The following is a 56,445-nucleotide window of genomic DNA, read 5'->3' on the forward strand; positions in this document are numbered from 1 at the left end:
CGGCGCGCGGGGCGGGCACCGGGCCCCGGGCGCCGACTGCCAGGGCGTACGGGCCTGGCGGGCGACGAAACGCGGCGGCGCGGGGGTTCCTTGTCGGACACTTCCGTCACCTGCCGGGGGTCGTAGAGGGCTGCTTGGACGGCGTGGGGGGCTGTGCTGCCGGCGAGGCGGACCGACTCGCGGTCGGCGTGGGCGTCGGTGTCGGCTTCAGCACCATGGGGACGCGTACCGAGGACTGCTGGGCGGCTTCAGGAACGCCTCGTACCGTGCCGTCGGGGTTGAGGAAGGCGGGGTCGCCGCCGGGGACCATGCCCAGCTCGCGGGCGCGGCGCTGGAGGGCGTCGGGGGCGGAGTAGGCGTCCACGTCCCGCTGGAGCGCCTGTTCCTCGTCGGTGAGGCTCTTCGTGTCGTCCTGGAGGTCGTCGAGCTTGAACGCCCCTTCACTGAGAGCGGAGTTCAGCACCAGCAGCACGATGAGGCCGCCGCCCAGGAGAAGCACGACGAGGAGGACGAAGGGGGTACGGGCGGCCTGTCCGGAACCGGACGGGATGAGCCGGGCAAGCCGGGCGGCCCGCCCCTTCAGTTCGGGTTTCCTACTCACTCACCCGCCCCCTTCTTGTGCCTCACGCTTGTGCCTCACGCCCCTCATTCCAGGGACTCCCTGATGCGCTGTGCCCCGCGCAGCCGCGCCGGTGCGGCCCGCCGGTTCTGCGCGATCTCTTCCTCCGTGGGGAGCTCCGCACCGCGCGTCAGCAGCTTCAGCCGGGGCTGATAGCGCTCGGGCACCACCGGCAGACCAGGCGGCGCGGTGGTGGCGGCACCGGCCGCGAACACCTGCTTGACCAGCCGGTCCTCCAGCGAGTGATACGACAGGACGGCGATCCGGCCACCAACGGCGAGCGCCTTCACGGCCGCCGGAATCGCCCTCTCCAGGACGGTGAGTTCGCCGTTGACCTCGATACGCAGCGCCTGGAAGGTCCGCTTGGCCGGGTTGCCCCCGGTGCGCTTGGCGGCCTGCGGCAGTGCGTCCCGGATCAGCTCGACGAGACGCGCGCTGTTGCTGAAGGGCTCCTTCTCGCGCTCACGCACGATCGCGGACACGATCCGCTTGGCCTGCTTCTCCTCGCCGTACACCCTCAGGATCCGGACGAGTTCGCCCGGCGGGTAGGTGTTGAGCACCTCGGCCGCGCTCACGCCGGTCGTCTGGTCCATCCGCATGTCGAGCGGGGCGTCCTGGGCGTACGCGAACCCGCGCTCCGCCTCGTCGAGCTGCATGGAGGAGACGCCGAGGTCGAAGAGGACGCCCTGGACGCGCGGGAGCCCGAGCCGGTCGAGTACGTCGGGGAGTTCGTCGTAGACCGCGTGCACCAGAGTGGCCCGGTCACCGAAGGGATCGAGCCGCTCTCCGGAGAGGCGCAACGCCTCCTTGTCGCGGTCCAGGGCGACGAGGCGGGCCTCGGGGAACCGGGTGAGCAAAGCCTCGCTGTGGCCGCCGAGGCCGAGGGTGCAGTCGACGACGACCGCTCCGGGCCGCTCCAGCGCCGGGGCCAACAGGTCCAGGCACCGCTGGAGCATCACCGGAACATGTCGCTGTCCCTCCCGTCGCCCGCCACCACCCCTGTTCGAATGCGCTTCGCGCCCCATTTGATCTGGGCCCTCTCAGGTCCGGCGCGGCGTACGCACCACCGGGTCCCCTCTCGCTCGGTGAAGGGGGAGGCCTGCCGGCGCCGGAAGCGTCGTCGACCGGGAGCGGGAGGAGGCCGAGCCGTACGTACGCGCCGCGCACGCGGGGAGATTCCGGCACGTCGCCGGGTCCTCCGGGGGACAACAGTCCAGCTGGGAGAGTCTCGCCTCCCAGTTCGCGTCACTTTAGTCCACCGTGTCTCGCGGTCAATCAACCGGCCTGCGCGTCGCGGGACCCCGCCGTCACCGACGCGGCACATCGCGGAGAACCAGCTTTACGGGGTCTTCGGAGCGCCCATGTGGGTTAGCTCACAACAACGTTCGTTGATGTTCTTTGTCCCCTCTCACAGAAGGCATGCACGGACTGTGACGATTACCGTCTATAGGTATGACGACTTCCACATCTGTTCCCACCGAACCCGAAGGCGCCATATCTGGCAGCGGCACCGTCACCGACCGGCTCGTCGAGGCAAACGAGCGGTACGCCGCCGCGTTCACCGACCCGGGCATGGATGCCCGCCCTGTGCTGCAGGTAGCGGTCGTGGCCTGCATGGACGCCCGACTCGACCTGCACGACGCGCTTGGCCTGGAGCTGGGCGACTGCCACACGATCCGTAACGCGGGCGGCGTCGTCACCGACGACGTGATCCGCTCCCTCACCATCAGCCAGCGGGCGCTCGGCACCCGCAGCGTGGTGCTCATCCATCACACCGGCTGCGGTCTGGAATCCCTCACCGAGGACTTCCGGCACGAGCTGGAGATGGAGGTCGGCCAGCGTCCCGCCTGGGCGGTGGAGGCCTTCCGGGACGTCGAACAGGACGTACGGCAGTCCATGCAGCGGGTGCGCACTTCTCCGTTCCTTGTCCACACCGACGACGTACGTGGTTTTGTGTTCGATGTGAAAACGGGACTGCTGCGTGAGATTGACCCCACCTGACCCCACCCAAAGGGCGCAAGGCCCGACATATCACAGCCAGTTGTCCACAGGCGAGTGACACGAACCGGTAACGGCAACAAGAATGCGGGTGTGGCGTCACGCGGAACTTTTCACGCGTGGTGTCCGTGTTCGAGGTGGGCCGGTCCGCATCACGGAGCGTCGGCCCGGAGAAAGAACGGGCCGAGGAGGGCCGGGTGACGACCTATGACGATCGAGCGAGCCTTACGGATCTGACCACCACTGTGGAGCGAGTCCGCAGTTCGGTGGAGGGAGTGATCGAGGGCAAGCCTGAGGTCGTACGGCTTTCGCTGACCGTACTGCTCGCCGAGGGGCATCTTCTGATCGAGGATGTGCCCGGCGTCGGCAAGACCATGCTCGCCAAGGCACTGGCGCGGTCCATCGACTGCTCGGTGCGGCGTATCCAGTTCACGCCCGACCTGCTGCCCTCGGACATCACCGGGGTGTCCATCTGGGATCAGCAGCGCAGCGAATTCGAGTTCAAGCCGGGCGCGATCTTCGCGCAGATCGTGATCGGAGACGAGATCAACCGCGCGTCGCCCAAGACGCAGTCCGCGCTCCTGGAGTCCATGGAGGAGCGCCAGGTCACCATCGACGGGCATACCTACGAGCTGCCCAGCCCCTTCATGGTGGTGGCCACGCAGAACCCGGTCGAGATGGAGGGCACGTACCCGCTGCCGGAGGCGCAGCGCGACCGCTTCATGGCCCGTGTCTCCATCGGCTATCCCAGCGCGGAGGCCGAGCTGGAGATGCTGGACATCCACGGCGGGGTCTCGCCGCTGGACGACCTCCAGCCGGTGGCGCACGCGCACGACGTCGTCAAGCTCATAGACGCGGTCCGCACGGTCCATGTCGCCGACCCGGTGCGGCGTTACGCGGTGGACCTGGTCGCCGCCACGCGCACCCACCCCGACCTGAGGCTAGGCGCCTCCCCGCGCGCGACACTGCACCTGCTGCGTGCAGCGAAGGCATCCGCGGCACTCAGCGGCCGGGACTACGCACTGCCGGACGACGTCCAGGCGCTCGCGGTGGCGGTCCTCGCCCATCGTCTGCTCCCGACCGCGCAGGCCCAGCTGAACCGCCGTACGGCCGAGCAGGTCGTGCTGGAGATCCTGCAGCGCACACCTGTGCCCGCGGCGCCTGTGTCGCAGAGCGGTCTGACGATGGGCCGGGCGGCTCCGGACTTCGGCCAGCAGCCGCCCCGGAGGCTGTGATGACCACCGGGGGCATGCCGGCGGCGCAGGCCGAGGAGGACAAGGGCGGGCTGCGTACGGCACTCGCCGGGCTCACCACGCGCGGGCGGTCCTTCCTGGCGGCGGGCGTGGCGGCCGCGGTGTGCGCGTACGTCCTGGGGCAGAGCGATCTGCTCCGGGTCGGGCTGCTGCTGGCCGTGCTGCCGCTGGTGTGTGCGGCCGTGCTGTACCGCACGCGCTACCGGGTGGCGGGCAGCCGCCGGCTTTCGCCCGGGCGCGTGCCCGCGGGGTCCGAGGCCCGGGTCCATCTGCGGATGGACAATGTCTCGCGGCTGCCCACGGGACTGCTGATGCTCCAGGACCGGGTGCCGTACGTGCTGGGGCCGCGTCCCCGGTTCGTACTGGACCGGATGGAGGCGGGCGGCCGGCGCGAGGTGTCGTACCGCGTGCGCTCCGACCTACGGGGCCGTTATCCGCTGGGCCCGCTCCAGCTGCGGCTCAGCGACCCGTTCGGAATGTGCGAGCTGACCCGCTCTTTCTCGACATTCGACACGCTGACGGTCATCCCGCGCGTGGAGCCACTGCCGCCGGTGCAGCTGACCGGCGAGGCCAAGGGGTACGGCGACGGGCGGAACCGCTCGCTGGCTCTGGCCGGCGAGGACGACATCATCCCGCGCGGGTACCGCTACGGCGACGATCTGCGCCGGGTCCACTGGCGCTCGACCGCGCGCTACGGCGAGTTGATGGTGCGCCGCGAGGAGCAGCCGCAGCGGGCCCGCTGCACGGTGCTCCTCGACACCCGGGGCATCGCCTTCGAGGGCGCGGGCCCGGACTCGGCCTTCGAGTGGGCCGTGTCGGGCGCGGCATCCACGCTGGTGCACATGCTCGAACGGGGCTTTTCGGTACGGCTGTTGACGGACACTGGCAATTCGGTGCCCGGCGAGGGGGCCGACGGGTTCGCGGGTGCCAACCAGGAGTCGGCGGACGCGGCCGGGCTGATGATGGACACCCTGGCGGTGATCGACCACTCCGACGGTACGGGCCTGTCCCGGGCATACGACGTGCTGCGCGGGGGGAACGAAGGGCTTCTGGTGGCTTTTCTCGGCGACCTCGACGAGGAGCAGGCGACGGTGCTCGCCAAGATGCGGCAGCGCAGCGGCGGGGCGGTCGCCTTCCTGCTGGACAGTGAGGCGTGGGTGCAGGGTGAGGCCGACGACGACAGCGAGGAGCGGCTTCGGATGCTGCGGGAGGCGGGCTGGACCGCTGTGACCGCGCCGCCGGGTGCGGACCTCGCCGATCTGTGGCGGGAGGCGGACCAGCAGCGCAATCAGGTCACGTCGACGGGTAGTGCGGCGGGAGGCGGTGGCTCATGAGCGGGCGCGCGCGACTGGCGCTGTGCGCCGCGGCGGCGACACTGATGGCGGCGAGCGCGCTGCTGCCGCTGGTCACTCCGGCGACCTGGCTGCTGCAGGCGGCGTTCCTGCTCGCGGTGCAGACCGGTGTGGGCGCGGCGGCCCGGCGGGTCCCGCTGGCCCGGCCGCTGACGATCGCGGCGCAGGCCCTGGTGAGCCTGATGCTGCTGACGCTGACGTTCGCCCGTGAGCAGGCAATCCTCGGGGTCATCCCGGGCCCGGAGGTGTTCCAGCACTTCGGGGTGCTGCTGCAGACGGGTGGCGAGGACGTCGGGCGGTATGCGATCCCGGCGCCGCTGTCCGACGGCATCCGGCTGATGATGGTCGGCGGTGTCCTGGTGATCGGGCTGGCAGTGGACGCCCTCGCGGTGACGCTGCGCAGCGCGGCCCCGGCCGGGCTGCCGCTGCTCGCGCTGTACTCGGTCGCCGCCGGGCTCTCGGACGGCGGCGCCGGATGGCTGTGGTTCCTGCTGGCGGCCGCCGGCTATCTGCTGCTGTTGCTGGCCGAGGGCCGTGACCGGCTCTCGCAGTGGGGCCGCGTCTTCGGCGGCGCACCCCGCACGCCGGGCCCCGACCCGTCGCCGGGCGCGGTCGCACCGATCCGCACGGGTCGGCGCATAGGTGCCGTCGCGCTCGGCATCGCCCTGGTGGTGCCGCTCGGTCTGCCGTCCCTCGACGGCGGCCTGCTGGACGGTACGGGGACAGGTGTCGGCTCGGGCTCCGGAGGCGGCGGCACCATCTCCGCGGTGAACCCGCTGGTTTCGCTCCGCGACAGTCTGAACGTGGACGAGGACCGCCAGGTCATGTCGTACAACACCAACTCCGAGGAGACGCAGGACCTTTATCTGCGGATCGTCTCGCTCGACGAGTTCGACGGCACGGCGTGGAAGCCGTCCAAGCGCAACATCACGGATGTGCCGGGGACCTTCCCGACGCCGCCCGGTCTCGGGGACGAGGTCAGGCGCACCGAGGTCGAGACGAGGATCGCGGCGGCCGACTGGTACGCGCAGGACTGGCTGCCCATGCCCTACCCGGCCAGCCAGGTGGAGATCAACGGCCAGTGGCGGTACGAGCCCGTCGGGCGCACGCTGGTCGGCGACCACGGCCAGACCACACGCGGCCTTGACTACTCCGTCAAGAGCCTGATCGTGCAGCCGAGCGCGGAGCAGCTCGCCGAGGCGCCGGAGCCGCCCGGCTGGCTGCGGCGCGAGTTCACCGATGTGCCGGAATCGCTGCCTGCGGTGGTGTACGACACGGCACGGCAGGTCACGGCGGGCGCGAGCAACAACTACGAGCGCGCGGTGAAGCTCCAGGACTGGTTCGCCCTGGAGGGCGGCTTCGTGTATGACACGGAGGTGCAGGTCGGCAGTGGTTCGCAGGCGATCGAGCGCTTCCTGAGGGACAAGGAGGGCTTCTGCGTCCACTTCTCCTTCGCGATGGCCTCGATGGCCCGCACGCTGGGCATACCGGCCCGCGTCGCGGTCGGCTTCACACCCGGCTCGCCCCAGTCGGACGGCACGATGTCCGTGGGCCTGCGGGACGCGCACGCCTGGCCCGAGCTGTACTTCGAGGGCGTGGGCTGGACCCGCTTCGAGCCGACGCCGAACCGCGGCACGGTTCCGGAGTACACCCGGACGGACACGCCGGGCACCACTCTCCCCGAGCCGGGCACTTCGGAGGAGGTCGCGCCGCGGCCTTCCTCGGCCGCCCCGTCGACCAGCGAGAGCTGCACGGCGGAGCAGAGGAGGCTGCAGGAGCCCTGCGGCAGCGAGTCTCCTGAGGCGGCGATCACGGCGACGGACGACGGTCCGCCGTGGCCCCAGATCCTGCTGCTGATCCTGGGCGGGCTCGCCGTGCTCGCGATACCTCTGCTGCCGATGATGTGGCGGATGAGAGTACGGGCCGTACGGCTCGGCACGCACGGCCGCACCGAGGCGGACGCGGCGGCTCACACGCTGGCGGCGTGGCACGAAGTGACCGATACGGCCTGGGACTTCGGCATCGCGCCGGACGAGTCCCAGACGCCCCGTAAGGCGGCGGCCCGGATCGTCCGGATCGGGCAACTCGATCCGGTGACCGCGGCTTCGGTGCACCGGATCGCGGACGCCGTGGAGCAGGTCCTGTACGCGCCGCGGCCCCGGCCCACGCCGGGTCTGGCCGACGACGTCCGCAGGATGACCGACGGTCTGCGCGCCACGGTCAGCAGCGGCACCCGCCTGAGGGCACTGCTGGCGCCCCGCTCGGCTGCACGGGTGGTGTGGGCGGCCTCGGAGAGCTGGGCGTCGCTCAAGTCCCGAGTGCTCAAGTCCCGGGCGGTGGCTCGCTGGACGACGCTGGTCCGGCGACCGTCGGCGGGGCAGGGCAGCGGCTGAGGGAACCTGGCCCTTGCAGGGGGCGCCTGCCCGGTCTCGGGTGGGCGCCCTCGGTCGTTTCGGCGAGGTGCGGTGTCGGGGACTCGACAGGCCACTCGGACCGGGCCGTGCCCGACTTCAGCGCGGCTCAGTGCCGAACACCGATGAGGCGTGGCGCCGTATGCCGGTGCGGTGCCGAACACCGATGAGGTGCGGTGCCGTATGCCGGTGCGGTGCCGTACGCCGGTGAGGTGCGGTGCCGTACGCCTCGTGAGCGAGGGCCAGTTGGAGAACTCTCGTGAGCGAAGCTCAGTTGGGCAGCAACTCCGGGGCTTCGCCAAGGTGTTCGCAGGCATGCCGAAGGGGCGGCCACCCGCGGGTGGTCACCCCTTGCGCGCTGTGTTGGCTCTCCGCCCGGGGGCTACTGGCCTTGTTCGTCGCGGCGCCGCTGCCAGCGCTCTTCGATGCGGTCCATCATGGAGCGCCGCTGCCGACCCTGACGGCGGGCTTGCGGAGCGCTCGGCGCACCGGCACCCGCGGCGGGCTGCTCGCCCGGCTTGGGGGCTTTGCGCCAACCGGTGACGGCGAGCACCGCGCAGCCCAGCATGACGAGGAATCCCACCACGCTGACCCAAATCTGCTGTGCGACCATTCCGGCCATGAGGAGCGCGATACCAACCAGGAAGCCAACGACCGCCTGGTAAACCCGTCGCCGGGTGTACGTACGCAGCCCGCTTCCCTCAAGCGCTGTCGCGAACTTGGGATCTTCGGCGTACAGCGCTCGCTCCATCTGCTCGAGCATTCGCTGCTCGTGCTCCGAGAGCGGCACGGAGTCCTCCTCATCGTGCAGTCGCCGGGGCGACCGGGGGTCCCCTTCAGGATAGGCAGGGAATCGCCCCCGTGAAACCCGCCCCTCTACGCCAATTAGCCAACCGGATTCCGCCATGGCACCCCGGCTCACTGAAGCGTGCATTCCCCAGCGACCGGCCCGTCATGCCGGACGGTCTCCTCCGATCATACGGCTCCGAGCGCCCGATCGGGGGCGCTGTGGCGTACTCCATCTGCCGCCGCGCTCCTGATCAGCGGCGGGGCACGGGAGCCCGCTCAGGCCTCGGCGGCTTCCCGGGTCTCGCCGAGCACATGGAGCTGGGTCGCCACGGAGTGGAAGGCGGGCAGCTCAGCCGCCGCGGCCTCCAGCTTGAGCAGGGCGTCCAGGGCTCCCGGCTCGGTGTCCACGAGGACTCCGGGGACGAGGTCCGCGAAGACCCGTACGCCGTGCACGGCGCCCACGCGCAGACCGGCGCCCTCGACGAGAGCGGTGAGTTGCTCGGCGGTGAAGCGCCGAGGAACGGGATCGCCCTCGCCCCAGCGGCCGTCCGGGTCGCTGAGCGCTTGCCGGGCCTCGGTGAAGTGCCCGGCGAGGGCGCGCGCGAGCACCGCGCCGCCCAGGCCCGAGGCGAGCAGGCTGAGGACTCCCTCGGGGCGCAGCGCGGCCACGGCGTTGGCGACGCCCTCGGCGGGGTCGTCCACGTACTCGAGCACTCCGTGGCACAGCACCACGTCGTAGCCACCTCGCTCGACGACGTCGAAGAGGCCGTGGGCGTCGCCCTGGACGCCCTGGACCCGGTCGGCGACGCCGGCCTCGGCGGCCCGGCGCTCCAGCGCGAACAGCGCGTTCGGGCTGGGGTCCACGACGGTGACGCGGTGGCCGAGTCGGGCGGCGGGCACCGCGAATCTGCCGCTGCCGCCTCCCGTGTCGAGCACGTCGAGCGACTCCCGGCCCGTGGCCTTGACCCGGCGGTCGAGGGCGTCTTTCAGGACGTCCCAGACCACGGCGGTACGGAGAGAAGCGCGGGGGCGACTCGGGTCCGACACGGCAGTTGACTCCTCGGCGCGGCACCGCCTCGGCTACGGCGGAGCGATGGGGATGCCTTCCCCGGGCCTGTGCGGCCAGGGGAAGGTGCAGGCGCTGCCAACCCTATTGCCTCCGGCCCCGCGCCCGGCCCTCCGTCTCGCGCGGCGGACGACCCAGCCTCGCCGGCTCCGGGCGGACGAGACCTCGCTCAGCGGACTCCTGCGCCGTTCATCCCGCATCCGGTACCTCCGGTACGTCTGGCTCCTCCTGGTCGACGTCCTGCTGTGGCTGGGGCAGGACGGGCTGCAGGACGAGCATGCGTTCGACGAGGCGCAGGAACATGGCCACGTCGCGCAGCAGGTCGTCGGCGTCGCGGCTGCTGGCCGCACCCTGTATGCCTGCTTCCGCGCGGGCGCGGCGGGGGGCGCCGGAGGCGAACAGCGCGCTCCACTCGGCGAGTTCGGGCGCGATCTCGGGGAGCACTTCCCAGGCGCTCCGGATCTTCGCCCGGCGCCTTGGGGTGGACTCCGGGCGGCCCCGGGCGGCGAGCACCGCGGCGGCGGTGCGCAGGGCCGCGAGATGTGCCGTCGCGTAGCGCTCGTTGGGCGTTTCCAGCAGGGCCGCCTCGTCGAGTCCGGCGCGGGCCTGGGCGAGCAGGTCGAGCGCGGCGGGCGGGGCCGTGGCCCGGCGGAGCACGGGATGTACGTCGCTCGCCGGGCCGGTCAGTGAGGGGGCAGGGCCGGTGGCGCGGCGCCGACGGGCGGCGGCTGCGTGGTAGCTGGCCATGACGAACCTCCTGTCGTCTGTGTGACGGCGCAGTGGCCGTATGTGCCCATCGTGAGGTATGCCACTGACAACGCGTCCTGGCCTGGGGTTTTGCTTCGATCTAGCGTTCGGGCTGCCTTTTGCACTGACCAGTCAGTTCAAAATCTCACAGGTGGGGAGAAGCGGTGGGGGGGGTGCGGACGGACCGCGTGGTCTCGGCGTCACGGCGGAGGACTTCGGGCTCAAGGGTCCTCGCGGCTGGGCGTTCCGCGGAGTGGGCCTCGATGCGGAGCCCGGCTCACTGATCGCGATCGAGGGGCCGTCAGGCTCGGGGCGTACGAGCCTGCTGCTCGCGCTCACCGGGCGCATGAAACCCACCGAGGAGCATGCGACGGTCGGGCCGTTCCGCCTGCCGAAGCAGATGGCCGCCGTCCGCCGGATCAGCGCGCTCGCGCATGTACCCGGGGTCACCGACCTCGACCCCACCCTGACCGTCGGCGAGCACCTGCGCGAACGAGCGCTGCTCCAGCGGCGGTTCGGCGGTTCGGTGCAGGCCTTGCTGCGGCCCCGCAGTATGGGGGTCCCCCCGCTCGAGCGAAGCCGAGAGTGGGAGAGTGCGGCGGAGGCCCGGCTACGGATCGATGCCGCGCTGAGCGCCGCCGGGCTGGACCGGGAGGCGCTGCCCAAGGGCTCCCGGACCGCCGTACGCGACCTGGAGCGGGCCGAGGCGCTGCGGCTCTCCGTGGCGCTGGCCCTGGTCGGCCGTCCGCGGCTGCTCGGCGTCGACGACACCGACCTGAAGCTCTCGGAGCCCGAACGGGCCGAGGTCTGGGCGCTGTTGCGCTCGCTGACCGAGGCGGGGACGACTGACGCGGGCCGCCGGGACGGTGGGGTTCCTCTGCCCGGTGACGGCGTGCTTCGCGGCGATCGTGCAGTGGCTGAACGCGCGCTTCGGAGCGGCGGGCCGGATCCTGGTCCTCGCCTTCCTGATGCTGCAACTGACGTCGGCAGGCGGCCCGTACCCCGTGCAGACCAGTCCGGCCTTCTTCAACGTGATCCACCCCTTCTTGCCGATGACTTACGTCGTCGACGCCCTCAGGAAGCTCATTACGGGCGGCGGTCTCGGCCCGGTCTGACAGGCATGTGTGGTCCTCACGGCGTTCACGGTGGGCGTCCTCGCGCTCACAGCCGTTGCCGCGCGCCGCAAGCAGGTGTGGACCCTGGACCGGCTGCACCCGGAGCTGAGCGTCTCGGGAACTCTGTGGGTGCCTGGGGGTTTCAGGCTTTTCGGGCGCGGCGTGGCCGTGTGCGGTTGCCATCAAGTGGTCCAAACCTCGGGGTGAGGGGGTGAACCTCGGTGGCGTGCACGTGGTGGAAGCCGGTCCGCTCGGCGATGGGGGTCCCCCGCTCGAGCGAAGCCGAGAGTGGGGGGAGGGTGCGCCGCCGACAGGTTCTGCGGGAGAGCCGCACCCGCCCGGCCGGAGGGGGCTCCGGGCGGGGTGGGGCGGGTACTCCATGACCTGGCACCGGCCCGGGAGGGGCCGGTGCCTGGGTGTCATGCCCCGCCGGACGCTGGACCGCCCCGAGGGGGGTGGTGGCGGGGACCGTACGCACCTCGGGCATACGGCGGGAAGTCTTCGCCCGGCGGGCCGACGAGGGCCGGGCCGGGGTGGGGCGGGATTTGCCGGGAGTGGCCTTCGGCCCGGGCGGCCGGGCGGAGAGGGCTGCCGTCCGGCGGGTGGTCTTCCTCGGCCGGCGCACCGCCGTGACGGTGCCCTCCACCACGGTGCGGATGGTACGGATACCGGTGGCGCGCTCGGTGGCGGTGTGGGCCTGGGCGAGCAGGCCGCGGGAGACGATCCGGCGGGCGGCCGCCTGGTCCCGGTCCAGCGACAGGCCGCAGCCGGGGCAGTGCGCCCAGGCCCAGCCGCGCTCGGAAAGCCGGTCCGGGGTGGGATGATGGCCCAGCGGACCCAGGCACCGTGGACACAGCGCGGAGGTGCCCCGCGCGGGGACGGTGACCACCGCGATACCCGCCTTCGCGGCCAGATGCCGGATCGCCTCCGCGACGGTGCCGCGGACCTGCCCCGACAGCCGGGCGTTACCGCGCCTGCGGCCGCGTGCCTCCAGGGTGGCGAGGTCTTCGAGGTAGATGACGGTGGCGCCGAGGGCGGTGGTCTGGTCGACGGCCCAGCGGGCCGCGGACCAGGCCAGCGCCTGGTTCAGGCGGCGGATGCGGGCACGCACCCGCGCGTGCTCGACCTCCAGCACCGCGGCCTTGTCCAGCAGGTCGTCCCAGGCCAGGTGCGGGGCACCGAGGCCGTCCGCCAGCGCGCGGTAGTGGTCGCGTCGGGCGGCGAGGTGTTCGCGGTGGCCGCGCAGCCGGTGCAGTTTCGCGCTGATCGCGGTGGCGTCGAAGAGCAGGGCGCGGCCGTCGGTGATCACCCGTGCCTGCCCGGCCTGTCCGGTCAGGCGCCCCAGGGTGCCGGTCAGCAGGGTGTTCACCCCCCAGTCGAACCCGAGTGCCACCCGGTGCCCGGACGCCTTGGCGGCGGCCACCGGCGTCGAGTGCGGCAGGTCGACGGCGATCCGGCCGCCGCGGGTGGGGCGCAGGGTCGGGGTGTGCAGCACCGCCACCGTCGAGCCGGTGGCGGGCAGGCGCAGGTCGATCACGTGCCAGGCCCAGTCCCGGCCGGAGGCGGGGGCCGGGCACAGTGGGAGTTTCACCCGCAGCCGGGCCATCCCCGCATCCACCCGGTGCAGGGTGACCTGCTGACGGTCCATCGCCGCCAGCAGCACCTGCCCGGCGACCTGGGGCGGCTCCTCCAGCTCGCACAACCCGGCGGGCAGCTTCCCGTGCTTGGCCAGGTGGGCGCGGACCTGCCGGGTGCGGTTGCGGATCTCCGCATTGCTGACGTCGGCGGGCAGCAGTGCCCGCAGCGCGGTCCACTCGGCTTCGGTGCGCCGGAAGGGATCGGCGGGCCAGGCCGCCAGGACCGCGGCCACCAGGGCGCGCCGGTGCAGGGCCAGGCGCAGGGTGCGCGCCGCGTACTCCTGTGCCGCCCGGCGCACCCGGTCCGACACGTACACTCCCTCGCCGGGCGCGGCATCCCCCGCCCAGTCCAGGCGGCGCACGGCCATCCATCCCTTGGACGGCAACGGCTCACCCTGCCCGTCGACCCCGGCGGCCAGCACATCCAGCGAGGCCTCGTCCCACCGGGAAGCCACCAGCGCCTCGGTCAGCTCCTGGCACAGGGAGGCCAGGAAGGACACCCGCTGGTACAGCAGCCGCTGGCCGACCCGCTCGCCGCTGCCCTCGACCACACCATCGAAGGCGGTACACGGCGCCGTCGCCACCAACCGGCCCACACCCGCCACCCCCTGGCATCCCGGACAGTCCCGAACCGGGCACACTCCCGCACCCGATCGGCCTAACGACCGACCCCCGCACAAAGACACGCATCCCCAGCGACAACGCCCGATTCATGCAGGAAAACGCAGCGAAACCGCCAACAGTTGAAGACCCTGTGACAATCAGGGCCATGGAAAGCAGCAGGGCCGTGGACAGCGGCAGCAGCCGGAGACATCTGACCCGGCAGAAGCTCTACGAGGCGGCGGTGACGCTCATCGCGGAGCAGGGCTTCTCGGCCACCACCGTGGACGAGATCGCCGAGCGCGCCGGGGTCGCGAAGGGCACCGTCTACTACAACTTCGCGAGCAAATCCGTCCTCTTCGAAGAGCTGCTCCGGCACGGTGTGCGACTCCTCACCGCCTCCCTCCGGGAGGCGGCAGAGAAGACCGCTCAGGACGGCGGCAGCAAGGTCGACGCGCTGGACGCGATGATCCGGGCGGGGCTCGTCTTCATCGACCGCTATCCGGCCTTCACACAGCTGTACGTGGCGGAGCTGTGGCGCACGAACCGGGCCTGGCAGTCCACCCTGATGGTGGTCAGGCAGGAGGCCGTCGCGGTGGTCGAGGGAGTTCTGCGCGACGGCGTCGCGAACGGCGAGCTGAGCGAGGAGATCGACATCCCGCTGACGGCGGCGGCCCTGGTGGGCATGGTGCTGGTGGCTGCCCTGGACTGGCAGGCCTTCCAGCCGGAGCGCTCCCTGGACGACGTCCATGCGGCGCTGTCGCGGCTGCTTCAGGGGCGGGTGAGCGGCAACCGCTGAAGCACACAGAGGCCGAAAAGAGAGCGCCGGCCCGAAGTGGCCGCGTCCCCCGCGGGCCACGCCGGACCGGCGCCCTTCTTGCTCCCCCGTAGTCCCCCGTTGCTTCCCCCCGTTCGGTCTCCCCCCGGTCCCCCGTGCCTCGCTCCCGCCGACTTCTCGGCGGAAGGAGCGGCCAAGGGCGCTGCACCGTTCCGCCGCCCCGTGTCGGCGGTACCGGAGCCGCGCCCCTTTCCGTGCCCCCACTCTCTCGTTCGCGCAGGTCATGCCCCATCCGCGCGCGTACTCAACTCACTGACTAGGTACGGATACTCAGACCTGCGCACTCACACCCAGGACGCACCGTTGCCGACTGGTTACGATCGCGTCCGCGCCGCTACTCCCCGGGTACTCCCCCGACGGGAATCCGGGACCGCCGCCTGCGAGGCGGTGACAGTCCGACCGTGGCGGCCGGATTGTCAGTGGTGGCCGATACAGTCCCTGGCATGGCACGAATTGCGGTGATCGGCGCCGGGATGGGCGCGCTGGCGGCCGCCGCCCGGCTGGCCGTCGCGGGCCACCGGGTGGTGGTGTACGAGCGCGCGGCGACGTACGGCGGATCGGTGGGCGTCGTCGAGCGCGACGGCTTCGTCTTCGACACGGGCCCGGGGCTGCTGCCGCTGCCCGCCGTCTACCGCGATCTGTTCGTCAAGACCGGCAAGGAGCCCCTGGAGAAGTGCGTCGACCTGGTCCAGGTGGACCCGGCCTCGCACCACGTCTTCGCGGGCGGCACGGAGGTCTCGCTTCCGAACGCCTCGCGCGCGGGAGTCGTCTCGGCCCTGGACGCGGCCCTCGGTGCGGGAGCGGGAGAGCGGTGGGGCGAGCTCCTGGTGCGGGCGCGCGAGGCCTGGGACCGTACGCGCCGACCGCTGCTCGAAGAGCCCCTGTGGCCCAACTGGCAGGTTCTCGCCGAGCGTGAGCCCTATCCGCCCGTCAAGCAGCGGCGTCTGCTGCGCACCCGGACGGCGACGACTCTCGCGGAGGTCGGCGCCTGGGAGCTGGGTGACCCGCGGCTCGCGGCCCTCTTGGAGAGCCACGCCCTCGCGTACGGCCTCGACCCGCGCGTCGCTCCGGCTGCCGCGACCGTGCTGCCGTACATGGAGCACGCCTTCGGAACGTGGTATGTGCGCGGTGGGATACGGGAGTTGGCGCGGGCGGTGTACGAGCGGTGCCTGGCTCGGCGGGTCGAGTTCCACTTCGATACGGCCGTCGAGCGGATCGTCGAGAAGGACGGCCGGGCAGCGGGCCTGGAGCTGGCCGACGGCACCCCCGAAGAGGCGGACTTCGTGGTTGCGGGGGTGGCGCCCGGAGTGCTGGACCGGCTGGCCTCCGGGATCGCGCTGCACGGCGACGGCGAAGTGCCGCCTCAGCAGGGACTGCCGAGCCGCCTGACGGTTCACCTGGCGCTGCGCGGCGGGCGGCCTGAGGGGGTGGCTCATCGGACGGTGGTGCACGCGGCGGATCGCGAGGCGGAGCTGCACTCGTTGTTCGGCGACCGACCCGGACGTACGGCTCCTGTGGGCCCTGGACTCCCGGCCGCGCCCACCGTGACCGTGCTGCGCCCCGGCGATCCCGCGCTGGTGCCGGACGACAACCACGAGGCGGTCACACTGAGCGTCACGGTGCCGTCAGGCCTGGAGCCGACCGAGGAAGACGTCAAAGGCGTTCTCACCACCGCCGAGCGCGCGATACCCGGCCTGCGCGAGCGCCTCCTCTGGCACGAGGTCCGTACCCCGGCGGACCTCGCGGAGGCGACGGGCGCGGACGGCGGCGCGGTTCCGGCACCGGCGCTGGCCGCCGCGGGCGGACGTCTGCTGCACCCGTCCAACAGCACCCGTCTTCCGGGCCTGTTCACGGTCGGCGGCTGGGCACACCCCGGCGGCGGGCTGCCGCACGCGGGCATGTCGGGAGCGCTGGTCGCGGGACTGATCGTGGAGGGAGCGGACTTCAAAGGCTCACAATAAGGCCCGACCCGGCTGTCAGTACGGGTTGTCAGAACCGGTACTGCTCGTCGTACCCGCTACCGTTCCCGTTCCCATTCCCGTTGCCCTCGTACGGATACTGCTGCTGTTCCGGCGGGAGTTCGCCGCCGTACGCATCGTCGGTGGAGCGCTGCTGCGGGACCCAGACGCCGCCCGGCGGGGTCTCGCCGCCGTAGCCCCCGCCGGCGTACTGGTCCTGGGTGTAGCCCTGCTGCCCGTACTGCTGCTGCGAGGCGTCGTAGGAGGAGTCGTACGAGGCGCCCCCGTACGACTGCGTGCCGAGGTACGGGTCGGAGTAGGCGGCGTACTGCTGCTGGCCGTTGTCGTAGCCGTACTGCTGCTGGTCGTAGCCGGAGTAGGCATCGTACCCGTAGTTCTGGCCGGCGTCCGGGGACTGGGCGGACGCGGCGTAGGACGGGTCGGTGGCCGCGGCGTAGGCGCTGTCGCTGTAGACGCCGTAGTTGCCCGTGTCGTCGGGCAGGGGCTGCGGCTCGTAGACGGCGGTGGACTCGGCCGCCGTCTCGACGGGCTGCCCGAAGTCGGACCGCTGTCCGAAGGTGTCGGCCCGCTGCCCGAAGACGGAGTCATCGCGCCCGTAAAGGTCGTCGCCCTGGCCGAAGTTGTCCCGCGGGCGCATTCCGTTGTCCGCCGCCTGGAGGTCGGAGACCTCGAGCGTCGGGTCGCGGTCCGGCTCGCCGCGGCGGCGCTTGCTGGCGCCCGGGCGGCCGGCGACGGCCCAGCCGGCCGCGAAGCCGCGGCGGAACGACAGCGTGACGTACGTCTGCCCGACCGCGAAGGCGGCGGCGCCCAGGCCGATGACCGGCACGGACGGGATGAGCACGCCGAGCACTACGCCGAGGAAGCCCGCGAAGGCCAGCAGCCGCCAGCGCAGCCGTGCCTTGTACTGCAGCAGCACCTCGCCGAGCAGCCACAGCGCGACGATGCCGAACGCGATGTAGAGGACCGTCCAGCCCATGTACGCCCCTCTCCCAGTGGCCGTTACGCAGTGTGTCGTACGAGGATGCGTCCGGTCTAGGCCTGCTGTGGGTGGTGCAGCCCCAGATTCTCGTAGATTTCCAGCGTCGCGGTGGAGTTGTTCAACGTGATGAAGTGCAGTCCGGGGACTCCCTCGGCCAGCAGCCTCGCGCAGAACTCCGTAGCGAACTCGATTCCAATGGAGCGTACAGCCGCAGGATCGTCCTTGGAGTTGAGGATCCGTTCTTTCAGGGCGTCCGGGAACGAGGCGTTGCTGAGCTTCGGGAGCCGCTCCAGCATCTTCACGCTGGTCACGGGCATGACCTCGGGGATGACCGGGGTCTCGCAGCCGGCCGCGTCGACTCGGTCACGTAGCCGCAGATACGACTCGGGGTGGAAGAACATCTGTGTGATCGCGTAGTCGGCACCGGACCGGCATTTGTCGACAAAATGTGCGACGTCCATGTCCCAGTCGGCGGAGCGCGGATGCATCTCGGGGAAGGCCGCGACGCCCACGCAGAAGTCGCCCGACTCCTTGATGAGTCGGACGAGTTCGGCTGCGTAGGTCAGGCCCCGGGGATGCGGGATCCAGTCGCCCATGGGATCGCCGGGCGGGTCGCCGCGCACGGCGAGCATGTTCCGGATCCCGGCGTCCGCGTACTGGCCGATGATGTTGCGCAGTTCGGCGATGGAGTGGTTGACCGCGGTGAGGTGGGCGACCGGAGTGAGCGTCGTGTCCGCGACGATCTGCTGGGTCTCCTTCACCGTGCCGGCGCGGGTCGAGCCGCCCGCGCCGTACGTCACCGACACGAAGTCCGGAGCGACGGCCTCGACCCGGCGGAGCGCGTTCCACAGGTTCCGCTCGCCCTTCGGGGTCTTCGGCGCCGAGAACTCGAACGAGTACGTCGTCTTGCCGGTGGCGAGCATGTCACGCACAGTGCGTGCGCGGTCAGTCCTGGTGGACGCAGATCCTAGGGCCATACCCGCAGGTTAGTCAGGGGTTGGCGGTCCCCCAACCAGACGATGAAAATTGCCCGGTTTGTCGGCCAATTGTCCATGCCTCGGACGACTAACCGTGACGCAATCGTTTCGCGAATTCCCGGGCCGCCGCGCCCGGATCGTCGGCCTCCGTGATCGCCCGTACGACGACGACGCGGCGGGCGCCCGCTTCGAGCACCTCGTCGAGGTTGCCGAGGTCGATGCCGCCGATGGCGAACCAGGGACGGTCGGTGCCGAGCGCGGCCGTGTACCGGACGAGGTCCAGCCCAGGCGCATGGCGGCCCGGCTTGGTGGGCGTCGGCCAGCAGGGGCCCGTACAGAAGTAGTCCACGCCGTCCTGGACCGCGGCGGCTGCCGCCTCCGGCTCGGCGTGCGTGGAGCGGCCGATCAGGATCTCGTCGCCGAGGATCGCGCGGGCGGCGGGGACGGGGAGATCGCCTTGGCCCAGGTGCAGCACGTCGGCATCTGCCGCGTGGGCGACGTCCGCTCGGTCGTTCACAGCGAGCAGCCTGCCGTGCCGCGCGCAGGCGTCGGCAAATATCCGGAGGTGCTCCAGCTCCTCGGCTGCCTCCATGCCCTTGTCGCGCAGCTGCACGATGTCGACACCGCCCGCGAGGACCGCGTCCAGGAACTCGGCGAGGTCGCCCTGGCGCTTTCGGGCGTCCGTGCAGAGGTAGACCCGGGCATCGGCGAGCAGCACGCGTGCGGTGGCTTCGGGCATGCGGAAATCCCCCGTTGTCGGTGGCGTACGGGCCCTGCCGTACAGGGCACGGCCCGTACGCCGGGACGGTGTGTTCAGGTCAGACGGCGAGCGCCTGGGCTCGGCGCTTCACCTCCGTACCGCGGTTCTCGCTGAGGGCCTGCGCGGGGGTGCCGGGCAGGCTCGGGTCGGGGGTGAAGAGCCACTCCAGCATCTCTTCGTCGGTGAAGCCGTCGTCCCTCAGGAGCGTCAGGGTGCCGGACAGGCCCTTGACGACCTTGTCCCCGTCGATGAAGGCGGCGGGAACCTGCAGCGCGCGGTTCTCACCACGGCGTACGGCAATGAGCTGGCCCTCCTTGACCAACTGCCGCACGCGGGTCACCTCGACGCCGAGCTGTTCGGCGATGTCGGGGAGGGTGAGCCAGGCGGGGACGAGAGCATCGATTTTTGCGTCAATCTCGGTCACGGGACAAGCGTGCCATCCCGGACTGACAGTCGGAAGTCGTGGCCGCCCCGCCTGGGCCGTTCGCCGGACCCCGGTGGCCTACGCAGTGGCCGATTTCAGAGGCCGCGACGGGTCCGACAGCAAGTCCGGATTCATCGGGACACCGGCCTCGATCAGCTTGCGCCCCTGCGCCAGGTCCCGGGGCCGCCCCACCGCGAGCACGGCGACCAGCCGGCCCTCCCGCAACCAGCACACCGACCAGGCCGGGCCCGTCGGGTCGCCGCGCCAGATCGTGGCGTCCGCGCGCGCGTGGTGACCCGCGTACTGGACGAAGCGGCCGAACTGCTCGGACCAGAAGTACGGCACGGGGTCGTACACGGCGGGCGTCTCGCCGATGATGTTCGCCGCGACCGTACGAGGCCCCTGGAGGGCGTTGTCCCAGTGGTGGATCAGAAGACGCTCGCCATACCTTCGTGAAGGGAAGGAGGCGCAGTCGCCGACCGCGTACACGTCCGGGACAGAGGTACGCAGGTGGTCGTCCGCGACCACCTCGCGCTGGGTGCCGAGCTCGATTTCTGACCCGGTCAGCCAGGCGGTGGCGGGCCGCGCGCCGATGCCCACGACGACGGCCCCCGCGGGCAGTCGCGAGCCGTCGTCCAGCACCACCGCGCCGGGTTCGACGCGCTCCACGCGCGCGTGGGTGCGCAACGAGGCGCCGCTGTCCGCGTACCAGGTGGCCATGGGGGCAGCCACTTCGGCGGGCAGCGCTCCGGCGAGCGGCCGGTCGGCGGCCTCGACGACGGTCACCGCGCACCCGGCCTCGCGCGCCGCCGTGGCGAACTCTGCGCCGATCCAGCCCGCGCCGACGACCACGATGTCGTGCTGCCGGGCGAGCACGGGCCGCAGCCGCTCGGCGTCGTCCAGGGTTCGCAGCAGATGCACTCCTGGCACGCCCTCCGCGCCCGGCAGCCGCATCGGTTCCGCGCCCGTGGCGACGACCAGGACGTCGTACGGAACGGGCCCCGTGGCCGTGTCGAGTTCGTGATCGAGGGGGCGTACGCCGGTCACCTCGAGCCCCAGGCGCAACTCGACGCCCAGTGCCTCGAAGTCGACGTCGAAGGCGGAGTCCTCGGCCTTGCCGAGCAGGACGGCCTTGGAGAGCGGCGGGCGGTCGTACGGCTGGTGCGGCTCCGCGCCGATCAGCGTCACGGTGCCGGTGAAGCCCTGTTCCCGCAGGACGACCGCGGTCTGCACGCCGGCCATGCCCGCGCCGACGATCACGACCCGTCGTCGCGCCGTCCGGCTCCGTTCCCGCTTCTGCTCGTTCACCGGATCACCATAGACACTGACGTTTTGTCAGTCAGCGGGCGCGATCAGTGACGTGTTGCACAACCATCGATCGTCCCGCACCGCCGTCAGCGGTCGTCGGCGAGCTGCTCCACCACGCTCGTTCCACTGCCCGCCTGTGACTCCCACTCCCAGGTCTCCTCCAGGCGCAGCCGCCCGTCGGCCAGCTCGACCACCCGGGACACACAGTGCCCCGAGGAGGTGCTGCCGTCCCGCTTCAGCTGCACGTACCGGAAGTCGAGGCGGTCACCCTCACGCGTACCCACGAGGTGGCCGCGTACGACGTCGCCGCCCGCGTACTCGGCCCAGATCTCGCCGTCCTTCTCGTGGTACGTGAAGCGGGTGCGCGTGCCCACCTGACCTGGAGCTTGGTCCGCGACCGGGGCGAGGACGAGACCGTCGAGAGATCTATAGGGCGGGGCGGAGCCCCTCGGTTGAGGGTGGTGGTGGGTGACGGGCGGGCCGGCCATGCCGTGCGGCTCCCTTACTGAGGTGTGACACGAAGAGTTAGGGTGGCCAACGTAGAGCACTCGCGGGAGTCCGGACGCACCGGGCTGAGAGGGAGGCTGGGACGGCCTCCGACCGTACGAACCTGATCCGGGTCATGCCGGCGAAGGGAGGGGCTGGACGCCCATGTCGCGTACATCGGTCGCATCGCACACGTCGTCAAGCACATCCGACGTCCTGATCATCGGGGGCGGAGTCATCGGCCTGGTGACCGCCTGGCGGGCCGCGCAGCGCGGCTTCGTCACCGCACTCGTGGATCCCGAACCCGGCGGCGGAGCGGCCCAGGTGGCCGCCGGGATGCTGGCTCCCGTCACCGAACTCCACTACGGCGAGCAGACCCTGCTCGGCCTGAACCTGGCGTCCGCCCGGCGCTATCCGGAGTTCGCCGCCGAGCTCACCGAAGCGACGGGCGTGGACCTCGGCTACCGCCAGTGCGGCGCGCTCGCCGTCGCTCTGGACGCCGACGACCGCGCCCATCTGCGCGAACTGCACGCCCTGCAAGCCCAGTCGGGCCTGGAGTCGGAGTGGCTGAGCGGGCGCGAGTGCCGGCGCCTGGAGCCGATGCTCGCGCCGGGCGTGCGCGGGGGGCTCAGGGTCGACGGCGACCACCAGATCGATCCGCGGCGGCTCGCCAAGGCGCTCGTCGCGGCGTGCGAGCGGGCCGGGGTGGTCTTCCACCGGATCTGGGCGGAGCGGCTCAGCGTCATACGGGACCGGGCCGCCGGAGTCGTCACCACCGACGGCACCGAGCTGACCGCGGGCCAGGTCGTCCTCGCCGCGGGCAGCCTCAGCGGACGGCTCGCGGGCGTTCCCGACGCCGTGCTGCCGCCCGTACGGCCGGTGAAGGGCCAGGTGCTGCGGCTGACCGTGCCGAAGCGGTACGCGCCGTTCCTGAGCCGCACCGTGCGTGCCGTCGTCCGCGGCAGCCATGTGTACCTGGTGCCGCGCGAGAGCGGTGAACTGGTCGTCGGCGCGACCAGCGAGGAGCAGGGCTGGGACACGACGGTGACCGCGGGCGGCGTGTACGAACTGCTGCGCGACGCCCACGAACTGATCCCCGGCATCACCGAACTCCCGCTCACCGAGACCCGCGCGGGACTGCGCCCCGGCTCCCCCGACAACGCGCCCCTGCTCGGCCCGACGGAACTGGACGGCCTGCTCCTGGCCACCGGTCACTACCGCAACGGCGTCCTGCTCACCCCCGTCACGGGCGACGCCATGGCACACCTGCTGACCACCGGTGAACTCCCGGAGGAGGCCCGCCCGTTCACGCCCAAGCGCTTCAGCACGGCCCGCACGGAGCAGCCCGTATGAACGTCTTCGTCAACGGTGAGCGACAGGAGATCGCCGCCGGCACCGCCCTCGACACGCTGGTCGCCACCCTCACCACCGCACCCTCCGGGGTCGCCGCCGCGCTCAACGAAACCGTCGTCCCGCGCGCGCAGTGGCCGGACACATCCCTCTCCGAGGGAGACCGCGTCGAGGTCCTCACCGCCGTCCAAGGAGGCTGACCCATGGCCGACGACCCGTTCCTCATCGGCGGTACGTCCTTCACGTCCCGCCTCATCATGGGCACCGGCGGCGCGCCCAGCCTCGACGTGCTGGAGCGCTCGCTCGTCGCGTCCGGCACGGAGCTGACGACGGTCGCGATGCGGCGCGTAAACGCTTCCGTGCACGGTTCGGTCCTCTCCGTGCTCGACCGGCTCGGCATCCGTGTCCTGCCGAACACGGCGGGCTGCTACACCGCCGGGGAGGCCGTCCTGACAGCCCGGCTCGCTCGCGAAGCCCTGGGGACCTCGCTGGTGAAGCTGGAGGTCATCGCCGACGAGCGCACACTGCTGCCCGATCCGATCGAGCTGCTCGACGCGGCCGAGACCCTCGTCGACGACGGCTTCACAGTCCTGCCGTACACGAACGACGACCCTGTACTCGCGCGGAAGCTGGAGGACGTGGGCTGCGCCGCGATCATGCCGCTCGGGTCGCCCATCGGGTCCGGGCTCGGGATCCGGAACCCGCACAACTTCCAGCTGATCGTCGAGCACGCGCGCGTGCCGGTCATTTTGGACGCGGGGGCCGGTACGGCGTCCGATGCCGCCCTTGCCATGGAGTTGGGGTGCGCCGGTGTGATGCTCGCGTCTGCCGTGACTCGGGCGCAGGAGCCGGTGCTGATGGCTGAGGCCATGAAGCACGCGGTGGAGGCGGGGCGGTTGGCTCGCCTCGCCGGCCGCATCCCTCGCCGCCACTTCGCCTCGCCGTCGTCTCCTGCGGAGGGCTTGGCTCGGCTGGACCCGGAGCGGCCGGCCTTCTGAGTTGCGGTGGGGTGGGGGGAGGTTTCTTTTCCCCACCCCACCCCTTCCCGAAACGGGGGGCTGCGCCCCCGGGCCCCCGCAAGGGGGTGGGGGTGACACGCCGTGTCGCGGCTGCGGGTGCGTCGTGGCTGGTCGCGCAGTTCCCCGCGCCCCTGAAGGGGCGCGACCGGAGCCGCCGGCCACCATGCTCACCAGCCCCCACGTGCCCGCACCTGCCCACCGGCGGGAGGGGCCGTGGGCCGGTGCGTCGTATGCCCGTCGCGTAGGTTCGGTCTCAGGAAACCAGGACCCTGTACCAGCAAAGGGCCGTACGCCCGCCCTGCGACGGGCTGACGCACCGGCCCACGGCCCCGACCCACCCACCGGACCCAAAGGGGCGCGGGGAACGGCGCGAGCAACCACCACGCACCCGCACCCAACAACGAACCCACCCGCGATATGGAATAAGTCACAGCTCCGCTTCAGGACCGCCCCGATCTCAACCGATCCCGCGGCGTTGACAGTGTCGGCTCGTACACTCACCTGCGTGGATACGACCCTTCAGGACCCGTTGGTCGGGCAGGTGCTCGACGGCCGCTACCGCATCGACGCACGGATCGCGGTCGGCGGGATGGCCACGGTCTACAGGTCCGTGGACACCCGCCTGGACCGCGTGCTCGCACTCAAGGTGATGCACCCCACGCTGGCCGCCGACGCCACGTTCGTCGACCGGTTCATCCGCGAGGCCAAGTCGGTGGCCCGCCTTGCACACCCCAATGTGGTGCAGATTTTCGACCAGGGGACCGACGGGGCGTACGTCTACCTCGCCATGGAGTACATCGCCGGGTGCACCCTCCGTGACGTACTGCGCGAGCGCGGCGCCCTGCAGCCGCGGGCGGCGCTGGACATCCTGGAGCCGGTGCTCGCCGCGCTCGGCGCCGCGCACCGCGCCGGATTCGTACACCGTGACATGAAGCCGGAGAACGTCCTGATAGGGGACGACGGCCGGGTCAAGGTGGCGGATTTCGGCCTCGTACGGGCCGTGGACACGGTCACCAACACGACGGGATCCGTGCTCGGCACGGTGTCGTATCTGGCCCCGGAGCAGATAGAACACGGCACGGCCGACCCACGGGTCGACGTGTACGCCTGCGGAATCGTCCTCTACGAGATGCTGACCGGTGACCGGCCGCACCTCGCGGACTCGCCCGCGGCAGTGCTCTACAAGCACCTCCACGAGGACGTCCCGCCGCCGTCGGCGAAAGTGCCGGGCCTGCCCTACGAGCTCGACGAACTGGTCGCGTCGGCGACCGCGCGCACCCCGGGCGTACGTCCGCACGACGCGGTGGCGCTGCTCGCGCAGGCCCGGAACGCACGCAGCGGGCTGACCGCCGAGCAGCTGGACGCGGTGCCGCCGCAGGCGATCACCGAGGGCCATGACATCGGCGAGGACCGTACGAGCGTGATCCCGCGCTCGCTGTCCGTGCCACGGCCGCTCCCCGTGAACGAGGACGACGGCGATCGCGGGCTGCACCACACGAGCATCCTGGCTACCCCACCCCCCGACCCTCCCTCGCGCCGCCGTACCCGCACCCCGCGCCCCCGGCGCGGCATGCTCGCGATCGTCGCCGCCGTGCTGCTGGTCCTCGGCCTCGGCGCGGGCGTCTGGTACATCAACTCCGGCCAGTTCACCAAGGTCCCGCCGCTGCTCACCATGACCGAGGCGAAGGCAGAGCAACGCCTCGAGAGCGCAGGGCTCGATGTGGGAGAGGTCAAGCGCGAGTACAGCGACACCGTCGAGCGCGGCACGGTCATCAGCAGCGACCCCAAGGCGGGCGCCCGGATCCGTGACAACGACCCGGTGTCGCTGACGATCTCCAGGGGCCCGGAGACCGTACGGGTGCCGAATGTGCAGGGCTACGCGCTGGCCAAGGCGAAGGCGCGGCTCAAGGACGAGGGCCTGAAGGCGGGCATGATCACCAGGGCCTTCAGCGAGGAGGTCCCCTTCGGCTTTGTGATCGGTACGGATCCGGATGGGGGCACCACGCGCCGCGCGGGCTCCGCCATCGCGCTCATCGTCAGCAAGGGCAGCCCGGTGGACGTGCCGGACGTCACGGGCGACGAGCTCGCCGACGCGCGGCAGGAGCTGGAAGACGCGGGCCTGAAGGTCGAGATCGCCCCCGAGCAGATCAACTCCGAGTTCGACGCGGGCCAGGTCGCCCGGCAGTCGCCGGCCGCCGACCGCCAGTTGGGGACGGGCGACACCGTCACGCTGACGATCTCCAAGGGCCCGGAGCAGATCGAGGTTCCGGACGTGGTGGGCGACAAGGTCGACGACGCCAAGCGGGAGCTGGAGGCCGCCGGCTTCGAGGTCAAGGAGGACCGGGGCTTCCTCGGGCTCTTCGGGGACACGGTCAAGAGCCAGTCGGTGGCCGGTGGCGACACGGCACCGAAGGGCTCAGAGATCACCATCGAGATCGAGTGACGGCAGATCGGCAGAGGCTGGGCGGCATCCGCCGACGGGGCGCGCAGGACGCCGTGACACCCTGAAAGGGTGAGCACTCAGCAGTCCCGCAACCCCGTCGGCAGCCATGTCCCCGTAGCCGGCGGCCTCGCCTCCGTAGGCCTGTCGTACGCGCGTGATCTGGCCGCCGAGACCGTCCAGGTCTTCGTCGCCAACCCGCGCGGCTGGGCGACCCCACCGGGGAATCCGCGGCAGGACGAGGAGTTCCGCACGGCCTGCGCCGCGGGGTCGATCCCCGCGTACGTCCACGCGCCCTATCTGATCAACCTGGGCTCGCACACCGAGGCGACTGTGGAGCGATCCGTGGAGTCGCTGCGGCACTCGCTGCGGCGGGGGCGGGAGATCGGGGCGCGGGGAGTCGTCGTACACACCGGTTCGGCGACTGGCGGTCGGACGCGGGCGGTCGCGCTGAAGCAGGTACGCGAGCATCTGCTGCCGCTGCTCGACGAACTGACCCACGACGACGACCCGGACCTGCTGATCGAGTCGACCGCGGGCCAGGGCGCTTCCCTCTGCTCCCGGACCTGGGACTTCGGCCCGTACTTCGAAGCACTCGACGCCCACCCGAAGCTCGGCGTCTGCCTGGACACCTGCCACATCTTCGCGGCGGGCCACGACCTCACCGGCCCCACCGGAACGCACCAGACCCTCGACCTGCTGGTGGACACGATCGGCGAGGGCCGGCTGAAACTGATCCACGCCAACGACTCCCAGGACATCGTCGGCGCCCACAAGGACCGCCACGCCAACATCGGCGCCGGCCACATCGGCGAGGACCCCTTCCGCGCCCTGATGACCCACCCCGCCACCGAGGGCGTACCCCTGATCATCGAAACCCCCGGCGGCAAAGAGGGCCACGCGGCAGACGTGGAGCGACTGAAGAAGCTCCGGGACGGCTGAGGACCTGAGGACTGGCCAGGGCTCAGAGCTCGGGGCCGTCCCCCGGCTCCTCCTGGTACGAGTAGCGCTGCTCGCGCCAGGGGTCGCCGATGTTGTGATAGCCGCGTTCCTCCCAGAAGCCGCGGCGGTCGGCGGTCATGTACTCGATGCCGCGGACCCACTTGGGGCCCTTCCAGGCGTACAGGTGGGGCACCACCAGGCGCAGCGGGAAGCCGTGCTCCGCGGTCAGCAGCTCACCGTCCTTGTGGGTGGCGAAGATCGTGCGCTCGGAGGCGAAGTCGGTGAGGCGGAGATTCGAGCTGAAGCCGTACTCGGCCCAGACCATCACATGCGTGACGCCGGCCGCGGGCGGGACGATCTCTAGGAGCGTACGAGCCGGGACGCCGCCCCATTCGGCCCCGAGCATGCTGAACTTCGTCACGCAGTGCAGATCGGCCACGACCGTGGTATAGGGCAGGGCCGAGAACTCCTCGTGGTTCCAGCAGTGCTTCTCGCCGTCGGCGGTGGCGCCGAAAACCCTGAATTCCCAGCGTTCGGGCCGGAACTTGGGCACGGGCCCGTAATGCGTGACCGGCCAGCCTCGCTGCAGTCGCTGCCCCGGCGGAAGCTCCGACTGCGCCGCTTCTCCAGATTCACGCTCCACCGGCTGACCCATGTCTCCATCCTGACAGACCAGAGACGGTGCAGATGACCAGGCCTGTCCCGATTCGGGCATCTGCCACTAAGCCTGCACTTACTGGACGGCCCCTGATGCCGGTGGAATTATGCGGCGCATTCCGCCAGTCCCCCGCGTGGAAGGAGCCTCTGCAATGCAGGGCGACCCCGAGGTCATCGAATTTCTCAACGAGCAGTTGACCGCCGAACTGACCGCGATCAACCAGTACTTCCTGCACGCGAAGATGCAGGAGAACTTCGGCTGGACAAAGCTCGCGAAGTACACCCGGGCCGAGTCGTTCGACGAGATGAAGCACGCGGAGGTGCTCACCGACCGGATCCTCTTCCTGGAGGGCCTGCCGAACTACCAGCGGCTCTTCCACGTCCGGGTCGGACAGACGGTCACCGAGATGTTCAAGGCGGACCGACAGGTCGAGGTCGAGGCGATCGACCGCCTCAGGCGCGGTATCGAGGTGATGCGGAACAAGGGCGACATCACATCCGCGAACATCTTCGAGTCGATCCTCAAGGACGAGGAGCACCACATCGACTACCTGGACACCCAGCTGGAACTGGTGGAGAAACTCGGCGAGGCGCTCTACATCGCCCAGCTCGTCGAGCAGCCGGACAGCTGAGCGGCTGCGCACCTACGCAGCTTCATGCCTAAGCGGCTTCGTCCAGCTCCGACAACTCCGAGACCCCGGAGAGAGCGGGCTGCGCCTGGTCGGTCACCTCAGTGCGGCACGTGCCCCGGCCCAGCAGTGCCTGAATGCGCCGTACACAGGAACCGCAGTCCGTGCCCGCCTTGCAGGCGGACGCTATCTGGCGGGGCGTGCAGGCACCGGCTTCCGCGTGCTTCCTCACCTGCGCCTCGGTGACACCGAAGCAGTTGCAGACGTACACGCAGTTCACCACCCGATGGGATTGAAAGGTCGTGCCGTCCCGATTTATCGGTGAGGCAAACCTAACCTTACCCGCCGAGCGGGGGTCGCAAAAGTGCTGTGGGGCGCGGATCGTATGTGATCCGCGCCCCATCGCATGCCCTGTGCAACAACCGAACCACTACTGGTCGCGGTACATCTCCGCCACCAGGAACGCCAGATCCAGGGACTGGCTGCGGTTCAGACGCGGGTCGCAGGCCGTCTCGTAACGCTGGTGCAGATCGTCGACGAAGATCTCGTCGCCGCCGCCCACGCACTCGGTGACATCGTCACCGGTCAGCTCGACGTGGATGCCGCCCGGGTGCGTGCCCAGCTCCTTGTGGACCTCGAAGAAGCCCTTGACCTCGTCGAGTACGTCGTCGAAGCGGCGGGTCTTGTGGCCGGAGGCCGCCTCGTAGGTGTTGCCGTGCATCGGGTCGGTGATCCAGGCGACGGTCGCGCCCGAGGCGGTGACCTTCTCGACCAGCTCGGGCAGCTTGTCGCGGACCTTGTCGGCGCCCATGCGGACGATGAAGGTCAGCCGACCCGGCTCGCGGTCCGGGTCGAGGCGCTCGATGTACTGCAGCGCGTCCTCGGCCGTCGTCGTCGGGCCCAGCTTGATCCCGAGCGGGTTGCGGATCTTCGAGGCGAACTCGATGTGCGCGCCGTCCATCTGACGGGTGCGCTCACCGATCCACACCATGTGCGCGGAGACGTCGTACAGGTGCCCCGTACGCGAATCGACCCTGGTCAGCGCCGACTCGTAGTCCAGCAGCAGCGCCTCGTGCGAGGAGTAGAACTCGACGGTCTTGAACTCCTCCGGGTCGGCCCCGCAGGCGTGCATGAAGTTCAGCGCCTGGTCGATCTCGCGCGCCAGCTGCTCGTAGCGCTGCCCGGAGGGGGACGACTTCACGAAGTCCTGGTTCCAGGCGTGCACCTGGCGCAGGTCGGCGTAGCCGCCGGTGGTGAAGGCGCGCACCAGGTTCAGCGTGGAGGCGGAGGCGTGGTACATCCGCTTCAGGCGCTCGGGGTCCGGGACGCGCGCGGCCTCGGTGAACTCGAAGCCGTTGACGGAGTCGCCGCGGTAGGTCGGCAGCGTCACGCCGTCGCGGGTCTCGGTCGGCTTGGAGCGCGGCTTGGAGTACTGGCCGGCGATGCGGCCCACCTTCACGACCGGCACGGAGGCCGCGTACGTGAGGACGGCGCCCATCTGGAGCAGAGTCTTCAGCTTGGCCCGGATGTGCTCGGCGCCAACGGCGTCGAAGCTCTCCGCGCAGTCGCCGCCCTGAAGCAGGAACGCCTCGCCCTTGGCGACGGCTCCCATCCGGGCGCGCAGCTGGTCGCACTCGCCTGCGAAGACGAGGGGCGGATAGCTCGCCAGCTCGGCGATCACTTCGCGCAGGGCCTCGGCATCGGGGTAGTCGGGCTGCTGCGCCGCGGGCAGGTCTCGCCAGGTCGCCTGGGCAGCGACGGCTCGGGTATCAGCGTTCACGGTCACCTCGTAAACATTACGGGGTCGTGTCGACTGATTTTCGTCCCGCTCGACTGATGAGACGGATCAGACGGGGCGGAGTACGCCCGCGACCGGTCCTCGGCATGGGATAAGGTGCCGCACATGTTCGCGCACTCGACCCAGAACCAGAACTGGTGGTGGACCGCTCACCCGGCGGCCCACTGACTGCGCGTACGCAAGACTTCGCGAAGGCCGCCCGAGGGGCGGCCTTCAGTGTTTTCACGACCAGGGCCGTTCCTCCCGATCACCGAAGAGGAACCCATGCACCTGGCCCGGCTCCTGCACGACGACCGCCCGTTCGCGCTGCTGCGTCGCCGTACCCCCGGACACGACCACGACACCGTAGAAGTCCTGCTCGGCCCGGTCACCACGTACGACCGGCTCGCCGACATCCCCGACGAGGGCCTGGCCCTCATCCCCTTCCGCCAGATCCGCGAGCGCGGCTTCGACGTCCGCGACGACGGTACGCCGCTCGCGGTGCTGACCCCCGAGGAGGCGTACGAACTCCCCCTGGACCGGGCCCTGTCGCAGCTGCCCGCACACGACGTGAACGTGACGGGCGGTGGCTTCGACGTCGACGACGAGGAGTACGCGGAGATCGTCGGGCGCGTGCTGCGGGAGGAGATCGGGCAGGGCGAGGGCGCGAACTTCGTCATCCGGCGTACGTACGAGGGGGAGATCCCCGGCTTCGGCAGGGCGGACGCGCTCGCACTGTTCCGGCGGCTGCTCGTCGGGGAGCGGGGCGCGTACTGGACCTTCGTCGTGCACACCGGAGAGCGGACGCTTGTGGGAGCGAGTCCCGAGGTGCACGTCCGCATGTCCGGCGGGACCGTCGTGATGAACCCGATCAGTGGGACGTATCGCTATCCGGCCGAGGGACCGACCCCCGAGGATCTGCTGGACTTCCTCTCCGACGGCAAGGAGATCGAGGAGCTGTCGATGGTCGTCGACGAGGAGCTCAAGATGATGTGCACGGTCGGCGACATGGGCGGGGTCGTCATCGGGCCGCGGCTGAAGGAGATGGCCCATCTCGCGCATACGGAATACGAGTTGAGGGGGCGGTCGTCGCTCGATGTGCGCGACGTCCTGCGCGAGACCATGTTCGCGGCGACCGTCACCGGGTCGCCGGTGCAGAACGCCTGCCGGGTGATCGAGCGGCACGAGGTGGGTGGACGCGGGTACTACGCCGGGGCTCTGGCGCTCGTCGGCCGCGACTCCGGCGGCGCCCAGACCCTCGACTCCCCCATCCTGATCCGTACCGCGGACATCGACGCAGGGGGACGGCTACGGGTGCCGGTCGGCGCCACGCTCGTACGCGGCTCCGATCCGGCGAGCGAGGTCGCCGAGACGCATGCGAAGGCGGCGGGGGTGCTGGCCGCGCTGGGGGTACGTCCCGGAAGGCGGCCCGAGGAGCGCGTACGGCCGAGGCTGGACGACGACCCGCGGGTACGGGCCGCGCTCGACGGGCGGCGGTCCTCGCTGGCGCCGTTCTGGCTGCGGATGCAGGAGCGTTCGGCCGAGTTGGACGGCCACGCGCTGGTCGTCGACGGGGAGGACACCTTCACGGCGATGCTCGCGCATCTGCTGCGTTCGTCGGGTCTTGAGGTGTCCGTGCGGCGGTACGACGAGCCGGGGTTGCGGGAGGCGGTTCTGGCGCACGAGGGACCACTGATCCTGGGCCCCGGTCCGGGTGATCCCTCGGACACGGCCGATCCCAAGATGGCGTTCCTGCGGGGGCTCACCGCCGAGGTGCTCGGCAGTCACCCGCACGGCGTGCTCGGTGTCTGTCTCGGGCATGAGCTGATCGCGGCGGAGCTGGGCCTGGAGATCGTACGGAAGGAAGTCCCTTACCAGGGGGCGCAGACGGAGATCGACCTCTTCGGGCGGTCGGAGACCGTCGGCTTCTACAACAGCTTCGTGGCGCACTGCGACGACGAGAGTGCGGCGGAGCTGGCGGCGCACGGTGTCGAGGTCAGCCGGAGTGAGACCGGGGAGGTGCACGGCCTGCGCGGGCCTGGGTTCGCCGGCGTGCAGTTCCACCCGGAGTCGGTGCTGAGCCTCAACGGCACCGCTGTCGTACGGGAGTTGATCAGTCAGCTGCGGGGCACCGGCCCGGTCTCCGAGCGGCGCCCCGCCGTGTAGGTCGCATACGTGTGGTGGAGCGGCCTCAGCCGAAGAACACGCCGACCTCCTTGTACAGCTTCGGGTCCACCGTCTTCAGCTGGGCCGTGGCCTGAGCGATCGGGACGCGCACGATGTCGGTGCCGCGCAGGGCGACCATCTTGCCGAAGTCGCCCTCGCGGACCGCGTCGATGGCGTGCAGGCCGAAGCGGGTGGCGAGCCAGCGGTCGAAGGCGCTGGGGGTGCCGCCGCGCTGGACGTGGCCGAGGACCGTCGTACGGGCCTCCTTGCCGGTGCGCTTCTCGATCTCCTTGGCGAGCCATTCGCCGACGCCGGAGAGCCGGACGTGCCCGAACTCGTCCAGCGAACCGTCCTTGAGCACCATGTCGCCGTCCTTGGGCTTCGCTCCCTCGGAGACGACGACGATCGGGGCGTACGAGGCCTTGAAGCGGGAGGTGACCCAGGCGCAGACCTGGTCGACGTCGAAGGGCTGCTCGGGGATGAGGATGACGTTGGCGCCGCCGGCCAGTCCGGAGTGGATGGCGATCCAGCCCGCGTGCCGGCCCATGACCTCGACGACGAGGACGCGCATGTGCGACTCGGCGGTGGTGTGGAGGCGATCGATGGCCTCCGTGGCGATGTTGACGGCCGTGTCGAAGCCGAAGGTGTAGTCGGTGGCCGAGAGGTCGTTGTCGATGGTCTTGGGTACGCCGACGCAGGGGACGCCGTGGTCGTCGGAGAGGGTGGCGGCGACGCCGAGGGTGTCCTCTCCGCCGATCGCGATCAGCGCGTCGACCTCACTCTTGGCGAGGTTCTCCTTGATCCGGCGGATGCCGTTGTCCATCTTGAGGGGGTTGGTGCGCGAAGAGCCGAGGATGGTGCCGCCGCGGGGCAGGATGCCGCGTACGGCGGAGATGTCGAGCTGGATGCTGTCGCCTTCCAGCGGACCGCGCCAGCCGTCCCGGAAGCCGGTGAAGTCGTAGCCGTACTCCTGCACGCCCTTGCGGACGATGCCCCGGATGACGGCGTTGAGTCCGGGGCAGTCGCCGCCTCCGGTCAGTACTCCGACCCGCATGGAAATGTCCCTTCGCCAGCGGTTGCCTGATGAAGGTCACGCTAATAGTGATCCAGGTCACTTAGACATGGTGCGAAGGGTCAATTCCGGTGAATTGTACGGAGATTGATCACCGGGCTTCACTCGAAGGTGTCTACTTCACTCGAAGGTGACTATTCGTCGTCGAGGCCGCGCTCTATCGCGTAGCGGACGAGTTCCACGCGGTTGTGCAGCTGGAGCTTGCCCAGGGTGTTCTGGACGTGGTTCTGGACGGTGCGGTGGGAGATGACGAGGCGTTCGGCGATCTGCTTGTAGCTCAGGCCCTTGGCCACCAGGCGCAGGACCTCGGTCTCGCGGTCGGTGAGCTGCGGGGCCTTGGGTTGGTCGGCGCCCGGGGCGGGGGCGGGCTCGGAGGCGAGTCTGCGGTACTCGCCGAGGACCAGGCCCGCGAGGCCGGGCGTGAAGACGGGGTCGCCGACTGCCGTGCGGCGCACCGCGTCGATCAGCTCCTCCGTGGAGGCCGACTTCAGCAGGTAGCCGGTGGCTCCGGACTTGACCGCCTCCAGGACGTCGGCGTGCTCGCCGCTCGCGGAGAGGACCAGGACGCGCAGGGCCGGGTTGGCTCCGACGAGTTCCTTGCAGACCTGGACGCCGGGCTTGGCGGGCAGGTTCAGGTCGAGTACGAGCACGTCGGGGGCGGCGGCCTGGGCGCGGCGTACCGCCTGGTCGCCGTCGCCCGCCGTGGCGATCACGTCGAAGCCGGCCTCGGTCAGGTCCCGGGCGACGGCGTCCCGCCACATGGGGTGGTCGTCGACGACCATGACCTTGATCGGGCCCTGCTGCTCACTCATCGCCGCTCCAGCTTCGCCGTGGCTTTTGTTTTTCCCCAGCCCCGCCCCTTCCCGGAACTGGGGGCTTCGCCCCCAGGCCCCCATTGGGTCGTACCTCGGGTGCGGGTTCGTTGTGGCTGGGCGCGCAGTTCCCCGCGCCCCTGACGGGGCTGCCTCATCCTCGGGTCGCCTTTTTCGGCACCCTCAGCTCTACCTCCGTGCCCTGCCCCGCGATCGAGATCACCTCAGTCGTGCCGCCGATGTCGCGCAGTCGGCCGCGGATGGAGAGGGCTACGCCCAGGCGGCCCTCGCCCTCGGCCTGGGCCAGGCGGCCCTCGGGGATTCCGGGGCCGTCGTCTCGGACGGTGACGATCACCGCGTCCGGTTCGTCCTCGATGAGGATCCAGGCGCGGGCGTTCTCGCCCGCGTGGCGGTGGACGTTGTCCAGGGCGGCGCCGACGGCGGCGGCCAGTTCCTTCGCCGTGGAGGGGGCGAGGAGGACGGGGGCGCCGGGCTCGGAGAAGGCGACCTTCGCGGTGGCGTACGGGGCCAGCAGTGCGCGGAGGTCGCAGAGGTCGTCCTCGCCTGCCTCGTCATCGGGTTCGTCCACCGCGCGTACCAGGGCTCCCTGCGTTGCGTCCTCCGAGACGCGGGAGGCCGGCAGCCCGCCCGAGACCAGCGTGCGCAGCGCCACCTCCTGCTCGCCCGCCATGCGGCCCAGTTCCGCCGCCTCGCCGCCGAGCGCGGAGCCGCGTCGCTGCACCATCGCGAGGACTTGGAGGACGCTGTCGTGGATGTCGCGGGCCAGCCGCTCACGCTCCCGCGTCGCGGCCTCGATCTCCAGGGCCCGCGCGAGGGTGCGCTCGGAGGCGCGGGCGACCTCGACGACGTACCCGATGGCGATGGAGGCGACCCAGACGAGCAGCACGTTGTGGAGCGTGTCCTGGCTGAGCGTCCCGCGCTGGATGACGTTCGCGATGCCGACGAGCGTGGACGCGAAGGCCGCCCAGCGCCAGCCGCCCTTGATCGCGAACGCCAGGACGGAGCCCGCGGTCCATATCGACGGCAGTGTCGGCCCACCGGCCACGATCCGGTCGTGGGCGTCCGCGACCGGCGTGAGCAGGATGCCGGTGAGCGCGACGGTCAGGTCGGCGGCCAGGAACCGCTTGGTGCAGCTCGCCTCGTTGGCCACCTTGGGCAGCGTCACCAGCGTCCACACGAAGAGCACGGACAGGAAGGCGATGGCCACTTCGGGCCGGGGGAACTTGTCGTACGCGGAGACGAAGAGCCCGATCGCGTAGCACATCGTCAGTACGCGGTATGCCGAGAGCGCGCGCCACAGTGGCTGCTCGACCGACATCCTCATGACTCTCTCGCGCTTGGCCATGTCCCCCGCCCCCACCTTTGACGACCACCTCCACCCCAGACGGACGCGCCTAGGGGCCGGACCGTTCCTTCCCGGCCGCCTTCTCCACTTCCCGTTCGGCCGCCTTCTCGGCTTCCTTGCGCGCCTGCTCGGCCTGCTTCTGCGCCTGTTTCTCCGCCTTCGCCGCCTCCGCGAGCTGCCGTTTGGCGGCGGTCGCGTAGATGTCGACGTACTCCTGGCCGGAGAGCTTCATGATTTCGTACATGACTTCGTCGGTCAGGGCACGCAGCACGAACCGGTCGTGCTCCATGCCCTGGTACCGGCTGAAGTCCAGCGGCTTGCCGATGCGGATCCCCGGGCGCATCAGCTTCGGGACGACCTTCCCCGGCGGCTGGATCTTCTCGGTGTCGATCATGGCGACCGGGATGACCGGCGCCCCGCTGGCGAGCGCCACGCGCGCGAGGCCGCCGGGCTTGCCCCGGTAGAGGCGGCCGTCGGGCGAGCGCGTGCCCTCGGGATAGAGGCCGAACAGCTCGCCGCGCTCGAGCACGTCGAGGCCGCTCTTGATGGCCGCCTCGCCCGCGCCGCGTGCTCCGGAACGGTCCACCGGAAGCTGGCCGACGCCCTTGAAGAAGGCTGCGGTCATACGGCCTTTGATGCCGGGCGTCGTGAAGTACTCGGCCTTCGCGATGAAGGTGACCTTGCGGTCGAGGACGGCGGGCAGGAAGAAGGAGTCGGAGAACGACAGGTGATTGCTCGCCAGGATCGCGGGCCCCTCGGCGGGAACGTGCTCGAGGCCTTCCACCCAGGGCCTGAAAGCGAGCTTCAGGGGCCCTCCGATGGAAAACTTCATGGCGCCGTAGATCACCCGAGTGCCTCCTGTGTCCGTGGATCAGACCCTAACCCGGAGCACTGTCAAAGGACCCGACGGCCCTGGTCGGTGTCAGTGCCGTCGCGTACGGTGAAGTACACCTCGAAGTCCCGGGGTGATCGTCTTGTTGCCCCTTGCGGATGAACGCCCCTTTTCGACACCCCATTGAACGCCCCTTTTAAACGAACAGGAGACCGAAGGTGCCGGTCCTTCCTGGAGCCGAGCCGTACCGCCACGAGGGCGGAGAGGTCGGCGTCCTCCTCTGCCACGGCTTCACGGGTTCCCCGCAGTCGCTGCGCCCCTGGGCGGAGTATCTCGCCGAGCGCGGTCTGACCGTCTCGCTGCCCCTGCTGCCCGGCCACGGCACACGCTGGGAGGACATGCAGCTCACCGGCTGGCAGGACTGGTACGCAGAGGTGGACCGCGAGCTGCGCGCCCTGCGTGAGCGCTGTTCCCGGGTCTTCGTCTGCGGCCTCTCCATGGGCGGCGCGCTGGCCCTGCGGCTGGCCGCGAAACACGGGGACGCGGTGAGCGGCATAGTCGTCGTCAACCCGGCGAACAAGGTGCACGGGCTGTCCGCGTACGCCCTTCCGCTGGCCCGCCACGTCGTCCGTACGACGAAGGGAATCGCCAGTGACATCGCCAAGGAGGGCAGCGTCGAGCTCGGCTACGACAAGGTCCCGCTGCACGCGGCGCACTCGCTGCGGAACTTCTTCCGGCTGGTCGACAGCGAGCTGCCGCAGGTCACGCAGCCGATGCTGCTCCTGCACAGCGCCCAGGACCATGTGGTGCCGCCCGCCGACTCGGCGCGCGTGCTGAGCCGGGTGTCCTCGACGGACGTACAGGAGATCGTGCTGGAACAGAGCTACCACGTCGCGACGTTGGACCACGACGCGGACCGTATTTTCGAGGAGAGCTTCGCCTTCGTCGAGCGGCTGGCGCCCGAAGCCGGCAAGCAGCCCGACGCGGTTCGGCTGGACCAGTCAGGTCAGGCAGGTCAGGTGGGTCAGCAGGAAGGGACGGCCACTGGTGGCTGAGCACGACGCGGACCGCGAGCCCGAGGAGAAGGACGCGCCGCCCGGCGAGGAGCAGGGCCCGTCGTTCGACGAGGCCGCGGCCTGGGCTGCGATCGTCGCCGGGTACGGCGAGGAACCGCCGGACCCGCCCGGCGCCAAGCCCTTCAAGTCGGTCGAGGACCTGGCACTCCTGGAGTCCGAGACGAACGGCGCGAGCGACGCCGACCCCGAGCGGCCCGGGGACACCATGGAGAAGCCCAGGGACTCCGGGGCGTCCGAGGGCTCCGACGGCGAAAAAGGTGAAAGGGCGGCCGGCAAGAAGGCGGACGACAAGCCCGCCGCCGAGAAGCCGCTCGGCAGCTCCGTCGCCTTCCCGCCCGGCGTCGGGGGACCGCGCGACTACCAGGCGCCGGAGCCGTCCGAGGAGGACTTCGAAGAGGACGACGAGGGCCACTTCGTACCGCCCGAGCCGCCCCCGCTGCCCGCCGCGGACACCACGGCCAAGTTCGCCTGGCTCGCCGTGCTCGGCGGCCCGCTCCTGCTCCTGCTCGCCGTCCTGCTCGGCTGGCACATGACGTGGTGGCTGACCACGCTCGGCATCGGCGGCTTCGTCGGCGGCTTCGGCACGCTGGTCCTGCGGATGCGCCCGGACGACGAGGAGGACGACGATCCGGGGCGCGGCGCAGTGGTGTGACCCCGCGCGCCTAGGAGGCGGGAACCCTGAGGGCGGCCAGTACGGGCAGATGGTCCGTGGCCGCCCTCAAGTCCGTTTCTGTGACGCCCGGCAGCTCATGGGGGTCCCCCCGCTCGAGCGAAGCCGAGAGTGGGGGAGGCACGCCGCAGCCCAGGACTTCGATGCCCTCGGTGGCGAAGAGAGCGTCGATCCGCTGATGCGGCTCGGCAGGCGTGGAGGTGTACTCGCCGCCCCAAGGGGCGACCGTCCAGCAGTCCTGGAGCTCGGTGGCGAGGCGCTTGAACGTACGGCTGCCGGGGCGTTCGTTCAGGTCGCCGCCCGCGATCGCATACGGCGTCCCGAGCGCGGCCAGCCGGTCGAGCAGCATGCCGCCCTGCTCGTACCGCTCGTCCTTCTGCAGCGAGAGGTGACAACTCAGTACGCCGAGCCGCGCACGCCCGAACCGTACGACCGCGGTGGCGAAGCCTCGCCGGTGCAGGCCGGGGGTGAGCGGCAGGAGTACGTCCTCGGTACGCTCCACCGTTGCCCGGAGCGAGGAGAGAAGGGCGGGGCCGGATGCGGTGGCCCCGCCGGAGAGGATCACCTGGCCCGACGCGGCGGCGAGGCGGGCCAGTTTCTTGCGCCAGCGGAAGAACCGGGGCGCCTCCTGGACGAGTACGAGGTCGGGCGCGCAGGCGCGGATGACTCGGGCGAGTGCCTCGGTGTCGTCGCGCATTGACCGGATGTTGTAGCTGAGGACGCGGATGACTGCCGAACCGTCAGGCTCGGTGCGGGAGGTTGGGAGCGGCGTTGCCATGCGGTCAATTTACGTAGGGACCGCGGGTCGGGGCGCCTAATAGCCCGGGACGCGAGGGTTGTGTGCGACTGACGGTTATCTGTGGCTGGTCGCTCCCCCACTCTCGGCTTCTCCCCCAGTGCCTTAAGGGCCTGGGGGGACCCCCAGAGCGGGGGGACCCCCATCGCGGCGGAGCCGCATATCGACACAGCCCCGCGCCCCCTACCGGACGGAGCCCGGGCGCTACATGATCGGGTCCGGCTCCCTCGCCAGGTCCGCCGCGCCCACCAAACCGGCCTTGTTACCGAGCTGGGCGGCGATGACGTCTGCCACCGGGCGCCAGTTCCCGCCGACCAGCCAGCGCTTGTAGGACTTGCGGATGGGGTCGAGGACCAGTTCACCCTCGTCCGAGAGGCCGCCGCCCACGATGAAGGCGGAGGGGTCGAAGAGTGAGGCGAGGTCCGCGAGGCCCGCGCCTGCCCAGCGGGCGAGTTCGCGGTACGAGTCCACGGCGACCGGGTCGCCCTGTCTCGCCGCCATCGAGATGTGCTTGCCCTCGATCCCCTCGGGGGTTCCGTCGCCCAGCGAGAGGAGGATCTCCGCGTTCTCGGGGGTGGCGTTCGCCCGCTGCTTCGCGTACCGGACGAGGGCGCGCCCGGAGGCGTACTGCTCCCAGCAGCCCTGGCTGCCGCAGCCGCAGAGGAGGCCGTCCGGCACAACCCGGATATGGCCGAACTCGGCGGCGACGCCGAAGTGGCCGCGACGGAGCTTGTTGCCGATGATGATGCCGCCGCCCAGGCCGGTGCCGAGCGTGATGCAGATGACGTTGCGGTGGCCCTTGCCCCCGCCGAACTTGTACTCGCCCCAGGCGGCCGCGTTGGCGTCGTTCTCCACGACGACCGGCAGGCCCACCCGGCGCTCGACCTCGTCCTTCAGCGGCTCCTGCCGCCAGTCTATGTTCGGCGCGAAATAGACCGTGGAACGCTGCCGGTTGACGTACCCTGCAGCGCCGATGCCCACGCCCACTATCTCGTGCCCGGCCCTGGCGCCCTCGACGGCGGAGGCTATGGCGTCCACGATGGCCTGCGGCGTGCTGGGAGTCGGCACCTTGAAGGTCGAGAGGATGCTGCCTTCCTCGTCGACCACGCCGGCCGCGATCTTCGTGCCGCCGATGTCGACGCCGATGGTGAGTCCCATGAATCCCTCAGTTTCGGTCGAGCCCCGCTACGGCCAACCGTACCCGAGGCCCTGCCGTCGACTTCCCGTCGTCCGCCCGGAGGGCGGGCCCGGCGCGGCCTGGTGCGTGCAGCTGCAAGGCGGAGGAGGGAGTCGACGCGATGGGGGTCCCCCCGCGCGAGCTCGGTTCGAGCGTGGGGGGAGTCGGCGAGTGACGACAACGCCGCTGGGGGTCCCCCCACGCCCTTAAGGCAGTGGGGGAGTGCGTGCCAGGCCGCGCCGGGCAGGCGGGAAGCCGACGGCAGGGCCTCAGGGGCCATCAGTCCAGGTCGATGTGTTCCCCGGGACCGGAGTCCTCGTCGGGCCGGTTCGGGGGCCGGTCCTGGGTCCAGCGGCGCTCCTGCGACTCGACGGCGGAGCGGTACGCGGCGAGCAGCTCGTTACCGGCCGCGGCCAGGTGGTCGAAGAAGTCGGGGTTGCGCTCGATCACCGGCTCGACGGCGGCCTTGGCCTGCTGCACGACCTGGTTCACCATCTGCTGGGCGGCACCACCGGCCACGGCACCGAGCAGCGGCGACTGCAGTCCGGACAGCCGGTCGGTGACGGTGTCGAAGAACTTGCGCAGCTCCTCGCCGGCCGAGCCCGGGGGCGGGCCGTACTGGGCGCGGCGACGGGCCTTCTCGGCGGCCAGGTCCTCCGCGCAGGCCGTCGCCCAGGCGTCGGCATCGGTCGCGTGCACCTCGTTGCCGTGCACCTTCTCGAGCGCGTCCTCCGCGCCGTCGGACGTGGGGCGCTCATCGCTCATGGCGGACTCCAAGCATTGGCTCTGTGTCTCTCGACGTTACCCGAACGGGGATGTGCCGTTCACCGTCTCGGGCGGCCAAGAATCCCGTACGGACAAGGACTCGGCCAACGTACCGGCGTCACGGTCACATTCCCCGCGGCCACAGCTCCGGGTCCGGTGCGAAACGGATGCGCAGCTCGCCGTCGCGCAGGGCGGCACCTTGCACGGTGCAGCGGCGGAGGGCCGACGGGAGCGGGACGATGCGGTGGAACGGGCCGACGGTGACGACGAGTTCGTCGCCGCGCCGGATGAGGTCGAGGTCGTCCCGTACCGCACCGGGCAGCGGGATGTGCCAGACGATCACACCGTCGGTGGCGAGTTGGTCGGTCATCGGCCACTCGACCGGGCGCGGGGCCTGGCCCGCGTCCGGCACGGTCAGCGCGGTGAGGTCGTCGGTGCCGCGCGGATCGTGGCCGAGGTGCGGCACCTCACACACCTCGTACGTGTCCCGCCACTCGCCCAACGCCTTGCGCTGCTGGGCGGCGAGGCCCGCGAGCCAGGTGTCGGGGGACGCGTCGGGCAGGACGCGGTTCGCGACCAGGGCGTCGGCGCGCAGTCCGCGCAGAGCGAGGCCGGTGGTGGCGGCGCGTACGGCGTCGGTGCCGGCCGGGCCGGGCTCGGCGACCAGGCGTACGGTCGTCGTCCGGTCCGCCAACACCGCCGCTACGGCGGCGAGTTCGAGGTCCCAGCGGGCGGCCGTCTCGTACAGCCGGTCCGCGGGTATCGGGACGCCGACGAGACGGCCGAGTACGGGGCGCAGGGCGCGCGCCGCCTGGCGCTCCGCGGGGAGCAGGCGGCTCAGGTAGCGGCGCAGTTGCTCCGGGAGCGCGAGGAGGGCGAGTGCCTGGGGGGTGGGGGGCAGGTCGACGATCAGGAGTTCGTACGTGTCTGTCGTCGCCGCGTCGCGCAGGGCGCGCAGGAGGGCGAGTTCCTCGGCGCCGGGGAGGGGGGTGAGCTCCTCCGCTTCCAGGCGGGTGGCGCCCAGCATGTCCAGGGCGGAGGCGGCCCGTTCCTGGAAGGCGAGGAGGTCGTCGCGGAAGTCCTCGCCGGAGTCGGGGCGCCAGGTTGTCAGGTGCGGTTCCGCATCCGCGGGGGTTGGGCCGGTGGGTTTGCCCAGGGCGGCGCCGGGGGTGTCCGTGCGGTCTGCGCTCAGGAGCAGGGTGCGGGTGCCCTGGCGGGCGGCTTGGAGCGCCGTGGCCGCGGCGACTGTGGTGCGGCCGGAGCCGCCGGGGCCGGTGATCAGGACTGTGCGCATGCGCTCCGCTCGGGGTTGCTTGGTGTGCGGCCTTGCTTGTGACGGCACCCGGTGCTGGTGGGCTGTGCCCACCCTCCCCCACTCTCGACTTCGCTCGAGCGGGGGGACCCCCGTCGCCCTGCGGAACGTCTGCCCACAGCGGTACAGCGGTAGCAGCGGCTACTCGCCCGTCTCTACCCTCTTCTTCAGGCCCGCCAGCGCCCTGTCGATGATGACCTTCTCCGCCTTGCGCTTGATCATGCCGAGCATGGGGATCTTGACGTCGACCGTGAGCTTGTAGGTGACCTCGGTGGCGCCCGAGCCCGCCGGCTTCAGGATGTACGAGCCGTCGAGGGACCTCAGCATCTGGGACTTGACGAGGGTCCAGGAGACCTCGTGGTCGCCGGTCCAGGTGTAGGCCAGGGTCTGGTCGTCCTTGATGGCGCCGGCGTCCATGACAAGGCGTACCTGCTCGGCGCGGCCCTGCTCGTCGCTGGCGAGCACCTCCGCCTCCTTCACCTCGCCGGTCCAGTCCGGATAGCGCGCGAAGTCGGCGATCACCCCCATGACATCGGCCGGTGCCGCCTCGATCGTGATACTCGAGCTGGTGTGTTCCGCCATCGTCGTGGCTCCTCCAGATGCGGGTCCGGACAAGAGGGGTGCTTCTCGGTGCTTCTCAAGGTTCTTACCTGCGTATGCAGCGTGAAGGCTACCGCGTGACAGCGGGCCATCCGTCGCCGGGAGCCCTCACCACTCCAGAACCCACGGCTTCCCGGATCCCGCGAAGTGCCCGACGTTGACGCACTCGGTCGCCCCCAGCCGCATCCGCCGTACCAGCGGCTGGTGGACGTGCCCGAAGAGGGAGTACCGCGGCCGGGTCCGCCGGATCGCGTCCAGCAGCGCCCGGCTGCCCCGCTCGAAGCGCCGCGCCACCGTGTCGTAGACGAGCTCGGGGACCTCCGGCGGGATGTGCGTACAGAGGACGTCGACCTCGCCGAGGGCCTCGATCTTGGCCGCGTACTCCTCGTCGCTGATCTCGTACGGCGTCCGCATCGGCGAGCGCAGGCCCCCGCCGACGAAGCCGAAGGTCCAGCCGCCGATCTCGACACGCTGCCCGTCGAGCACGGTGGTGCCGGGTCCGGCATACTCGGACCACAGGGTCGGCATGTCGACATTGCCGTACGTGGCGTACGTCGGCGTGGGGAAGGCGGCGAACATCTCGGCGTACTGCTTGCGTATGGCCTTCTCGATGGCCGAGCCGCGGTCGACGCCCGCCCAGAGCCGGTTGCCGAACTCGCGTGCCTCCTCGTAGCGGCGGGCGGTGCGCAACTCGACGATGCGGTCCGCGTTCTCGGTGCCGAACAGGTCGGGGAAGATGCCGCGCGAGTGGTCGGCGTAGTCGAGGAAGAGCACAAGGTCGCCGAGGCAGATCAGGGCGTCCGCTCCGGTGCCGACTCTGGCCAGGTCACGGGCGTTTCCATGGACGTCGCTGACGACGTGGATCCGCGTCCTGGGGGTGCCGCCCTGTGTGCCTGCCATGGCGATCAAGGATAAGCCTGTGAAGCAAACGTGTGTAGACGCGGTCGGACCTGCGATGACTTCGTGGGCCGTAACGGATTGGACTACGCTCGCAAGAGAAGGCCCGCACACGTGACGGCGTTGTGACGCGGGGAACATCTCCCCGGCCCCCCTGTCGTAGAGGTGGTACCGGCGGGTAACGTCCGGGTAGTCCCGTTGTACTTAGGGTTTCAACAACTGAATCCCCTGAGTACCCGCCCGAGCCTTGGACCGCTCCGTCGCAACACACGAGGTCGTGGCGTCGGCGCCCTATGAGGAGCAGCAGTCTTGCGCGAGTTCAGCCTTCCGGCTTTGTACGAGGTCCCTGCGGACGGCAATCTGACCGACATCGTCCGCAGAAACGCCGCGCAGCATCCGGATGTCGCAGTCATCGCCCGCAAGGTGGGCGGCAGTTGGACGGATGTCACCGCGACCGTGTTCCTCGCCGAGGTGCAGACCGCCGCCAAGGGGCTGATCGCCTCGGGGGTGCAGCCCGGCGACCGGGTCGGCCTGATGTCCCGTACGCGCTACGAGTGGACGCTGCTGGACTTCGCGATCTGGAGCGCGGGCGCGGTCACCGTCCCGGTGTACGAGACGAGTTCGCCGGAACAGGTGCAGTGGATCCTCGGTGACTCGGGCGCGACCGCCTGCATCGTGGAGCTGGACACCCACGCCGCGTCCGTCGAGTCGGTGCGCGACCGGCTGCCCGAGCTGAAGCACGTCTGGCAGATCGAGGCGGGCGGCATCGAGGAGTTGGGCCGCGCGGGCAAGGCCGTCGCCGACGAGACGGTCGAGGAACGCAGCTCGCGCGCCAAGGCGGACGACCCGGCGACCATCGTCTACACCTCCGGAACCACCGGCCGCCCCAAGGGCTGTGTGCTCACCCACCGCAGCTTCTTCGCGGAGTGCGGCAACATCGTGGAGCGGCTGCGGCCCCTGTTCCGTACGGGCGAGTGCTCGGTCCTCCTCTTCCTGCCGCTCGCCCACGTCTTCGGGCGGCTCGTGCAGATCGCGCCGATGATGGCGCCGATCAAGCTGGGCACCGTACCGGACATCAAGAACCTCACCGACGAACTGGCCTCGTTCCGGCCGACGTTGATCCTCGGTGTGCCGCGGGTCTTCGAGAAGGTCTACAACTCGGCGCGCGCCAAGGCGCAGGCGGACGGCAAGGGCAAGATCTTCGACAAGGCGGCGGACACGGCGATCGCGTACAGCAAGGCGCTGGACACCCCGTCGGGCCCGTCGCTCGGTCTGAAGATCAAGCACCGGACGTTCGACAAGCTCGTCTACAGCAAGCTGCGGGCCGTTCTCGGTGGCAAGGGCGAGTACGCGATCTCCGGCGGCGCCCCGCTGGGTGAGCGGCTCGGGCACTTCTTCCGTGGCATCGGCTTCACGGTCCTGGAGGGCTACGGACTGACCGAGTCCTGCGCGGCCACGGCCTTCAACCCCTGGGACCGGCAGAAGATCGGCACGGTCGGTCAGCCGCTGCCCGGCTCCGTGATCCGGATCGCGGACGACGGCGAGGTGCTGCTGCACGGCGAGCACCTGTTCAAGGGGTACTGGAACAACGAGGGCGCGACCGAGGAGGCGCTGGCCGACGGCTGGTTCCACACCGGGGACATCGGCACGCTCGACGAGGACGGGTACCTGAGGATCACCGGCCGCAAGAAGGAGATCATCGTCACCGCGGGCGGCAAGAACGTCGCTCCGGCCGTGATCGAGGACCGTATCCGTGCGCACGCGTTGGTCGCAGAGTGCATGGTGGTGGGCGACGGGCGGCCGTTCGTGGGCGCGCTCGTCACCATCGACGAGGAGTTCCTGGGCCGCTGGGCCGACGAGCACGGCAAGCCGGCGGGCTGCACCGCGGCGTCACTGCGCGAGGACGCGGACCTGCTGGCCGCGATCCAGTCGGCGGTCGACGACGGCAACGCCGCGGTGTCGAAGGCGGAATCGGTGCGGAAGTTCCGCATTCTGTCCTCCCAGTTCACGGAGGAGTCGGGCCACCTGACGCCGTCCCTGAAGCTCAAGCGGAACGTGGTGGCGAAGGACTACGCGGACGAGATCGAGGCGCTCTACCAGAAGTAGCCGACCCCGGTCGTACGACGGCTCATGGCGCGGTGTCCTCCACGAGGACCCGCGCCATCGTGCGTTCGGCGAGCGCGGTGATCGTCACGAACGGGTTCACCCCGATCGACCCGGGAACCAGCGAGCCGTCGGTGACGTACAGCTTCGAGTACCCCTTCACCCGGCCATAGTTGTCGGTCGCCCTGCCCAGCACGCAGCCGCCGAGCGGGTGGTACGTGAAGTCGTCGGCAAAGATCTTGCTCGCGGAGCCGAACAGGTCGTACCGGTAGATCGTCGAGTTCGCGGAGTTGATCCGGTCGAACAGCTTCTTGGCCATGGAGACGGAGACCGCGCTCTGGGCGGCCGTCCAGCCGAGCCTCACCCCGCCGGTGCCGCTGTCGTACGAGAACGACGCCCGCTGCGGGTTCTTGGTGATCGCCAGATAGAGGCTGACCCAGTGCTCGAGGCCCGTGGGCAGCGGGGCGATCTCGGCGAAGACGGGGTTGGCGGTGTTGGCCCAGTCGTCGATGCCCATGACGGGCATGGTGGACTGGTTGGCCCCGACGGTGTCCCACAGATGGTTGGCCCGCCCGAGCATCACGTTCCCGTTGGTCCCCCAGCCGCTGCCGACGCTCGCGTCCAGGGCGGGAAGCGTCCCTGTCTCCCGCGCGCGGACGAGGAGTTCGGTGGTGCCGAGGCTGCCGCCTCCGAGGAAGAGGTACGTACAGCCGTACTGCTTGGTCTCGACGACCGTGCCGGTGGCGTCGACGCGGTCGGCGGTCAGGACGTACGTGCCGTCGGCGGCCCGGTCGATCTCGCGCACCTTCTCGAGCGTGTGGATGGTCACGTTCCCCGTCCCCAGCGCCGATGCCAGATACGTCTTGTCCAGGCTGCGCTTGCCGTGGTTGTTGCCGTAGATCACCTCCTGGGCGAGCGCCGACTTCGTCGCCGTACCGGCCGCCTCGCGCTGCATGTGGCCGAAGTCGTAGACGCTCGGCACGAAGGTGGTCCGCAGGCCGGTGTTCTGGGCGTGTTTGCGGGACACCCGCGTGAACTGGTACCACTCGGTCGACTCGAACCAGGCGGGGTCGACGGTGTTGACGCCGAGCATGGAGCGGGCGCGCGGGAAGTACGTGCCGTACATCTCGTTCACGTCCACGGTGGGGAACTGCTCGGCGAAGTACGACTGGAGCGGGGTGACCGCCATGCCGCCGTTGACGAGCGAACCGCCCCCGACGCCCCGGCCGACGTACACGGACATGTCGGCGAAGCGCACGCGGTCCAGGACCCCGGGGTACGGGCTGATGTCCTTGTTGACCACGTCCAGCCACAGGAAGGTGGCGAGCGGCGCCTCGGTGCGCGTGCGGAACCACATGGACCGCTGGTCGGGGGCGGCCGTGGAGCAGAAGACCTTACCGTCGGAGCCCGGCGTGTTCCACAGCCGACCCATCTCGAGGACGATCGTGCGGATGCCGGCCTGACCGAGGCGGAGGGCGGCGACGGCACCGCCGTAGCCCGAGCCGATCACGATGGCGGGAGCGTTGTCGACGGCGGCCGGTTCGGCGGCCGACGCCGACTGCAGACCAATGCGGGTGAGACCGGATGCGGCAGCGGTCTGGAGGGCCACCATGCCCAGGATTTGACGTCTTGTCAGCTGATGCTGCATCAGTTTTACTGTCATGTGCGCAGCATGTGCGGATTTTCCGGTTCCGCCTAGGGTTGCCGCTACAGCAACGTCCTCAATTTCTCCGCCAGCAGATCCCAGCGCCATCTCTCCTCGACCCACTCCCGCCCCCGCTCCCCCATCCGGCGCCGGAGCTCCGCGTCACCCAGGAGCGTGACGATGCGGTCCGCTGCCGCCTCCGGGGAGCCGCCTCGGACGACCCAGCCGGTCTCGCCGTCCAGCACGGCGTCCGGCGCGCCACCGGAGTCGCCCGCCACCACCGGCAGACCCGTCGCGGAGGCCTCCAGGTAGACGATGCCCAGGCCCTCTACGTCGAGCCCGCCCCGGCGGGTGCGGCAGGGCATGGCGAAGACGTCGCCCGCGCCGTAGTGGGCGGGGAGTTCGGACCAGGGGACGGGGCCGGTGAAGTGCACGGAGTCGGCGACGCCGGTCTCGTACGCGAGTTTGCGCAGCTCCTTCTCGTACGGTCCGCCGCCGACGATCAGCAGGACCGTGTCCGGCTCCTTCGCGAGGATGCGCGGCATGGCGAGGATGAGCGTGTCCTGGCCCTTGCGCGGGACGAGCCGTGAGACGCAGACGACGACGGGGCGGTCGGTGAGGCCGAGGCGGGCCCGTACGGCAGCTCCGCCCGAACCGGGGTGGAAGGTCTTCTCGTCGACGCCGGGCGGCAGTTGGACCATACGGCCCGCCGCCCGGGGCGTCAGCGCGGCGGCGATCCGTGAGCGGGTGTACTCGCCGAGATAGGTGATCGTGTCCGTGGACTCGCCGATACGGCGCAGGAGTTGACGCGAGGCGGGCAGCTGGGCCCAGCCCGCCTCGTGGCCGTGCGTGGTGGCCACAAGCCGCTCGGCGCCGGCCTTCCGCAGCGCGGGCGCCATCAGGCCGAGCGGAGCCGCCGCCCCGAACCACACCGACGTACAGCCGTGTTCCCGCAGCAGCCCGACGGCCCGTCGCGTGGCGTCCGGCGTCGGCAGCAGCATCGTCGTGCGGTCGCGTACGACGGTGAAGGGCTGCTCGGCGTCGAAGGCGGCGGTCGCCTCGATGCCGTCGCGTCCACGTTTCCACGTGGACGCGTAGACGACGAGCTGGTCGGGGTCCAGGCGCAGGGCCATGTTGTGCAGGAAGGCCTGGATGCCGCCTGGTCGGGGCGGGAAGTCGTTGGTCACGATCAGGGTCTTGTGCATCGCGCTCGACAGTATCGAACCCGCCCTGGACCGGCGCTCACGGCTCCGCCCGGCCGTGCTTCATTGGCCCGCTCACAGTCGAGCAGGCCATCATGGCCCTACGCGGGATCCGTACGAAGAGAACTGGGTGGCCATGGCGGGCTCGAGGGCGACAAGGATTCCGTACGGGCTGCTCGCGGTCTGGTGCCTGACCAGAATCCTGCTGCTCCTCTTCGTCTTCAAGGTGGTCGTGTTCCCGGGCCCGGACGTCACGAGCGACGTCTCGGGGATCTACCAGGGCTGGTACCACACCCTGCGCGCCGGCACCTTCCCGCTGAGCGACGTGGCCTGGCAGTACCCGCCCGCCGCCGCGCTCCCGATCCTCTCCCCCGCGCTGCTGCCGTTCCTCGACTACGCCTCGGCGTTCTTCGTTCTCGCCTGTCTCGCGGACCTGTGCGTCCTCGGCCTCCTCTGGTACGCGAGCCGGCGTCCCGGCCAAAGCCCGCGCGGCGCCTGGGTGTGGACGGTGGGCGTCCCCCTGCTCGGCCCGACGGTGTACGCCCGCTATGACGTGATGGTGACGGCCGTCGCCGTGGCGGCGCTGCTCGCGGGCCTGCGGCGGCCACGGCTGCTGGGCGCGCTCGCGGCCTTCGGCGCGCTCCTGAAGGTGTGGCCGGCGCTGCTGCTCGTGGGCACCACGAAACGGAAGCCCTGGGACGCCGCGGCGGTGACGGCCACGTCGCTCCTGTTGCTGTTCGCCGTGATGCCCGGCGCGTTCGCGTTCCTGACCTCCCAGCGCGACCGGGGCACCGAGGTCGAGTCCGTCGGCTCCCTCGTCTTCCACGTCGCCCGGCACTACGGCTGGGAGGGCGAGGTGAAGCTCAACTACGGCTCCGTGGAGTTCGTCGGCCCGTACGTCGGCGTCGTGAGCACCGCGGCTCTCATGCTGACCGTGCTCGCCTTCGGCTGGCTTCTGCTGTGGCGGCTGCGCGCCGGGCGGTTCGCGCCGCACACGCTCGCGGACGCCGCGTTCGTGGCCGTGCTCCTGTTCACGGTCACCAGCCGGGTGATCAGCCCGCAGTACCTGGTGTGGCTGATCGGCCTCGCCGCCGTCTGCCTGGTCTCCCGCGACAGCCGGATGTCCCTGCCGACCGTCCTGCTGCTCGCGGCGGCCTTCCTTACGGTCCTGGAGTTCCCCCTCTGGTTCGGCCATGTCGTGGCAAGCGACGCCCTGGGCATCACCCTCCTCTTCGCACGCAACGGCCTGCTGATCGCCGCGACGGTCATCGCGGCGCTGCGCCTCTGGCGCGACACGGTGCCGTACGCGCCGCCGGCTCCGGAGCCCGGTCGGGCGCCCCGCACCGAGGAGCTGATTCAGCCGAGTTGAGACCGCAGATACGCCCGCCACCGCTCGGTGAACTTCTCCGGGGTCGTATCCAGCACCTCCCGCATCGCGGCCTGAACCGCGCCCTCCCGCGTCCCGTGCGCGCCCACGGCGCGGTAGAACTCGCCGAGGCGCACCTCGCCCCACCGTTCGGCGATCAGCCGGCAGGCCGTCCAGCCGGCCTCGTACGCCTGCGCCAGCTCGCCCGCCTCCCCGTCGAACTCGAAATCCGTGTCGGCCGGGAGCCCGCCGGGCATCCGCCCCTCGCGCACCGCGCTGCGCAGTTCGGGGGCGACCTGTGCCGGACTGCGGCCGGTGCCGCGGTAGCCGACCCAGTCCGCGTAGCCCTCGGAGAGCCACAGGGGGGTCGCCGCGGTGGTCTGGGCGCGGGTCGCGACATGGGTGGTCTCGTGGGTGAGGACGACCTGCCGGCCGAAGGCACCGAGGACGGCGTACGCATCGGGGTTGACCACGATCCGGTCCGCGGGCGCCTGCGCCGCGCCTCCCGCCTCGCCGGTGGTGACCGCCGCGATCCCCCGGTATCCGGACGCGGGCGCCCCGAGCAGCTCCGCCATCTCCTCCAGCGACTTCGGTACGAGGACGACGACCCGCCCCGACCACTGATCGCCCCACGCCTCCCGCACCGCGGGCACCGCGCGGTCGGCCAGTTCCGCGTACCCGCGCAGGGCTTTGGCCGTCTGCCCGACACCGAGGACGAGGCTGTGCTCCCCGCGTACGACCTCGACGGCGCCCTGCTCCCACAGCTGCTCGCCGGCGTCCTCGGCGGGCCGGTCGGAGGCGACGTACCAGCGGCCGTCCGCGTGTCTCAGGCTCAGGGTGCGGGCGGCGACGAGGGGCGCCCTGTCGTAGCCGGCTATGCGGTAGCGGAGGTCCGCTTCGGCCGTGGCGCGGTCGCCGGAGCGGTGGAGGCCGGTCACGCGGTAGGACCAGGACGCCAGCGGCAGGGCCCGTAGCCGCTCGAACTCGGTGCGGGCGGCGGCCCGTTCACCGCTGGGCGCCTGGGTCGCGACGTACGCGCTCTCGCTGTCGTCGAGCACCGCCCGCGCCCGCCGGTCGAGCAGCCGCTGGACGTCCGTGGCCGCGGTGTCGGAGCCCGCGGAGCCGCAGCCCACCAGACCGGTCAGCAACAGCCCGACCATCCACCACGGCGCACGCCTACGACCAGCCACGGGTCCCGATCGTACGGGGCCCGTGCCGCCGGGTCAGGGGCGCGTCACGGACAAGATCGGCATCATGCCGACGGGGTCGTAGCGCACGGGAGCGCCCGGGTAGGGCGCGTGGATCACCTGTCCGTTGCCCATGTACATCCCGATATGGCTGGCGTCGCTGCGGTAGGTGACCAGGTCGCCGGGCTGCGCCTGCGAGAGCGGCACCTGGCGTCCGGCGTACACCTGGGCCTGCGAGGTGCGCGGCAGACCGACGCCGGCCTGCGCGTACGACCACTGCACGAGGCCCGAACAGTCGAAGCTGGTGGGCCCGTTGGCGCCCCAGACATACGGGCGGCCGACGGCCGAGCGGGCCGCGGCGACGGCGGCTGCCGCACGCGCGGAGGGCGGGACGGTGCCGCCGAGGTCGGGGACGCGGCCGGAGCGGGAGGCCCGGTCGTAGGCGGCGCGCTCGTCGTCCGGCAACGCGCTGAGGAGCTGCCGCGCCTTGGCGAACTTGCCCTCGACGGTGTGCTTGTGGCGGGCCACGGCGGCGCGGCTCTGCTCCAGTTCGGCAAGGTCGCGGGTGGCTTCTTCGCGTTCCTGGGAGAGATCCCGCATGGCGCCCCGGAGGGCTCCGGCCTGGCGGGCGCTGATCCGGTCGAGTACGGCCGCCTTGTCGAGGTAGTCGTCGGGGTCGTCGGAGAACATCAGCGCCAGGGTGGGGTCGAGGCCGCCCGAGCGGTACTCGGCCCCGGCGAGCGAACCGAGCGCGTTCCGCATGGTGTTGATGCGGTCCTGCTGGCGGGCGATCCGGTCCTGGGCGTTGGTCACCTTCTTGCGCAGGGTGTCCGCGCGCTCGTCGGCCTTGTTGTGCGCCTTGGTGGCCCACTCGGCCTCCGCGTACAGCCGGTCCACCTCGGCGCGGGCGTCCTCCTGCGGTGTGGTCGGTTCGGCGCCGGCCGGAATGACACCGAGGGTCGCTGCCGCGGCGGACAGGACGCAGAGGGTGGCGCTGCGGGCGCCCCGGTCGAGACCGGATGGTGCGGGACGGCGATGTGACCCCATGGGAAGCCGCTCTCCCTTCCGCTGACGGACCCCCTGAGTCGGGGGAAGCGCGCCAGACAGTAGCCGCACGATCACGCAGCGAACAAAACCCCCGGCGTGCACACACCGTGACGCCCCGCCTCAGACGCAGGTCATCGGCGGGGCGTACGGTCGGTGGGGGGCGGCGGAATTCCCCCGTTCGGCCGGGGGCGACCCAATCTCAGGCTCCCCTCTCAGAAGCCTTGGTGAAGTCCGGTGCGGTTACCGCGTCCAGTAAGTGGCGCGGGGCTGCGACATATGCGGCTGGCGCCGCGTGGGAGCGACCAGCCCTCACCGGCCCGCAGCCTCATCACTGCACTTCCAGCGGAGCGCTCAGCGCAGGTGCCGCTCGAAGAAGGCCATCGTCCGCTCCATCGAGTCCGGCCACCGCGGCACGAAGGTGTGCCCTTCACCGGCGTACTTCACGAACTCGACGCTCTTGCCCGCCGCCTCGAAATCGGCGACCGTCCGCTCCGACCAGGCGATCGGGCATGTGTCGTCGGCGGTGCCGTGGTGGAGCAGCAGCGGCTCGGTCACGCGGTCGACGTGGGTGAGCGGCGAGATCTGCTCCCAGAACTCCGGGTTCTCCTTGGGGCTGCCGTGCTTCGCCTCGATCTCGGCGACGATCGGATCGCCGTTACGGCGCTGGAAGTGGTCGAGGTTCTCGGCCGGACGTGAGCTCACGGGCGCGAAGACCACCGCGGCGTCGACGAGGCCGGGTGCCACCACCATCGTGTTGTAGACGACGCCGCCGCCCATCGACCGTCCGAGCAGGCCGATCCGGTCGCCGTCGATCTCCGGACGGCCGGACGAACGCAGGGCCATGACGGCACCGATGACGTCCTCGGTGTAGCCGAGGCGGAGGTTCACGTCGTTGTCGGCGTCCTTGTCGGAGCCCGCGTGGTTGCGGTAGTCGGTGTGCAGGACCACGTAGCCGTTACGGGCCAGCAGCTCCTGCTCCCGGGCCAGTCCGCGACCGGTGGTGTAGACGGCCGGGTCGATGTAGCCGTGGGCCAGCACCAGTGCCGGGAACGGGCCTTTGCCCCGGGGGATGTTCATGAGGCCCGAGATGGTGAGCCCGTTGGCCTCGTACGTGACGGTGTAGCTGGTGTAGGCATCGGTCCGGGCACGCACGGCGCCCAGCCGTAGGTCGGAGCCCTGGTGCTTGCGCTCGATCAGGCCCGGGATCGACACGGGATTGGCCGGCGAAGGGCTCGGACTGGGCGTCGCGCTGGGGGATTTGCTCGCGGCGCGGGTCGACGCCGGTGGATTCGTACGGGCGGCATCGTCGCCGTCATCGCTTCCGGTGCAGCCGACCGCCACCGCCAGGACCAGTGCCAGCCCGGCGGAGATACGGGCCGTGCCCTGTGACCGCATGCGGCCCAGTATCCCCCATCGGACGCGGGTGACGGCGCCTTACGGGGGATCCTGGCGGCCCAACTGGCCCTGGAATCAGACGCGTACGCCGAACTGGAAGCTACCGATGGTGCTCATGTCCTCGTAGCGGACGACGGTGCCCGGCTTCGGGGCGTGGATCACCTGGCCGCCTCCCGCGTACAGGCCGACGTGCGCCAGGCTGTTGAAGAAGACCAGGTCGCCGGGCCGGAGCTCGCCGCGGCCGATCTTCGTGCCGTCGTTGTGCTGCGTGTACGTGGTCCGGGTGATTCCCACCCCGGCCTGGCCGTAGGCCCACTGGGTCAGCCCGGAGCAGTCGTAGGAGTTGGGGCCGCTGCCACCGGAGACGTACGGCTTGCCGAGTTGAGTCTCGGCGGCGGCGAGGGCGGCGGCACCGCGGCCGGAGGCCGGCTTCTCGTTGCCGAGGTCGACGCGGTCCCCGGAGGAACGACTGGCGCGCTGCTCCTCGGCGGCGAGCGCTGCCTTCTCCTGGGCGGTCAGGGTGTTGAGGAGCTTCTGCGCGTCGGCGAGCTTGCTCTGGACTTCCTTCTTCTTCTTGGCCAGGGTCTCGCGGGTGTCGGCGAGATCCTTGAGCTTCTCGGCGGCTTCCTGGCGCTGCTGAGCCAGTGCGCGCTGCTTTTCCTGGACCTTCTTGAGCGTCTCGACCTGCTGAGAGCTCAGCTGGTCCATCGCGGACGCCTTGTCGAGGTAGTCGTCCGGGTCGGAGGACAGGAACAGCTGCACGGAGGGGTCGATGCCGCCCGTGCGGTACTGGGAGCTGGCCATCAGGCCGAGGCCGTCGCGGAGTTCGTTGAGATCGCCCTGGCCGCGTGCGACCTGGTCCTGGAGGGTGTCGATCTCCTTCTCCAGCTTGTCCTGCTTCTCCTTGGCGCCGTTGTACTTGTCGGTGGCCAGCTCCGACTCGTGGTAGAGCTTGTCGACCTTGGACTTGACCTCGTCCTTGCTGGGCTTTTCGCCGGGCGCGGCGTTGGCCGCCTGTGAGGTGAGGGCCACGGCAGCAGCGGCGGCGGTGGTGAGCACGGTCACGCGGGTGCGGCTCGGCTGCTTAGGTCGACGGTGGGACGCCACGTGGGCGAGCTCCTTCATTACCTCAGCCGCCACCGAGAACACCGGTTGGCGGTGCCCCTCCACCGTCACTCCCAATGAGTGATCGCCCGAGCGGAGGTTCGAGGCCAGACCTTAGTGATCCTCCTGTGATCAGATCAAATCCTTGCAGGAAAAATCTCGGCTACCGAGCGTTTTCTTTACTCCGAACTCACATGCGGTAATACACGCTTGACACTACGTTGCGTGAAGATCATATCAATTCGGGCAAGCAGCACAGAGGTTGCGGTTGGGACCTATGGTCCTCATGGGGCGTACGCCGCAGAAGCTCCGCCCTGCTGGAGACGGCCGGGGCGCCTTCCCCGAACGGCCCGGCTCAACCCCGCGAAAATCGCTTGAGCAGCACCGCGGAAGCCACCGGCCGCGCGCCCGCCTTGGCCACTCCGTCGGCCACCTCGCGGTCGGTCGAGACGACGATGACGGGCCGCCCGGGCGGCTCGGCGCGTACCAGCTGGCGGATCAACTCATCAGCGGTGACGCCCGCTTTGGAGAACAGCACCCGTACGCCGCGCGGCGGCGCGAGCAGCACCGGGGCGGCCAGTTCTGCCCCGTCGAAGACGCAGGTGACCTCGGCGCCGGTCTGCGCGGCGAGCTGCGAGAGCTGGCCGAGGAGGCGCAACCTCTGCTTTTCCAGCGGCATTTGGGGATAGCCGGTCTTGGTGACGTTGTAGCCGTCGACGACCAGATGCGCCTGCGGCAGCGCGAGCAGCTGGTCCAGGATCGCGGGATCGTTCTCGGACAACGCGCGGGCGGCGATGTCCTTCGGGGTCATACGTCCTGGTTCGACCGCGTCCACGGTCTCCGCGGGCCGCACCGACACGGGCGGCAGAGCGAGCTCGCGCCGCAGTCCCTGTGCCGCGTCGAGCACGGTGTCGAGCAGCAGCCGTACGCGCATGTCCTCGACGCTGCGGCCCTCCCGCGCCGCTCTGCGAGCGGCCTCCAGGGCGGCCTCGGTCTCCCCGAGCCGTGCCTTCAGCCGCCGGCTCTCGCTCTCGGCGGCCGACACCTGGGCCTGCCCCTCGGCCCGTACGGACTCGATCTCGCCCCGTACCTTCCGCAGGGCGGCCTCGCCGCGCTTGACGTCGCTGAGGGCCGAGCGCAGCTTGCGATGCAGCGACTCGGCCTCCTTCTTCGCCGACTCCAGCTCCGTACGCAGCCGTTCGGTCTCGGCCCGGGTCTGGCCGCGGGCCTCGGCGAGCTCCTCGCGCAGCCGCTCCAGCTCGGCGCGGTTCTCCTCGTCGGCGCGCTCGGCGTCCGCCCGCTGGGCCTCCTCGCCCGCGGCGGTCACCAGCTTCACCCAGCCCATGGGGCGGAGCACATAGGCCGCGGCCGCCACATCGAGCGGGTCCGCTGCCGGGGGCGGCGAGCCCGAGTCGAGGGCGCCGCAGAGCTCCGGCTGGGCCTCTCTGAGCCGCTCACCGATCCGCTGCCGGAAGAGCGGATCGGTCTCCAGGGCCGCCGCCATGGCGTTCCCCGCGAACTTGGCGCGGCGGGTCGGGGTGAAGCGGGCGTACTGCCGCAGCTGGGCGGGCAGTTCGGCGACCGTCAGTCCGCCGAAGCCGTCCGAGACTATCTGTACGACTCTGCGGCGCACTCCGTCGGGCATCGGACGGTCGAGCACCTCAGCGGCGCCGTCGGCCGGCTCCCCGCCTGTGGTCTCCACC

At 70.7% G+C, this 56,445-nt stretch carries 50 protein-coding genes, 2 pseudogenes and 1 riboswitch (1 of these 53 only partly in view); of the genes and pseudogenes, 20 read left to right on the plus strand and 32 right to left on the minus strand.

What is annotated here, in order from left to right; translation table 11 throughout:
* Window positions 1-106: 106 nt before the first annotated feature.
* Window positions 107-601, minus strand: coding sequence for a septum formation initiator family protein (locus ACYVO6_RS09670; RefSeq protein ID WP_461059381.1), 495 nt, complete (start codon window positions 599-601; stop codon window positions 107-109).
* A gap of 44 nt (window positions 602-645) precedes the next feature.
* Window positions 646-1,644, minus strand: a complete 999-nt coding sequence (rsmH, locus tag ACYVO6_RS09675; protein ID WP_461059383.1) for a 16S rRNA (cytosine(1402)-N(4))-methyltransferase RsmH — start codon at window positions 1,642-1,644, stop codon at window positions 646-648.
* 427 nt (window positions 1,645-2,071) lie between these two features.
* Here rsmH and ACYVO6_RS09680 point away from each other — a divergent pair, with 427 nt between their 5' ends.
* From ACYVO6_RS09680 to ACYVO6_RS09695, 4 genes are all read left to right on the plus strand, one after another.
* Complete coding sequence (locus tag ACYVO6_RS09680; protein ID WP_461059385.1) at window positions 2,072-2,620, plus strand: beta-class carbonic anhydrase; 549 nt, start codon at window positions 2,072-2,074, stop codon at window positions 2,618-2,620.
* A gap of 194 nt (window positions 2,621-2,814) precedes the next feature.
* Entirely contained in the window at window positions 2,815-3,852 is a 1,038-nt protein-coding gene (locus ACYVO6_RS09685) for an AAA family ATPase (protein ID WP_461059387.1), read from the plus strand.
* A complete protein-coding gene (locus ACYVO6_RS09690; protein ID WP_461059389.1) occupies window positions 3,852-5,204 on the plus strand; it encodes a DUF58 domain-containing protein in 1,353 nt (450 codons plus the stop codon). The genes ACYVO6_RS09685 and ACYVO6_RS09690 overlap by 1 nt, the downstream gene beginning before the upstream one ends.
* The gene (locus tag ACYVO6_RS09695; RefSeq protein ID WP_461059391.1) at window positions 5,201-7,615 is read left to right on the plus strand and encodes a transglutaminase TgpA family protein; all 2,415 of its coding nucleotides are present in this window, start codon (window positions 5,201-5,203) and stop codon (window positions 7,613-7,615) included. Before ACYVO6_RS09690 ends, ACYVO6_RS09695 begins: the two co-directional genes overlap by 4 nt.
* 400 nt (window positions 7,616-8,015) lie before the next feature.
* Here ACYVO6_RS09695 and ACYVO6_RS09700 read toward each other — a convergent pair whose 3' ends face one another.
* The 3 genes from ACYVO6_RS09700 to ACYVO6_RS09710 all read right to left on the minus strand — a co-directional run bounded on the left by ACYVO6_RS09700 (window position 8,016) and on the right by ACYVO6_RS09710 (window position 10,235).
* The gene (locus ACYVO6_RS09700) at window positions 8,016-8,423 is read right to left on the minus strand and encodes a DUF3040 domain-containing protein (RefSeq protein WP_461059393.1); all 408 of its coding nucleotides are present in this window, start codon (window positions 8,421-8,423) and stop codon (window positions 8,016-8,018) included.
* Between the two features lie 275 nt (window positions 8,424-8,698).
* On the minus strand, window positions 8,699-9,469 hold the full coding sequence (locus ACYVO6_RS09705) for a class I SAM-dependent methyltransferase (protein ID WP_461059395.1): 771 nt from the start codon (window positions 9,467-9,469) through the stop codon (window positions 8,699-8,701).
* Window positions 9,470-9,677: 208 nt separating this feature from the next.
* Window positions 9,678-10,235, minus strand: coding sequence for an SAV_6107 family HEPN domain-containing protein (locus ACYVO6_RS09710; RefSeq protein ID WP_461059397.1), 558 nt, complete (start codon window positions 10,233-10,235; stop codon window positions 9,678-9,680).
* A gap of 142 nt (window positions 10,236-10,377) precedes the next feature.
* Between ACYVO6_RS09710 and ACYVO6_RS09715 the strand changes: the two are divergent.
* Together ACYVO6_RS09715 and ACYVO6_RS09720 are read left to right on the plus strand one after the other, a co-directional pair.
* A pseudogene (locus ACYVO6_RS09715) lies at window positions 10,378-11,082 on the plus strand (ATP-binding cassette domain-containing protein); the annotation flags it as partial.
* A pseudogene (locus tag ACYVO6_RS09720) lies at window positions 11,081-11,464 on the plus strand (YhgE/Pip family protein); the annotation flags it as partial. The pseudogenes ACYVO6_RS09715 and ACYVO6_RS09720, both read left to right, overlap by 2 nt.
* A 28-nt stretch (window positions 11,465-11,492) precedes the next feature.
* Here ACYVO6_RS09720 and ACYVO6_RS09725 read toward each other — a convergent pair.
* The gene (locus tag ACYVO6_RS09725; RefSeq protein ID WP_461059399.1) at window positions 11,493-13,583 is read right to left on the minus strand and encodes a zinc ribbon domain-containing protein; all 2,091 of its coding nucleotides are present in this window, start codon (window positions 13,581-13,583) and stop codon (window positions 11,493-11,495) included.
* A gap of 173 nt (window positions 13,584-13,756) precedes the next feature.
* On the opposite strand from ACYVO6_RS09725, the gene ACYVO6_RS09730 reads away from it, so the two are divergent.
* Together ACYVO6_RS09730 and ACYVO6_RS09735 are read left to right on the plus strand one after the other, a co-directional pair.
* Complete coding sequence (locus tag ACYVO6_RS09730; RefSeq protein ID WP_461059401.1) at window positions 13,757-14,386, plus strand: TetR/AcrR family transcriptional regulator; 630 nt, start codon at window positions 13,757-13,759, stop codon at window positions 14,384-14,386.
* Between the two features lie 482 nt (window positions 14,387-14,868).
* Window positions 14,869-16,386 (plus strand): phytoene desaturase family protein, encoded by a 1,518-nt coding sequence (locus ACYVO6_RS09735; RefSeq protein WP_461059403.1) that lies wholly within the window; start codon window positions 14,869-14,871, stop codon window positions 16,384-16,386.
* 28 nt (window positions 16,387-16,414) lie between these two features.
* On the opposite strand, the gene ACYVO6_RS09740 is transcribed toward ACYVO6_RS09735, so the two are convergent.
* From ACYVO6_RS09740 to ACYVO6_RS09765, 6 genes are all read right to left on the minus strand, one after another.
* Window positions 16,415-17,380: an SCO2102 family sporulation regulator gene (locus ACYVO6_RS09740; protein ID WP_461059405.1), complete on the minus strand. Its 966-nt coding sequence runs from the start codon at window positions 17,378-17,380 to the stop codon at window positions 16,415-16,417.
* A gap of 56 nt (window positions 17,381-17,436) precedes the next feature.
* Window positions 17,437-18,360 (minus strand): methylenetetrahydrofolate reductase [NAD(P)H], encoded by a 924-nt coding sequence (gene metF, locus ACYVO6_RS09745; RefSeq protein WP_461059407.1) that lies wholly within the window; start codon window positions 18,358-18,360, stop codon window positions 17,437-17,439.
* Between the two features lie 88 nt (window positions 18,361-18,448).
* Window positions 18,449-19,099: a thiamine phosphate synthase gene (gene thiE, locus ACYVO6_RS09750; RefSeq protein ID WP_461059408.1), complete on the minus strand. Its 651-nt coding sequence runs from the start codon at window positions 19,097-19,099 to the stop codon at window positions 18,449-18,451.
* A gap of 79 nt (window positions 19,100-19,178) precedes the next feature.
* Entirely contained in the window at window positions 19,179-19,544 is a 366-nt protein-coding gene (locus tag ACYVO6_RS09755; protein ID WP_461059410.1) for an Rv2175c family DNA-binding protein, read from the minus strand.
* 78 nt (window positions 19,545-19,622) lie between these two features.
* A complete protein-coding gene (locus tag ACYVO6_RS09760) occupies window positions 19,623-20,852 on the minus strand; it encodes an NAD(P)/FAD-dependent oxidoreductase (protein WP_461059412.1) in 1,230 nt (409 codons plus the stop codon).
* Window positions 20,853-20,938: 86 nt separating this feature from the next.
* Window positions 20,939-21,340, minus strand: coding sequence for a hypothetical protein (locus ACYVO6_RS09765; protein WP_461059414.1), 402 nt, complete (start codon window positions 21,338-21,340; stop codon window positions 20,939-20,941).
* A 52-nt stretch (window positions 21,341-21,392) separates the two neighbouring features.
* Window positions 21,393-21,506, plus strand: a riboswitch (TPP riboswitch).
* Here ACYVO6_RS09765 and thiO point away from each other — a divergent pair.
* The 5 genes from thiO (at window position 21,504) to ACYVO6_RS09790 (ending at window position 27,089) form a co-directional block, all read left to right on the plus strand.
* A complete protein-coding gene (gene thiO / locus ACYVO6_RS09770; protein ID WP_461059416.1) occupies window positions 21,504-22,691 on the plus strand; it encodes a glycine oxidase ThiO in 1,188 nt (395 codons plus the stop codon). Its footprint overlaps the riboswitch before it by 3 nt.
* Window positions 22,688-22,888 (plus strand): sulfur carrier protein ThiS, encoded by a 201-nt coding sequence (gene thiS / locus ACYVO6_RS09775; protein WP_461059418.1) that lies wholly within the window; start codon window positions 22,688-22,690, stop codon window positions 22,886-22,888. The genes thiO and thiS overlap by 4 nt, the downstream gene beginning before the upstream one ends.
* 3 nt (window positions 22,889-22,891) lie before the next feature.
* Window positions 22,892-23,686, plus strand: a complete 795-nt coding sequence (locus ACYVO6_RS09780) for a thiazole synthase (RefSeq protein ID WP_033327425.1) — start codon at window positions 22,892-22,894, stop codon at window positions 23,684-23,686.
* 526 nt (window positions 23,687-24,212) lie between these two features.
* Window positions 24,213-26,150, plus strand: coding sequence for a Stk1 family PASTA domain-containing Ser/Thr kinase (gene pknB, locus ACYVO6_RS09785; RefSeq protein ID WP_461059421.1), 1,938 nt, complete (start codon window positions 24,213-24,215; stop codon window positions 26,148-26,150).
* A gap of 69 nt (window positions 26,151-26,219) precedes the next feature.
* On the plus strand, window positions 26,220-27,089 hold the full coding sequence (locus tag ACYVO6_RS09790; protein ID WP_461059423.1) for a deoxyribonuclease IV: 870 nt from the start codon (window positions 26,220-26,222) through the stop codon (window positions 27,087-27,089).
* Between the two features lie 22 nt (window positions 27,090-27,111).
* On the opposite strand, the gene ACYVO6_RS09795 is transcribed toward ACYVO6_RS09790, so the two are convergent.
* Window positions 27,112-27,744 (minus strand): sulfite oxidase-like oxidoreductase, encoded by a 633-nt coding sequence (locus tag ACYVO6_RS09795; protein ID WP_461059425.1) that lies wholly within the window; start codon window positions 27,742-27,744, stop codon window positions 27,112-27,114.
* 154 nt (window positions 27,745-27,898) lie between these two features.
* Between ACYVO6_RS09795 and bfr the strand changes: the two genes are divergently transcribed.
* The gene (gene bfr, locus ACYVO6_RS09800; protein ID WP_461059427.1) at window positions 27,899-28,378 is read left to right on the plus strand and encodes a bacterioferritin; all 480 of its coding nucleotides are present in this window, start codon (window positions 27,899-27,901) and stop codon (window positions 28,376-28,378) included.
* 28 nt (window positions 28,379-28,406) lie between these two features.
* Here the strand turns inward: bfr and ACYVO6_RS09805 are convergent, their stop codons facing one another.
* Window positions 28,407-28,646: a (2Fe-2S)-binding protein gene (locus ACYVO6_RS09805; protein WP_461059551.1), complete on the minus strand. Its 240-nt coding sequence runs from the start codon at window positions 28,644-28,646 to the stop codon at window positions 28,407-28,409.
* A gap of 159 nt (window positions 28,647-28,805) precedes the next feature.
* Window positions 28,806-30,161, minus strand: a complete 1,356-nt coding sequence (locus tag ACYVO6_RS09810; protein ID WP_461059429.1) for a class II 3-deoxy-7-phosphoheptulonate synthase — start codon at window positions 30,159-30,161, stop codon at window positions 28,806-28,808.
* A gap of 117 nt (window positions 30,162-30,278) precedes the next feature.
* On the opposite strand from ACYVO6_RS09810, the gene ACYVO6_RS09815 reads away from it, so the two are divergent.
* Together ACYVO6_RS09815 and ACYVO6_RS09820 are read left to right on the plus strand one after the other, a co-directional pair.
* Window positions 30,279-30,341 (plus strand): trp operon leader peptide, encoded by a 63-nt coding sequence (locus ACYVO6_RS09815; protein ID WP_152788727.1) that lies wholly within the window; start codon window positions 30,279-30,281, stop codon window positions 30,339-30,341.
* Between the two features lie 96 nt (window positions 30,342-30,437).
* Window positions 30,438-32,318: an anthranilate synthase family protein gene (locus ACYVO6_RS09820; protein ID WP_461059431.1), complete on the plus strand. Its 1,881-nt coding sequence runs from the start codon at window positions 30,438-30,440 to the stop codon at window positions 32,316-32,318.
* A gap of 25 nt (window positions 32,319-32,343) precedes the next feature.
* On the opposite strand, the gene ACYVO6_RS09825 is transcribed toward ACYVO6_RS09820, so the two are convergent.
* The 4 genes from ACYVO6_RS09825 to ACYVO6_RS09840 form a co-directional block, all read right to left on the minus strand.
* On the minus strand, window positions 32,344-33,372 hold the full coding sequence (locus ACYVO6_RS09825; protein WP_461059433.1) for a 6-phosphofructokinase: 1,029 nt from the start codon (window positions 33,370-33,372) through the stop codon (window positions 32,344-32,346).
* A gap of 152 nt (window positions 33,373-33,524) precedes the next feature.
* A complete protein-coding gene (locus ACYVO6_RS09830; RefSeq protein WP_461059435.1) occupies window positions 33,525-34,202 on the minus strand; it encodes a response regulator in 678 nt (225 codons plus the stop codon).
* A 154-nt stretch (window positions 34,203-34,356) separates the two neighbouring features.
* Complete coding sequence (gene macS / locus ACYVO6_RS09835) at window positions 34,357-35,568, minus strand: MacS family sensor histidine kinase (protein WP_461059437.1); 1,212 nt, start codon at window positions 35,566-35,568, stop codon at window positions 34,357-34,359.
* Window positions 35,569-35,617: 49 nt separating this feature from the next.
* On the minus strand, window positions 35,618-36,400 hold the full coding sequence (locus tag ACYVO6_RS09840; protein ID WP_461059439.1) for a lysophospholipid acyltransferase family protein: 783 nt from the start codon (window positions 36,398-36,400) through the stop codon (window positions 35,618-35,620).
* 218 nt (window positions 36,401-36,618) lie between these two features.
* On the opposite strand from ACYVO6_RS09840, the gene ACYVO6_RS09845 reads away from it, so the two are divergent.
* Window positions 36,619-37,455 (plus strand): alpha/beta hydrolase, encoded by an 837-nt coding sequence (locus ACYVO6_RS09845; RefSeq protein WP_461059441.1) that lies wholly within the window; start codon window positions 36,619-36,621, stop codon window positions 37,453-37,455.
* Entirely contained in the window at window positions 37,448-38,128 is a 681-nt protein-coding gene (locus tag ACYVO6_RS09850; RefSeq protein WP_461059443.1) for a hypothetical protein, read from the plus strand. Before ACYVO6_RS09845 ends, ACYVO6_RS09850 begins: the two co-directional genes overlap by 8 nt.
* Window positions 38,129-38,138: 10 nt before the next feature.
* Here ACYVO6_RS09850 and ACYVO6_RS09855 read toward each other — a convergent pair whose 3' ends face one another.
* The 6 genes from ACYVO6_RS09855 to ACYVO6_RS09880 form a co-directional block, all read right to left on the minus strand.
* Entirely contained in the window at window positions 38,139-38,924 is a 786-nt protein-coding gene (locus ACYVO6_RS09855; protein WP_461059444.1) for an endonuclease/exonuclease/phosphatase family protein, read from the minus strand.
* A gap of 222 nt (window positions 38,925-39,146) precedes the next feature.
* Entirely contained in the window at window positions 39,147-40,100 is a 954-nt protein-coding gene (locus tag ACYVO6_RS09860; protein ID WP_461059446.1) for an ROK family glucokinase, read from the minus strand.
* Between the two features lie 298 nt (window positions 40,101-40,398).
* Window positions 40,399-40,884, minus strand: coding sequence for a DUF5304 domain-containing protein (locus ACYVO6_RS09865; protein WP_461059448.1), 486 nt, complete (start codon window positions 40,882-40,884; stop codon window positions 40,399-40,401).
* A gap of 124 nt (window positions 40,885-41,008) precedes the next feature.
* Window positions 41,009-42,178: an ArsA family ATPase gene (locus ACYVO6_RS09870; RefSeq protein ID WP_461059450.1), complete on the minus strand. Its 1,170-nt coding sequence runs from the start codon at window positions 42,176-42,178 to the stop codon at window positions 41,009-41,011.
* 159 nt (window positions 42,179-42,337) lie between these two features.
* Window positions 42,338-42,778, minus strand: a complete 441-nt coding sequence (locus tag ACYVO6_RS09875; RefSeq protein WP_461059452.1) for an SRPBCC family protein — start codon at window positions 42,776-42,778, stop codon at window positions 42,338-42,340.
* Between the two features lie 126 nt (window positions 42,779-42,904).
* Window positions 42,905-43,696 carry a metallophosphoesterase family protein gene (locus tag ACYVO6_RS09880; protein ID WP_461059454.1) on the minus strand — a complete coding sequence of 264 codons (792 nt, stop codon included), beginning with the start codon at window positions 43,694-43,696 and terminating at the stop codon, window positions 42,905-42,907.
* Between the two features lie 306 nt (window positions 43,697-44,002).
* On the opposite strand from ACYVO6_RS09880, the gene ACYVO6_RS09885 reads away from it, so the two are divergent.
* Window positions 44,003-45,799, plus strand: coding sequence for an AMP-dependent synthetase/ligase (locus ACYVO6_RS09885; protein WP_461059456.1), 1,797 nt, complete (start codon window positions 44,003-44,005; stop codon window positions 45,797-45,799).
* Between the two features lie 22 nt (window positions 45,800-45,821).
* Here ACYVO6_RS09885 and ACYVO6_RS09890 read toward each other — a convergent pair whose 3' ends face one another.
* Window positions 45,822-47,444: a GMC oxidoreductase gene (locus ACYVO6_RS09890; protein WP_461059458.1), complete on the minus strand. Its 1,623-nt coding sequence runs from the start codon at window positions 47,442-47,444 to the stop codon at window positions 45,822-45,824.
* A 59-nt stretch (window positions 47,445-47,503) separates the two neighbouring features.
* The gene (locus ACYVO6_RS09895) at window positions 47,504-48,646 is read right to left on the minus strand and encodes a glycosyltransferase family 4 protein (RefSeq protein WP_461059460.1); all 1,143 of its coding nucleotides are present in this window, start codon (window positions 48,644-48,646) and stop codon (window positions 47,504-47,506) included.
* Window positions 48,647-48,779: 133 nt separating this feature from the next.
* On the opposite strand from ACYVO6_RS09895, the gene ACYVO6_RS09900 reads away from it, so the two are divergent.
* Window positions 48,780-50,012 carry a glycosyltransferase 87 family protein gene (locus ACYVO6_RS09900; RefSeq protein ID WP_461059462.1) on the plus strand — a complete coding sequence of 411 codons (1,233 nt, stop codon included), beginning with the start codon at window positions 48,780-48,782 and terminating at the stop codon, window positions 50,010-50,012.
* Here ACYVO6_RS09900 and ACYVO6_RS09905 read toward each other — a convergent pair.
* The 5 genes from ACYVO6_RS09905 to ACYVO6_RS09925 all read right to left on the minus strand — a co-directional run.
* Complete coding sequence (locus ACYVO6_RS09905) at window positions 50,000-51,199, minus strand: hypothetical protein (protein WP_461059464.1); 1,200 nt, start codon at window positions 51,197-51,199, stop codon at window positions 50,000-50,002. The genes ACYVO6_RS09900 and ACYVO6_RS09905 overlap by 13 nt on opposite strands.
* Window positions 51,200-51,232: 33 nt before the next feature.
* Window positions 51,233-52,243 carry a C40 family peptidase gene (locus ACYVO6_RS09910; protein WP_461059466.1) on the minus strand — a complete coding sequence of 337 codons (1,011 nt, stop codon included), beginning with the start codon at window positions 52,241-52,243 and terminating at the stop codon, window positions 51,233-51,235.
* 351 nt (window positions 52,244-52,594) lie between these two features.
* The gene (locus tag ACYVO6_RS09915; RefSeq protein WP_461059468.1) at window positions 52,595-53,638 is read right to left on the minus strand and encodes an alpha/beta hydrolase family protein; all 1,044 of its coding nucleotides are present in this window, start codon (window positions 53,636-53,638) and stop codon (window positions 52,595-52,597) included.
* 75 nt (window positions 53,639-53,713) lie between these two features.
* Window positions 53,714-54,745, minus strand: coding sequence for a C40 family peptidase (locus ACYVO6_RS09920; RefSeq protein ID WP_461059470.1), 1,032 nt, complete (start codon window positions 54,743-54,745; stop codon window positions 53,714-53,716).
* Between the two features lie 352 nt (window positions 54,746-55,097).
* A protein-coding gene (locus tag ACYVO6_RS09925; RefSeq protein WP_461059472.1) for an NYN domain-containing protein crosses the window boundary here: on the minus strand, window positions 55,098-56,445 show its 3' portion. The gene runs 2 nt beyond the window's last position; 1,348 of the gene's 1,350 nt are visible here — the last part of the coding sequence; the start codon is cut by the window's right edge — 1 of its three bases falls inside, at window position 56,445; it ends in the stop codon at window positions 55,098-55,100.

This window comes from Streptomyces pseudoechinosporeus, assembly GCF_054783935.1.

Coding starts and splice junctions, on each gene's coding strand:
- ACYVO6_RS09735 (WP_461059403.1), top strand. CDS start 14,869: ATGGCACGAATTGCGGTGATCGGCGCCGGGATGGGCGCGCTGGCGGCC.
- ACYVO6_RS09890 (WP_461059458.1), bottom strand. CDS start 47,444: ATGCAGCATCAGCTGACAAGACGTCAAATCCTGGGCATGGTGGCCCTC.
- ACYVO6_RS09915 (WP_461059468.1), bottom strand. CDS start 53,638: ATGCGGTCACAGGGCACGGCCCGTATCTCCGCCGGGCTGGCACTGGTC.
- macS (WP_461059437.1), bottom strand. CDS start 35,568: ATGGCCAAGCGCGAGAGAGTCATGAGGATGTCGGTCGAGCAGCCACTG.
- ACYVO6_RS09860 (WP_461059446.1), bottom strand. CDS start 40,100: ATGGGACTCACCATCGGCGTCGACATCGGCGGCACGAAGATCGCGGCC.
- ACYVO6_RS09875 (WP_461059452.1), bottom strand. CDS start 42,778: ATGGCGGAACACACCAGCTCGAGTATCACGATCGAGGCGGCACCGGCC.
- ACYVO6_RS09830 (WP_461059435.1), bottom strand. CDS start 34,202: ATGAGTGAGCAGCAGGGCCCGATCAAGGTCATGGTCGTCGACGACCAC.
- ACYVO6_RS09680 (WP_461059385.1), top strand. CDS start 2,072: ATGACGACTTCCACATCTGTTCCCACCGAACCCGAAGGCGCCATATCT.
- ACYVO6_RS09825 (WP_461059433.1), bottom strand. CDS start 33,372: ATGCGGGTCGGAGTACTGACCGGAGGCGGCGACTGCCCCGGACTCAAC.
- ACYVO6_RS09870 (WP_461059450.1), bottom strand. CDS start 42,178: ATGCGCACAGTCCTGATCACCGGCCCCGGCGGCTCCGGCCGCACCACA.
- ACYVO6_RS09780 (WP_033327425.1), top strand. CDS start 22,892: ATGGCCGACGACCCGTTCCTCATCGGCGGTACGTCCTTCACGTCCCGC.
- rsmH (WP_461059383.1), bottom strand. CDS start 1,644: ATGGGGCGCGAAGCGCATTCGAACAGGGGTGGTGGCGGGCGACGGGAG.
- ACYVO6_RS09855 (WP_461059444.1), bottom strand. CDS start 38,924: ATGGCAACGCCGCTCCCAACCTCCCGCACCGAGCCTGACGGTTCGGCA.
- ACYVO6_RS09840 (WP_461059439.1), bottom strand. CDS start 36,400: ATGAAGTTTTCCATCGGAGGGCCCCTGAAGCTCGCTTTCAGGCCCTGG.
- thiO (WP_461059416.1), top strand. CDS start 21,504: ATGTCGCGTACATCGGTCGCATCGCACACGTCGTCAAGCACATCCGAC.
- ACYVO6_RS09690 (WP_461059389.1), top strand. CDS start 3,852: ATGACCACCGGGGGCATGCCGGCGGCGCAGGCCGAGGAGGACAAGGGC.
- ACYVO6_RS09710 (WP_461059397.1), bottom strand. CDS start 10,235: ATGGCCAGCTACCACGCAGCCGCCGCCCGTCGGCGCCGCGCCACCGGC.
- metF (WP_461059407.1), bottom strand. CDS start 18,360: ATGGCCCTAGGATCTGCGTCCACCAGGACTGACCGCGCACGCACTGTG.
- ACYVO6_RS09765 (WP_461059414.1), bottom strand. CDS start 21,340: ATGGCCGGCCCGCCCGTCACCCACCACCACCCTCAACCGAGGGGCTCC.
- ACYVO6_RS09820 (WP_461059431.1), top strand. CDS start 30,438: ATGCACCTGGCCCGGCTCCTGCACGACGACCGCCCGTTCGCGCTGCTG.
- ACYVO6_RS09895 (WP_461059460.1), bottom strand. CDS start 48,646: ATGCACAAGACCCTGATCGTGACCAACGACTTCCCGCCCCGACCAGGC.
- bfr (WP_461059427.1), top strand. CDS start 27,899: ATGCAGGGCGACCCCGAGGTCATCGAATTTCTCAACGAGCAGTTGACC.
- ACYVO6_RS09795 (WP_461059425.1), bottom strand. CDS start 27,744: ATGGGTCAGCCGGTGGAGCGTGAATCTGGAGAAGCGGCGCAGTCGGAG.
- ACYVO6_RS09730 (WP_461059401.1), top strand. CDS start 13,757: ATGGAAAGCAGCAGGGCCGTGGACAGCGGCAGCAGCCGGAGACATCTG.
- ACYVO6_RS09900 (WP_461059462.1), top strand. CDS start 48,780: ATGGCGGGCTCGAGGGCGACAAGGATTCCGTACGGGCTGCTCGCGGTC.
- ACYVO6_RS09865 (WP_461059448.1), bottom strand. CDS start 40,884: ATGAGCGATGAGCGCCCCACGTCCGACGGCGCGGAGGACGCGCTCGAG.
- ACYVO6_RS09910 (WP_461059466.1), bottom strand. CDS start 52,243: ATGGGGTCACATCGCCGTCCCGCACCATCCGGTCTCGACCGGGGCGCC.
- thiS (WP_461059418.1), top strand. CDS start 22,688: ATGAACGTCTTCGTCAACGGTGAGCGACAGGAGATCGCCGCCGGCACC.
- ACYVO6_RS09740 (WP_461059405.1), bottom strand. CDS start 17,380: ATGGGCTGGACGGTCCTCTACATCGCGTTCGGCATCGTCGCGCTGTGG.
- ACYVO6_RS09880 (WP_461059454.1), bottom strand. CDS start 43,696: ATGGCAGGCACACAGGGCGGCACCCCCAGGACGCGGATCCACGTCGTC.
- ACYVO6_RS09695 (WP_461059391.1), top strand. CDS start 5,201: ATGAGCGGGCGCGCGCGACTGGCGCTGTGCGCCGCGGCGGCGACACTG.
- thiE (WP_461059408.1), bottom strand. CDS start 19,099: ATGCCCGAAGCCACCGCACGCGTGCTGCTCGCCGATGCCCGGGTCTAC.